Origin of the sequence: Mycobacterium sp. 050134, from assembly GCF_036409085.1 — a bacterium.
In the GTDB taxonomy this organism is placed as follows: domain Bacteria; phylum Actinomycetota; class Actinomycetes; order Mycobacteriales; family Mycobacteriaceae; genus Mycobacterium.
The window spans coordinates 1-55446 of record NZ_JAZGLV010000018.1 but is presented as its reverse complement, the minus strand read 5'-3'; the positions used below and the strand labels follow the sequence as shown (position 1 = coordinate 55446).

Genomic DNA, 55446 nt, shown 5'->3' with positions numbered 1-55446 from the left:
AGCAGGAGCACGAACGGGAAGAACAGCGTCTGCGGGGAGATCAGCCGCATGCCGGTGGCGAACAGCGCGACGATCATGCCGACGATCAGGATCACCAGGACGTAGGGCATCGCCCGGCGCAGGAACGACGGGGGGATCACCCGCGGCAGTTCGGGCGGCGGCTCGATCGCGATGCTGCCCTTGCGCGTGACGGGCGGAGCCAGCCGCCGGCGGGCTTCGAAGATGAGGCGGCTCATCGGGGCGCTCCTTCGGCTCCTTGGGCGGCTCCTTGGGCGGTCTGTTGGGCGGCAGGAGCCACCCGGCCGGGGTTGGTGTCGGGTGCCAGGCCGTCGTGCGCCAGGAGCGCGTCGGCGCGCGACAGCGTCGGCCCGTTGGCGAACAGCGACAGGATCGACCACGGGACGGGCGTCGGTGTTCCGCTCAACCCCAGGGCCTCAACGGTTTTGCCGTGCCGACCGTCGTCGCGGCCGTCGGTCTCGTTGTCGATGCCGTAGCGCACCCCGGTGTCGGAAACCCAGAACAGCGAGCCCGTCGCCGGTGCGGCCGCGCCGCCGCTCACGGTCTGGGCGTAATAGCCGGTGCCCGGCGGCAGGGCGACCCGGGCGGCCGTCCCCTGCGCACCGCCGCCGACGAGGTCGACGGTGTGCACCGAATCGGGAACGGGCAGTGCCGAACCGGACAGCAGGGTCAGCGAGCTGGTGGCCGCCCCCGCCGGCTTGCTCCAGTGCGCACAGGTGACGGGATCCTTGGCCGGGTCGACCAGCGTGAGCTGCTGGTCCGGGTAGCGCGCCGTGTCCAGCATCCGCGACACCGGCAGCTTGGCGACCCCGTCGGCGCCCAGGCGCGGCGGCTGGTCCAGGCCGTAGGAATTGGTGTTGCGCAGCACCGCGGCGAGCACCGGTGAGACGGGCTGCAGGCCGTCGGGCAGCACCGCGTAGTAGCGCGCGGCGCCCGAGGAATGTTGGTCCAGGGCGTACGACACCACCACCGCCCCGACGGGCCCCGGGACGGGGTAGTTCGCCGGGGACCCCGCGTTGGGGATGGCCGGCGCCGCCAGCGGCGGCGACTCGGGGATGGCGTTGAACAACCCCAGCGCGATGGGCCGTGGGGCCGGCAGGTCGGCACCCAGGCCGAGCGCGTTGGTGACCGCGTGGTCGGCGAGGTTGAGCTGGCTGCGCCGGTCGCCCCAGAGCAGCCAGGCGCCGCCACCCCCGGGGGGGTCGACCAGGACCGCCCGGTTGGAACCGAGTGTGGCCGCGCGCGCGCCGTCGCTGTCGGGCGGCCCGGCGATCACCGTCACGCCGGCGCTGTGGGCGCCCCGCGCGGTGCCACTGACCGCGTCGCACGCCGTCCAGTTCGCGTCGCGCGAGGTGTTCCGCACCATGCGCTCGGGCGCCCCGGGAATCCCGATCAGGTTGCCACGCGGAAACCGGTCCAGCTCAGCGCTTTTCACCGTCGTCGGATTGACGGGCCGGCCGACGATGAGCCGAGCCGAGGTCAGGTTGAGCACCGGGTGCAGGTCGTCGCCGACCCGCACGTAAAGCGCGGCGGTGGACCGATCCGCCAACATCGGGTCATTTCCGGCCGAGCCGGCGGGCCGGATCAGGGAGAACACGAAGCAGCCCACCAGGCCGGTGGCGAGCAGCACGACGCCCATCAGCACCGCCCGCGACTGGGTGCGCAGCGGATCGACCAGCATCCTGGTGTCGTGCAGGGCGATGCCGGAGGCGATTCGGCGCATGACGAAACGCCAGCCGCTGACCTGATGCCGGGTGACGAAGCCGCGGCGGTAGACGACATGGTCGGGGTTGTCGTTGACCGGGGTGCGTGACGTGAACGAACGCCGTTCCTCGGATTCGGGATGCGTCATGCCGGCACCGACAGCCCGAGGCCACGCAGCAGCGGCTCGACCGACCGCTCCACGTCCTGATCGGTGATGGTCATCAGCTCCGCGTCGCTGAACTCCCCGGTGCCAGCGTGTTCCGAGTGGTCCAGCCGGAATTCCCGCTCCTCTTCCGAGCGTTCGACGATGTTGCGGACGAACCGGCCGTTACCCGCGATGTCCAGACTGCGCCGCTCGATGCCGTTGGAATCGGCCGTCGACTCGACGGCGAGCTTCGCGAACAGCGCCTCCATGTGTTGCAGCGCGGCCGGTTCGAAGACGCTGTCGCGCTGCTCGGCCATCTTGTGCGCGATCTCGACCAGCTCGCCCGCGTTGTAGGACGGGAAGTCGATGTTGCGGGTGAACCGCGAGCGCAGGCCCTCGTTGGTGTCCAGGAACCTGTCCAGGTCGGCGCGGTAGCCGGCGATGATGACCACCAGCCGATCGCGGTCGTTCTCCATGCGAGCCAGCAGGGTGTCGATAGCGACCAGGCCGAAGTCGTTCTTGGCGCCGGTGGCCACCAGGGCGTAGGCCTCGTCCAGGAACAGCACGCCGTCCAGGGCGCTGTCGATGATCGCGTTGGTCTTGGCCTCGGTCTCGCCGATGTGCTGGCCGATGAGGTCGGCGCGGTGCACCTCTTTGATGTTCTCCCTCTTCAAAAGGCCCAGGCCGCAATAGATCTTAGCGACGACGCGGGCGATCGTGGTCTTACCGGTGCCGGGCGGGCCGGCGAAGACCAGGTGATGGGTGCGCTGCGCCACCGCGAGCCCGCGCTGCTTGCGCACCAGCTCCATGGCCACCGAGCTCTTCAGGCGCGACACCTGGTTCTTGACCTCGTCCAGCCCGATGAATTCGGCCAGCTGCCGTTCGGCCTCGGCCAACAGCGTGGCCTTGCGCTCGTGCGCCGCGGGGTCGACGAAGTCCTCGGCGCTGGGCTCGGTCGCCGGGTCCCACGGGTCCGTCCGCGCGTCGATGCGGGCCGACGTGGTGGTCACGATCCCAAAGCTGGTGTCGGACAGGGCTTGTTCGATCTGCTCGTTCTCCGGATGGGCGGCGTACAGGTCCTGCAGCACCTCGCTCGCCGACTCCTCGTCGACGTGCGCGCGCAGCACCAGCGCCTTGGCGAGCGCGCCGTCCATCGCGGCGACGGCGACCGGGCCGTCGGGCTCTTCAAGGTAGGACAGCGCGGGGGCGAACATGCCCAGCCGGGCCAACGCGGTGCCCAACGTGATCTTGACCGCGTGGGAGAACGCCTCGTCCAGGCCGGAGTCGTTGACGACCGGGGTCAGCGACTTGACCACGTCCGACCACCGCTCGGCGCGGTAGCGGACGACGACCGCGACCCAGCGGGCCTCCCGCCAGCTCGGACGCTTCTCGGTGAGACCGTTGACAATTCGATCGGCATCGGCGAACCGCCCGGCGCCCGCGAGCGCCGCCGCATAGGCGAGGCGGAAGTCGTCGGGCGTGGTCGCGCGGAACTTCAGGTACAGGCCCGTGTCATAGCGGAAGCCGAGCGCGCCGGGCGCCAGCTCGACCTGCCGCTGCAACGTGCCGGCCGTGGCCGCCGTGCGTGCCACGGCCTCGAGCACGTCCAGGGACTCGTCGCCGGCCGCGGCCAGGCCGGTCCAGGCATCGCACTGGTCGTGGGCGACGCGCGTCAGCGCGGCGAAGCCGGAGCGGGCGGCGGCCAGGTCGGCTGGGCGCCGGCGCTGGTAGACCTCGATGCCCAGGGCGCGGCAGCACGTCGCGAACCGACTAACGACGTCACCATCGACCCTGGCGTCCCCCCTGGCGGCGACGGGCGCGGATGCAAGCATGCCAGTGTCACCCCGTTGCACGGCCGCTTCTTCTCCCGTACATAGCGTTCCCTAACCTAACTCGGCTGAAGTTAGCATTGCATAAGCTAACTGTCGAGGCGCGTCCGCCCGCACTACCCACGCGTTGGCTTCCCTTCTTGCGCCGCCGATGAGGACGCTCGAAGCGTCCCAAGGCCGCATCTACGGCGATCCTCCCCCGGCGGCATCAGCTTAGTGAAAATCATTTTCATTATCAAGACGCTCGGACCCCCACGTGGCGGGAACCATTGGCTTTGCCGGCCCGTCGCCCAATCCCTCGCCCGCCAGGGTGGCCAGACCGGCCGCCCCGACCGCGTCCGCGGGCACGGCCCCGGCGAAGCCCAGGGCACCGGCGCCCCGCGCCGAGGCGAGCGACGGCCCCGCACCTTCGGAATCCAGAAATTCGTGGCGGTACCCGCGCTGCCGGTCGTTCATCCCGGCTCGGCGGCGGCGACGGGCGCGCGCCCTTTCCGCGGCGGGCAGCCCGGCGGCCGCCGCGGCAGCGACGGTGTCGGCAGCCGGCGCCTTCCGCTGGGCGCTGGAGGCCATCCCCGTGCCGGCGCCCAGCGTGGGACCACCGACCACATAGGGGTAGGCGGCGCCCTCGACCCCGGTCGCCGGGGGTGGCAGCGGCCCCGGGGCGGGGGCGGAAACCGGGGCGGGTGGGGGCGCGGGGGCCGGGGCGGGCGTCGACGCCGGTGCGGGGGCGGCGGCGGGGGCGGGTGCGGTCCCGACGGCGGCAAGATGCGGCTCCGGCACCGCGGAGGTCGACACGGCTGGCCCCGGGACCGCGGCCGGCTGGATGCCCGCCAGCCCGCTCAGCCCCGCCTGGCCGCCGAGGGAGGCGACGCCGGCGGCCGGCAACGCCAGCGCGAGCGCCTCGATCTGGGGCCCGAACGTCTGGTAGACCTCGGCCGCGTGGCCGACCTCGTCGGCGACCAGCAGCGGGATGTCGTTCTCGATCTGGGCGATCGTCGCCGAGGGGTTCTCGGGGAATTCCTCGAGGTCCCGTCCCAGCGTCTGGGTGACCTCGGTGACCCGGTTGATCCACCAGTTCAGCTGGGTGGGGTCGCCGCCGTCGTTGTCGATGATGTCGCCGGAGTCGTCGCTTTCGTCACCGCCACCGCCGTCGGCGGCGTGCAAGATCTGCGGCGCCGCCGCGGTTCGTGGCGCGGACGCGACGGCGGTGCCGGAAACCGCCTGGTAGGTGCCCATGATGCTGGCCGCCTGGATCCACATCCGCACATAATCAGCCTCGTTGATGGCGATCGGAATGGTATTGATCCCGAAGAAGTTAGTTGCCAGCAACACCGCGTGGATCGCATGATTCGCGGCCAACTCGGCCGGGGTGGGCATGGCGGCCAGCGCCGCGGCGTAGGCGGCCGCCGCGGTCTCCTGCCGGGCCGCCACCGTGGCGCTGGTGACGCTGGCCTGCACCAGCCAGGCGAGATACGGGCCATGGGCGGCCGCGTACCGAGTGGCGGTCGGCCCCTCCCACGCCCCGGCCTGCGTCGACGCCAGCACGGCGGTGAGTTCGTCGGCGACCGATGCGTAAGTGGCGCTCAGCGAACTCCAGCTCGCCGCGGCGGCCAGCAGGCCGCCCGCGCCGGGACCGGTGCTGAGCTGCGCCGAATGAACCTCCGGCGGCAGTGCCATCCACACCGGCGCGGTCATGGCGCTGACCCCCTACCCCAAGGCTCGACGGATCACCGAGCTCGCAGGTAGTAGTCGCGCCGCGGGACGGAAAAGTTCCGGCCCGATGCGTTCCGGGGCGGTCAGGCCTTGACGGCGCTCACCAGCGTGTTGCGGGCGATCATCGGCCCGGCTTCGGTTTCCGGGCCGGGGACGGGCCGGCCGTTTTCGCGGAGGTAGTCGGCGAGCGGGGTGCCGACAGCCTTCCAGCCGCGGGTCCCGAACCATTCGGTGGCCGGCGCGATGCGCTCGTTGTACACCAGCTGGTAGAAGGTCCGGTCGTCCTCGCCCGAGGCGATCGCGGCGATCTCGTGTTCGAGCTTGGCCTCGAACTCCTCCCGGTCGAGCGGGGCGCCGTCCTCGACCGCGACGTAGCTGCCCCGAGCGGCCAGGCCGTCGATGCCGGTGAAGAGCTGCTCCTGCGCCGCCGCGGGCAGGTAGATCAACAGCCCCTCCGCGATCCACGCCGACGGCGCCGCCGGATCGAAGCCGCCCTCGCGCAGCGCCCCCTGCCAGTCCTCGCGCAGGTCGACCGCGATCTCGCGGCGCTCGGCCCGGGGCTGGGCGCCGTGGGCGGTGAGCACCCCCCGCTTGAAGTCCAGGATCTCCGGACGGTCGAGCTCGAAGATCGTGGTCCCGGCCGGCCAGTCCAGGCGGTAGGCGCGGGAGTCCAACCCCGCCGCCAGGATGACCACCTGTCGCACGCCCGCCGCCGCGGCGCGGCGGAAGTACTCGTCGAAGTACTTGGTGCGAGCGCCCTGGAAGTCGACGAAATGCTCGCCGAAGTCGGGCGATTTGAGGTGGTGGTCGGGGGCCTTGCCGTCCAGTACGTCGGCTGCCGGGCCGCCGACGGCCCGGCAGAACAGCTCCGCGTAGGGGTCGACGGCCAGCGGCTCGGGCTTCTGCGCCTCGAGGGCTCGCGCCGTGGCCACGAACAGGGCCGTCGAGCCGACACTCGTTGTGATGTCCCAGGTATCGCCTTCAGTACGCACGTAATCGACAGTACGCGAACGAGTTACGGGCGTCCGCGAGCGCCGCCCGCACGAAGTCATCCGTTGTCGAGCCTTAATGAAAATGATTATCATTAGTGTTCATGGCGACTCCACGTATTGCCCCCCTTCCGGTAACCGTCCTGTCCGGGTTTCTCGGCGCGGGGAAGACAACGCTGCTCAACCACGTCCTGGCCAACCGGGACGGCAGGCGCGTCGCGGTCATCGTCAACGACATGAGCGAGGTCAATATCGACGCCGCCCTGGTCGCCGGAACCGGCCACCTGGACCGCACCGAAGAGAAGCTGGTCGAGCTGACCAACGGCTGCATTTGCTGCACGCTGCGCGAAGACCTTGTCGAGTCGGTGGCCCGATTGGCGTCCGCCGGCCGATTCGACTACCTGCTCATCGAGTCGACGGGTATTTCCGAACCCATGCCGGTCGCCGCCACCTTCAGCTGGGAATTCGAGGACGGCTTCTGCCTGGGGCAGCTCGCGCGGCTTGACACCATGGTCACCGTGGTCGACGCGTCGACGTTTCTCGGCGAACTTGCGCGCGGCGAGGCGCTGGCCGCCCGCCGCCTCGCTGCGGGCGATGGCGATAGCCGCACCATCGCCGACCTGCTCATCGACCAGGCGGAATTCGCCGACGTGATCCTTCTCAACAAGACCGATCTGGTCAACGAGAAGACCAACGCGACCGTGGCGGCGGTGCTGCGGCGCCTCAATCCGGCGGCGAAGATCATCCCCACCGACCACGGGCGGATGGCGCTCTCGGAGGTCCTGGACACCGGCTTGTTCAACCCGATTCTGGCCGCCGAGTCGCCCGGCTGGGCGGACGAGCTCGCGAACGGGCACGCGCCCGAGACCGAGGAATATGGCATCAGCAGCGTGACGTTCCGCGCTCGGCGCCCCCTGCACCCGCAGCGCCTGCAAGCAGCGCTGGAACAACTGCGGGGAGTGTTGCGCAGCAAGGGCTTCTGCTGGATCGCCAGCCGGCCCGACATCGCGGCGATCTGGTCGCAGGCCGGGCCCAACCTGGCGATCGAGCCGGCGCAATACTGGTCCACCGCCGACTTTCCCGCCGGCCAGGAGATCGTCTTCATCGGTGTCGACCTCGCCCACGGCCAGGTGCTGGACCTGATGCAGGCGGCGCTGCTGACCGACGCGGAACTGGCCGAAGGCCCCCGGGCATGGGTCGGCTATGCCGATCCGCTCCCGCGCTGGGACGCCAGCCACGTCCACCAGAGCTGATCGCTGCCGAGGAATCAGCGTCTGTCAGTGGCCGCCGTAGCGGCGGCGGAACTTCTCGACCTGCCCCGCGCTGTCGACGATGCGCCGGCTGCCGGTCCAGAATGGGTGCGAATCCGAGGTGACTTCGACCACGATCAGCGGGTAGGTGCGCACTCCGTTCGCCGTGTCCCATTCGATGGTGCGCGAACTGGACAGGGTGGAGCGGGTCAGAAACATCGCTCCGGTCGTGGCGTCCTGGAAGACGACGGGGTGGTAGTCGGGATGGATGTCGGGCTTCATCGGCCGTCCCGATCGGCCGTTTGAGCGGATTCGACCCGGGGATCGCGGTGCCAGTCGCCGAACGGATCGTCGCAGGGGTCCCAGGCCGCGCCGTCCAACTCGTCGTCGGACAGAAGCGCGCCCCGCAGGGCGTCGAGGATCTCGGTGACGTCGGCACCGCAGACCAGGACGGTCATCGCCGTGTGCCGGTCGCCGTGGACGTCGTCCCATCCCAGCTCGGCAAAGGCGCGTCGCTCCGGATCGACGCCGGCCAGCTCGGACGGCGAGAGGGCCGCGAGCCACTTGCCGGCCGAATCGACCCGAAGACCGGCACCGGCCGATTCCAGCCACATCGCGTGGTCGGGGCGCCCGGCCAGCCAGAGCCGGCCGCGGGTACGGAGGACGCCATCGAGCAGCACATCGAGGCACTCGTGCAGGCGCTGCGGATGGAAGGGGCGCCGGGCGTTGAACTCGACCAGCTCGAGCGCTCCGCGGGTATTGAGCGGCGGTTGCCCCGCCAGCAGCGGACCGAACGGATCGTCGCTTCGCCCTCGGCGCGCGTCGCGGTACAGATTGTTCACGGACTTCCCAATGCCGTTGGAGCCCAGCTGAATCCGAGCGCGCGGCGACAGGCGGCGCAGCGCGGCGGTCGTGACGGCCTCGGCCTCGTTGAGCACGATCACGTCGGCGAATTCGGCCTGGCCGACCACCACCTGCGCCTGGGTGCGTCCGTCGTCGAGCTCCGCGTCACCGAGCGCCTGGGTCAACCACACCGACGAATCGATACACGTCACCACCGCGGCGATCACCACGTCCAGGGCGGCCGGCCCATCGGCGTACCCCGGCCCGACGCGCAGCCGGACGTGGTCGATCGCCACGCAGATCGGTTCGGGTTCGAGCCACGGCGCCAGGCGCACCACAATCCGGTCGACGTCGGCCCGGCGATGCAGCTGGCGCAACAGCAGGAGTAGGTCGTTGCGCGACGTGCAGGACACGCAGCCGTGCGACAGCTCGAGCCCGGTCTCCGCGGTGGTCAGGACGCCGTGTTGCAGCATCGCCGTCGTCCGGCGCACTACGTGGCCGTCGAAACGGTGCTCGACCACCAGCGTGCCCGGACTGCGCAGCAGCGCGCCCACGACTTCATCGGTGTGGTTTTGGCCGGCAACCAGGATGACGGGCGTCCGCATCAGCGCTCCTTATTGAAAATCATTTTCATCTGGACCCTTTGTACGGTACCGTCTCCCGCGGGCAGTTGTCGAAAACGATTTTCAATAAGCATCGCCAGGGAGGTGCGCAGTGTCCGCCCACTGTCAGGTGACCGGTCGGGTTCCGAGTTTCGGAAACACGGTGTCTCATTCCCATCGCCGGACCCGGCGCCGTTGGTCTCCCAACGTCGCGCTCAAGACCTATTACCTGGCCTCGGAAGACCGGCGCATTCGATTACGGGTCAGCGCCAAGGGAATCAAGGTGATCGACCGCGACGGCATCGAGGCGGTCGTGGCCCGGCTGCGCCGCGAAGGGCAGCGGATCTGATGGCGCGCAACGACGTTCGCCCCATCGTCAAGCTGCGCTCCACGGCGGGCACCGGCTACACGTATGTGACCCGCAAGAACCGGCGCAACGACCCCGATCGGTTGGTGCTGCGCAAGTACGACCCGGTGGTTCGCCGGCACGTCGAGTTTCGAGAGGAGCGCTGAGGATGGCAAAGAAGTCCAAGATCGTGAAGAACGATCAACGGCGCGCGATCGTGGCGCGCTACGCCGAACGCCGCGCTGAGCTCAAAGAAATCATCCGGTCACCGTCCAGCAGCGCCGGGCAACGGGAGGCGGCGCAGCGGGAACTGGCGCGCCAGCCGCGCGACGCCAGCGCGGTGCGGCTGCGCAACCGCGATGCCGTCGACGGGCGTCCGCGCGGGCACCTGCGCAAGTTCGGGTTGTCGAGGGTCCGGGTACGCGAACTCGCGCACGCCGGCCAGCTTCCCGGCGTGCGAAAGGCGAGCTGGTGATGGCCAAGAAGGCGCAGCGCCCGAATCGCGCGCCGAATCGCAGGGCCGCCAGGAAGAATCTGCTCGCCGACCTCGGGCTCGACACGGTCGACTACAAGGACACCGCCACGCTGCGCGTCTTCATCTCCGAGCGCGGCAGGATCCGGGCCAGGCACGTCACCGGCCTCACGGTGCAACAACAACGCCAAGTCGCGACGGCCATCAAAACGGCACGCGAGATGGCGCTATTGCCCTACGTCGGCGTGGCCCGTTGAGCGTCCCACGCCGCGGGACCGACCGGCCCTTCACGTGGTCGTCTGCGTCGCCTGCGCGGCCGACGAGGCCCTTTCGGTGATCGACGCGCTGCGGCCCACCATCCGCCGGTGCCCACGGGCCACGCTCGTCCCGCGGAGTCATGGCGGTGGTTCAACCGTGCCCCCAGGACATGGCGGCATGCGGGCCGCCCCACTGGATCGGCCCGATCACTGACAACGCCGCGGCGGCGGCCCTGCGCGACTGCCTGGAGCGGGGACAGTGGGAAAACACGCCCCTGCCAAGGCCACTCAACGGCCACCAGCTGTGGGCCGGCGGCTTCAGCCGCCGCAACTAAGGTTTTAGCCCCCGCCGCGTTCCTCGGCGGCCCAGGTGCTCGGCAGCATCGGCGACCGCGGTCCGGCGCCGAGATCGTCAGCGGCCAGGGTGGTCAACCCGACCGCCCCGGCCACGCGCTGCTCGCGCGCCGTGCCGGTGAAACCCAGCATTCCGGCACCGCTGTCCGATGCGCGGTCATCCGGCGCGGACCAGTCCGGATCGACCTCGACGTTCATGTCCGCGAATTCGTCGGCATGGTCGCGTTGCCGCTGTCGCTGGCGCCGCCGAGCGCGCGCCGCCTCCCGCGCGCTCGCCGCCGCCGCCGCGGCGGCCGCCTCGGCTTCTGGCGCTTTCCTTTTCGCGCCGGCACTGGCACCCGCGCTCATCCCCGAGCCGAACCCGATGCCCGGAGGCCCCACCGCATAGGGCGGGAAAAAGGCGGCCGGCCCGGCGCCCGCGGGCGGCGGTGTCGGCGCGGGGCCCGCCGGCGCCGGCGGTCCCGAGGGCGAGGGCGCGGACGGGGGCGACGGGGCGACCCCGGCCACGCTGGTGAGCGTCGGGGCCATCGCAACGGCGGGCAGCACGGGCGGCGGGGCGAGCGGAACCGCAGGCGCCACAACGGGTTGCGGTAGGGCGGCCAGCCCGGCCAGTCCGGCCAGCCCGCCGACCGATGCGAGCGGCGCGGCCGCCACGGGGAGCGCCGCCGCCAGCGCCGCCGGCTGACTGGTCAGGGTGAAGATCTCCGCCAGGTGAGTCGGCCAGTCGAAAAGCTCCAGGCTGACCAGGTATTGGATCGCCGCCACCGGATTCGTCTGCAGTAGCACGAAAAACTGCTGAAAGTCCTCACCCAGCTCGAGGGATCGCACGACCCAGAAGGCCGCCGTGGTCGGATCGGTGTAGCTGTCGTAGTCGAGACCGTTGACCGTCCCCTCGGCCGGGTTCCAGTTGTAGCCGAAGTTGCGCAGGATGTTCGCGATAAAGTCGTCCAGGGGGTTGTCGACCACCGGGTCGTGGGCGACCGCGTCGTTCCCGATGCCGAACTGCTGCAGGAACGCGTCGAGCTGCGGGTTGTTCACCGCGTTCTCGAACTCCGTGAACGGGTTGAAGTTCTGGATCTGCTGTCCCAGGTTCTGGACCTGCTGGACGAAGTTCTGGAGAAACTGCTCGACGGCCTGCAGCGGGTTGGTGGCCGCCGACGGCTGCGCCCCGGCCTGCGCGTCGGACTTCACGATCTGGGGCGCCGGAACAGTCCGCGGCGCCGATGCCGCCGTCGCGCTGGAAATCGCCTCGTAGCCGGCCATTGTGGTGGCGGCCTGAACCCACATCCGCGCGTAGTCGGCCTCGTTGATCGCGATCGGAACGGTGTTGATCCCAAAGAAGTTGGTAGCGAGCAACACCGAGTGGACGACGTGGTTGGCTGCCAGTTCGGGCAACGTCGGCATGGCCGCCAGCGCCGTCGTGTAGGCCGCTGCCATGGTCTGGTGGCTGGCCGCCATCTCCGCGCTGTCCGTTCCGGCCTGCGTCAACCACGCCAGGAACGGGCCGTGCGCGGCCACGTACGACTCGGCGCTCGGCCCCTCCCACGCGCCGGCCTGTGCCGACGCCAGGGTTGCACTGAGTTCCGCTGCGACCGTGGCGTATTCGGCGCTGAGCGCGTCCCATGCCCCCGCGGCGGCGAGCAGGGGCCCGACCCCTGGACCACTGCTGAGCAACGCCGAGTGCACCTCCGGTGGCGAGGCAATCCAGATCGGCGACGTCATCGACAAACACTCCTCGACGGGCTGGGATGTGTCACCGACGAGCTTACTGAAAATGATTATCGTTAACAACTCGAACGGCCCGCCTGCTTAAAGGTCATCGTGGGCTGTATTGTTCAGCAAATGCTGACGCGTGAAGACCGCGAGGTGGCGCTGGCCCGGGTGGGGCGGGCGCTGGCCGATCCGACGCGATGCCGAATCCTGGTGGCGCTGCTCGACGGGGTCGGCTATCCGGGCCACCTCGCGTCCCGGCTGGGGCTGACGCGGTCCAACGTGTCCAACCACCTGTCGTGCCTGCGCGGCTGCGGACTGGTGGTGGCCAGCTACGAAGGGCGGCAGGTGCGCTATGAGTTGGCCGACCCGCATCTGGCCCGCGCGCTCGGCGAGTTGGTGCAGGTCGTGCTCGCCGTCGACTGCGAGGCCCCAAATACCTGAGGGGGAGTGCAAGGACGCGTGCTGCGGGGATTTCGCCCCGAAAACCGTTGCGCTGCGGCGTCGGACGGTGTTATCGCGACGTGTGCGCATGCTGGTCGCGGCGACAATCTCCTACAACGCCGTGGAGGCGGCGGTCGCGATCGCCGCCGGGTCCGCGGCGTCGTCGACCGCGCTGATCGGCTTCGGCCTCGACTCGGTGATCGAGGTGTCGTCGGCGACCGCGGTGGCGTGGCAGTTCTCCGGCGCGGACCCCGAGGCGCGCGAACGGACCGCCCTGAAGGTGATCGCGCTGTCGTTCTTCGCCCTCGCCGGTTATGTGACCGCGGAGTCGGCCCGGTCACTGTCGGGCGGCGAGGCGGCCGCGCATTCGGTGGTCGGCATCTGGCTGGCCGCGCTGTCGCTGGTGGTCATGCCGGTGCTGTCGCGGGCGCAACGCCGGGCCGGACGCGAACTCGGTTCGGCCAGCGCGGTCGCCGACTCGAAGCAGACCCTGCTGTGCACATACCTGTCCGGGGTGCTGCTGGTGGGGCTGCTGCTGAACTCGCTACTCGGCTGGTCGTGGGCCGACCCCGCGGTTGCCCTGATCATCGCCGCGGTGGCGCTGCGCGAAGGCCGCGAGGCGTGGCGCGGCCGGCACTGTTGTTGACAACCGCGCTCAGACCAGCGGACGCCCGGTCCTGATCCGGCGGTCGACGTCGGCCAGCAGGACGTTGAACGGGAATCGCCGGACGAATCGCGGCATCATGCGGTTCGCCGTGCGCAACAGAGTGATCAGGCGGTCAAAGCGCCGCTGCCGGGCGGCGTCCCACGGGAGCCGCATCTCGTCGCGAAACCGCTGCGGCAGGAAGCCGGTGGTGATCAGCAGGGGGAGGCTGTCGGCGGCGCGCTGCAGCCGGGCCGGCAGGGTGAGCCCGGGTAGGCGGGACGCTGCGATGGGATAGAGGTAGTCGCGAACGGCGTCGTCGATGTGCACCTTGGCCAGCGACTCCCGCCAGTAGCGGTCGAAGGCGGCGCGGTCCGCCGGCCACCGCTCCGGCGGCACCTGCAGGGTGGTGGCCAGCGCCATGCCCTCGCGGTAATGGCGGTCGGCGTCCTCGTCACCGAGTTCACCGAGGAACGTGCGGTAGATGTCGACGCCGCCCTTGTAGAGGCACGCGCCCACCCACAGCTGCAGGTCGACGTCGAATGCGTGGTATTTCACCGGGCTTTCGGGCAGCGAATACACCTGCGCGTGCGCCCGGTTCACCGCGCGCCGGAAGGCGGCCTGCTGCGCATCGCTGCCGCGCAGGGCCACCGCCAGGTAGGTGAACGTGGTGCGCGCCCGCTTGACGGGATGCAGGTCCACCCGGCCGCCCTCGACCCGGCTCTCCATCACGCCGTATCCGACGCCGGGCCGCGCCAACTGCATGATCACGTTCGCTGGACCGGCCAGCAGGCTGATGCCCATCAGGGCCTCGTCGATGGGCACCGCCCGCGTTCTCCGCCCCCGCCGCGGCGGGTCGGAGACTCCGCGCTCGACGTGCGGAATCGGTTCGCCGACCGTCTGGTGTAGCACCGGCATTGACCTCCCGCGCATCCGGGAAATGTGATAACGATTGTTTCCAGATTCTGTCGGGGTTTGCCTTAACGTGTCAAGATGGCTGGCATGAGCGCGACCTCGCGCGATCGGCCCTACCGAGGAATCGAGGCCGCCCAGCGGCTGGCCACCCGCCGCAATCGGTTGCTGGCCGCCGGCCTGGACCTGCTCGGTGCCGAGCGGCAAGACTTCTCCGCGGTCACCGTGCGCAGCGTGTGCCGCCACGCCGGGCTGGCGGCGCGCTACTTCTACGAAAGCTTCACCGACAAGGACGAATTCGTCGCCGCGGTCTTCGACTGGGTGATCGCCGACCTGGCCGCCACCACGCAGGCCGCCGTTGCCGCGGTCGGGCGGCACGAGCAGAACCGCGCGGGGATGGACAACATCGTCCGCACCGTCGCCGACGATGCCCGCATCGGGCGCTTACTGTTCAGCACGCAGCTGGCCGACCCGGTCATCGTCCGCAAGCGCGCGGAATCGAGCGCGCTGTTCGCGATGCTGTCCGGTCGGCACGTCGGCGGCGCGCTGCGGCTACCGGCCAACGACCGCATCAAGGCCGCGGCCCACTTCGTGGTTGGCGGGGTCGGCCAGACCATCAGCGCCTGGCTGGCCGGCGACGTTCGGCTGGAGCCGGATCAGCTCGTCGATCAGCTGACGGCCCTGCTCGACGAGCTCGCCGAGCCGCGCCTGTACCGCCTCACGGAAACAGCGGGAAATGCCAGAGCCGGAGCCCCGGATCGACCAGCACGCGCGTCAGGCTGACCCGCAACAGGCGCAGGGCGCCGCCGATCAGCAGGGATGCCATCGGGACCTCGATCAGCATGCCGGTGATCACCGACAACCAGGCGTCCTCGGGCTTGGCGGTCATCAGGTCGAACCACACGTCGCAGATCATCAGCACCCCGGTGGTGAACCCGGTCAGGAGCAGCAGGTAGCGGCGCCGATAGCCGAAGACGGCCGTCGCCGCCATGAACGAGACCAGCAGGATGTCGAAGCCGATCCACGTCACCGGCCAGTTGTGGGCGACGTACTTCTGGGGCAGCGACGTTGCCAGGTACCCGATCCACGGGATCATCACCACGCAGCCCCCGGCGATCAGGCCCAGCCTGATCCGCCGCATCCGAACCAGCACCTCCGGGTCCTCCACCTCGCTGACAGGGAGCTCCAGGCGGGTGATCAGGTCCCTTCGCTCCTCCGCGGAGAGGGCGGCGATCTGCAGGTCGGTCAGGATGCCTTGGGTCATGCATTCCAGTTTGCCCACGGGACGGATTTTTAAGCTCAGGGCAAGAGCGGCAGCTCCCATAGCCGCATTCCGGGGTTCAACAACCAGAACCGCTCCATGGTCAGTCGCATCAGGCGCAGCGCGCTGACGATCATGAAGGCCGCCAGGGGCAGCTCGACCAGCACAGCGGTGGCAACCGACAACCACACATCCCGGGGGCCGGCGGTCATGAGGTCAAACCACGCGTCGCAGATCAGGAGGACGCCGGTGGTGAACGCGGCCGGAATCAGCACCTGGCGGCGTAGGTAGCCGAAGACGGCGGTCGCCACCATGAAGACCACCAGCAATACGTCATAGCCCATCCAGGTCAGCGGCCAATTGTGCACGACGTAGTTCTCCGGCAGCGTCGTCGAGAGGTATCCCAGCCAGGGGATCATCACTGCCGAGCCGCCGCCCATCAGGCCGAGGCGGACGCGCCGGACCCGCGCCAGGAACACCGGGTCGACGACCTCGTGCACGGGCTGTTCCAGGCGCGCGATCAGCGCGCGCCGCTGCACGGGCGTCAGCGCCGCGATCTGAGCGTCGGACAGAATGGCGTCGGTCACGGTCCGCCGAAGACCGGCACGGCGGGTCGCCGGTCGGCCGCCGTCTTCGGCACCGTCCCGGTATCCGCCCCGTCGAATTCCTTGACCCAGCAGGCGAATTCGAGCGTGATCCCGTCGGGGTCCTGGAAGTAGAACGAGCGCACGTACACCCCGGGGTGCACCGTTGCCGACACCTGCACAGGGCTTTCGTCGTGGTTGAGCACCGGCCCCACCCGCACACCCTTGTCCTTGAGCCGCTGCCGGTAGGCGTCGAATTTCTCCGCCGGCACGTGGAAGGCCAGGTGGTTCATGGTGCTCACCGCACTGGTGATATCCCCGATGCCCGGAATGGCGCGTGGCGACGAGACCCCGGGCACGCGGTCGGGGGCGTCGGCAAACCAGAAGAACGCGACGCAGTCACCGTTGCCGGCGTCGAAGAAGAAGTGCTGCCCCTGGCCGCCGGGCAGGTCGAGCGATTTGACCCGCGGCATGCCGAGGACGTTGGTGTAGAAGTCCACCGTGCGGGCCATGTCCGAGCACACGAGTGCGACGTGGTTGATCCCGCCGAGCTCGAATTCCGTATTGGTGTTATGCGGCTTGATCATGTGCGGCTCCCCCTGCGCAGGTCCTGGCCAAGATCTGAATCTGAATCTAACATCAGATTCAGTTTTGGCCTAGGGAGGTGTGCGCGTCCGGTGTCGACCCCCGAACTCCCCACGCATCGGGGCCGACGCACCCAGGCCGCGATCGACGCCGCCGCGCGAACGGTTGTCGCACGCAAGGGAATATTCGCGACGACCATCGCCGACATCGCCGCGGAGGCGGGCCGCTCGGCGGCCTCCTTCTATAACTACTACGAGTCGAAGGAGGCGATGGTCCGCCAATGGGCGGTGCGGTTTCGCGACGAGGCGAACGAACGCGCGCTGTCGGTCACCGAACATGGCCTCTCCCATCGCGAGCGCGCGCACCAGGCCGCGGCCGCGCACTGGAATACGTACCGCAACCGGCTCGCCGAGGTGATCGGCGTGTCGCAGCTGGCGATGGTCAACGACGACTTCGCGCAGTATTGGGCCGAGATATGCGCCATTCCAACGTCGTTTATCGCCGAGACGGTACGGCGCGCACAGGCCGACGGCTACTGCCCCGGCGACGACCCGCGCCTGATCGCCGAGGCGATCGTGGCGATGTTCAACCAGTTCTGCTATCTGCAGCTGAGCGGCACCGAGGCATCCGATGACCGCGCCTGCATCCAGACGCTCGCCAACATCTACTACCGCGCCATCTACTGGCAGGAGGCACATTCACCGTGACACGACATACCGGTGCTGCAGGGGTCGTCCGCGAGTTCGTCGGCCTCGAGTCCCCCACAGCCGGTCGGGCCGGCGCGGGCGGACACCCGTGCCAGGGGCTTTACCACCGCGGCATGGGGCGCAAGCCGAAGGTCGCGATGATCGCCGCGCACTACCAGATCGACTTCTCCGAGCATTACCTCGCCGACTACATGGCGACCCGCGGGATCGGTTTCCTGGGCTGGAACACCAGGTTCCGCGGCTTCGAGAGCAGCTTCCTGCTCGACCACGCGCTCGTCGATATCGGGGTCGGCGTTCGCTGGCTACAAGAAGTACAGGGAGTGGAATCTGTTGTCCTGCTGGGCAATTCGGGGGGAGGATCCCTGATGGCCGCCTATCAGTCCCAGGCGGTGCAGCCCACCGTCACACCCCTGGAAGGCATGCGCCCCGCGGCCGGCGTGACCGAGCTCCCGCCCGCCGACGGCTACGTGGCCACCGCCGCCCACCCCGGGCGTCCCGACGTCCTCACGGCCTGGATGGATGCGGCCGTCGTCGACGAGAACGACCCGGTGGCCACCGACCCCACCCTGGACCTGTTCGACGAGCGCAACGGCCCGCCGTACTCACCGCAGTTCGTCGAACGCTACCGGCGCGCGCAGGTCGCGCGCAACGACGCGATCACCGACTGGGCGGAAATGGAACTCAAACGCGTTCGCGCGGCGGGCTTTTCCGATCGGCCGTTCACGGTGATGCGCACCTGGGCCGACCCCCGGATGGTCGATCCGGCGATCGAGCCGACGCGGCGCCAGCCCAACATGTGTTACGCGGGCGTCCCGGTGAAGGCCAACCGGTCCGCGCGCGGCATCGCCGCCGCCACGACGCTCCGCAACTGGCTGGGCATGTGGAGCCTGCGGGTGGCGCAAACTCGGGCCGAGCCGCACCTGGCACGCATCACCTGCCCCGCGCTGGTGCTCACCGCCGAGGCCGACACCGGGGTCTTTCCCGCTGACGCCAAGCGCATCTTCGACGCGCTCGCCGCCACGGACAAGACACAGGCTTCGATCGATACCGACCACTACTTCACCACCCCCGGCGCCCGCAGCGAGCAGGCCGACCTCATCGCCAAGTGGATCGCCAAGCGATGGCGCTGAGCGGTCGCACGGACGACAAGCCGGCGGCGGGGACCGCGAGCAAGCCGATATCATCGCCAGGTGGCCGCGTTAAAAGTTCTGGCGCACTTCGTTCCCGGCGACAAGGTCCTCGACTTCGTTGCGCCCGAATCGGATTGGCTGGACATCCGATGGTGCCCGGAGGACGACTCCGCCGAGGCGCAAGCCGCCTTCTACCGTGAGCTGCCCGAAGCCGACGTGATCTGGCACGTGCTGCGGCCACTGTCGGGCGACGACTTGCGGCTCGGCAAGCGGCTGCGGCTCGTACACAAGCTCGGGGCCGGGGTGAACACCATCGACGTCGCGACCGCGATCGAGCGGGGCATCGCGGTCGCCAACATGCCCGGCGCCAACGCCCCGTCGGTGGCCGAGGGCACGGTGCTGCTGATGCTGGCCGCGATGCGCCGGCTGGCGGCGCAGGATCGCGCCATCCGGCAGGGGGCGGGCTGGCCGACGGACCCCGAGCTGACCGAGACGGTGCGCGACATCGGCTCCTGCACGGTCGGGCTCATCGGATACGGCAACATCGCCCAGCGGGTGAGCCAGATCGTCGCGGCGATGGGCGCCACCGTCCTGCACACCAGCACCCGCGACGACGGCCGGCCCGGCTGGCGGCCACTGCCGGAGCTGCTCTCCCAGAGCGACATCGTGTCGCTGCACCTGCCGTTGACGGCGCAGACACACCACCTGCTCGGCCGCGACGCGCTGGACCGGATGAAACCGTCCGCCGTCCTGGTCAATACGTCGCGGGGCGCGGTTGTCGACGAATCCGCGCTCGTCGACGCGTTGCGCGGTGGCCGGTTGGCCGCGGCGGGGCTGGACGTCTTCGACGCCGAGCCGGTCGCGGCCGACAACCCGCTGCTGGGGTTGGACAACGTCGTGCTGACGCCACACGTCACCTGGTGCACCGTCGACACGATGCGGCGCTACCTGACCGAGGCCGTCGACAACTGCCGGCGGCTCCGCGACGGCGAGCCACTGGCGCACCTGGTGACCCCGGTGGTCAACCAACCGACCGGTTGTTAGTTTGGGAGACGCCTGGCAGAGACCAAACCCGAAAAGCATGGGAAGGCGACCAATGCCGATCGCTATCACTCCTGAGCATCAAGACCTGGCCGACTCGGTGCGGTCTTTCGTCGCGCGGGTGGCGCCGTCCGAGGCGTTGCACGCGGCGATGGAGGCCCCCGTCGACAACCCCCCGCCCTACTGGCGCGCGGCCGCCGATCAGGGCCTGCAGGGCGTCCACCTGGCCGAGTCGGTGGGCGGACAAGGATTCGGCATCCTCGAGCTGGCCATCGTGCTGGCCGAATTCGGCTACGGCGCGGTGCCCGGGCCCTTCGTACCGTCGGCGATCGCCAGCGCGCTGATCGCCGCGCACGACCCGGAGTCGAAGGTGCTCTCGGAGTTGGCATCCGGGGCGGCGATCGCCGCGTATGCGCTGGATTGTTGCGCGCTGACCGCCACCCGGCACGGCCCCGACCAGGGGACGCTGGTGATCCGCGGCGAGGTGCGGTCGGTTCCCGCCGCCACGCAGGCGTCGTTGCTCGTGCTGCCGGTCGCCATCGACAGCGGCGAGGAATGGGTGGTGCTGCGCGCCGAGGAGCTCGAGATCGAGCCGGTGAAGAGCCTTGACCCGCTGCGGCCCGTCGCGCACGTGCGCGCCAACGCCCTCGAGGTCGGCGACGACGCCGTGTTGAGCAACCTCAGCATGTCGACCGCGCACGCGCTGATGACGACGTTGCTCTCCGCCGAAGCCGTGGGCGTGGCGCGCTGGGCGACCGACACCGCGTCGCACTACGCCAAGATCCGCGAGCAGTTCGGCCGGCCGATCGGCCAGTTCCAGGCGATCAAGCACAAGTGCGCCGAGATGATCGCCGACACCGAGCGGGCGACCGCGGCGGTGTGGGACGCCGCCCGCGCGATCGACGAGGCCAGCCGCAACGACTGGGACACGGCCGCGGCCAAGGTCGAGTTCGCGGCGGCCGTCGCCGCCACGCTGGCCCCGGCCGCCGCGCAGCGGTGCGCCCAGGACTGCATCCAGGTGCACGGCGGCATCGGCTTCACCTGGGAGCACGACACCAACATCTACTACCGCCGGGCGCTGCTGCTGGGCGCCAGCGTCGGACACAGCTCCGAGTACCCGCAGAAGGTGGTGCACGCCGCGACCACGACGGGTATGCGCCCGGTCGACATCGACCTCGATCCCGACACGGAGAAGCTGCGCGACGAGATCCGCGGGGAGGTCGCCGCGTTCAAGGCGATGGATCGCGCGGAACGCAAAGTCGCGCTCGCCGAAGGTGGTTGGGTGCTGCCTCATCTGCCGAAGCCGTGGGGCAGGGCGTCCAGCCCCGTCGAGCAGGTCATCATCGCCCAGGAGTTCAGCGCCGGCCGGGTGAAGCGGCCCCAGATGGGCATTGCGACGTGGGTTATCCCGTCGATCGTGGCGTTCGGCACCGAGGAGCAGAAGCAGCGGTTCCTGCCGCCGACCCTCCGCGGGGACATGATCTGGTGCCAGCTGTTCTCCGAGCCGGGCGCCGGGTCCGACCTGGCGGGCCTGAGCACCAAGGCGACGCGGGCCGACGGCGGCTGGCGCATCACCGGGCAGAAGATCTGGACCACCGGGGCGCAGTTCTCGCAGTGGGGGGCGCTGCTGGCCAGGACCGACCCGTCGGCACCCAAGCACAACGGCATCACGTACTTCCTGCTGGACATGAACAGCGAAGGCGTGCACGTCACTCCGCTGCGGGAACTGACCGGCAACGCGATGTTCAACACCGTCTACATCGACGACGTGTTCGTGCCCGACGAGTGCGTGCTGGGCGAGGTCAACCGGGGCTGGGAGGTCAGCCGCAACACCCTGACCGCCGAGCGGGTGTCGATCGGCAGCAGCGAGGCGAACTTCCTCGCCACCCTGGGGCAGTTCGTCGAGTTCGTCCGCGACGGCCAGTTCGACCAGGTCGCTCGGCACCGGGCCGGGCAGTTGATCGCCGAGGGCCACGCCGCCAAGGTGCTGAATCTGCGCTCGACGCTGCTGACGCTGGCCGGCGGTGACGCCATGCCCTCGGCGGCGATCTCGAAGCTGTTGTCCATGCGCACCGGGCAGGGCTACGCCGAATTCGCGGTGTCGTCCTTCGGCACCGACGCCGCGATCGGCGACGGCGGTCAGCTGCAGGGCAAGTGGGGCGAATACCTGCTGGCCAGCCGCGCCACCACCATCTATGGCGGCACGTCCGAGGTGCAGCTCAACATCATCGCCGAGCGGCTGCTCGGCCTGCCCCGGGACCCCTAAGCGATAGCCTGGCCGGCCAGGCTATGCGGCGGGGTGGCTCACCACCACCAGTTCCACCAGTGCCCCGCCGGGCCCCAGATTCCGCGGTGACCCCAACCGGGACCACCCCACCAGCCGGGGCCGCCCCAGCCATGGCCGACCCCGCGGCCCCAGCCGTGGCCGCCACCCCAGCCATGGCCGCCACCCCAGCCGTGGCCGCCGGGGCGGTCGGGAATGACGCCGGGGCCACCGTGCGGCCCGGAGGCGGCGAAGCTCGTGCCCGGTCCGGGCGCGGGGGCGGCCTGTGCGACGGGGGCACCGCCGAACAGCAGCGCACCGGCCACCGCTCCGGCCCCCACCGCGCCTGCCGCCGCGCCGCGTAACGATCCCAGTGAAACCATCTTCGGGCTCCTTCCAAACCTTTTACCGCTCACCTCAAAGTTCCTAAATACATTCTTAGCCTAACAATAGATTTCTGCGCAACAATTTTGTCGGCGGCGTCACAAATTCCCGCTAACATACACTGTGCTCAATTGCATATTGGTCGAATTACGCGATATGGGAATTCAGCAGGTACTGAGCGGAGTCGGAATAACAGCAGCTAGACCGCTATCTACTGAGATGCGGAACAGTTCTCAGTAAGTCCGTAGATACCCATCCCAGTATTTGAGCAATTCAGTCAGAGTCGGCCGCGCCAGGAGAAAATAGTTGGATGACCGCGATAATGGCGACCCGGCTATCCATAATTCTGCGATCGGCAGGCCGCCCCGAATCGGCCCGCGAACGCGACCGGTGGACCGCGGACCGGAGACGCGACTCGGGCCCGCATCGGTGAGAGAATCGGGGGCGACGCTGATAACGCTGATTCACTGGTTGGCCACGCAACGGAGGACGATCGCGGCGATGAACCTCAATCCCAGCCACATCGGCCCGAGCGCCGGAACGTTCCGCGCGCACCCGTCGGGCCCCGGTTCGTCCGCCGACGCCACGCCGACCGAGCGCCTCACCGGCATCCCGCAACGCGCCCGGGGCCTGGTCGCCCCACCCGCCGGCGATCAGCAACCGCGCGGCCGGCGGACGCGCCGTACGGTCGACCTGCCGGCGGCCACCCATCGGGCCCTCGACATTTGGCAGCGCGAAGCGGCCGACCGCCTGGGAGTCGCCAGGGTGACCGGGCAGGAGGTCCTCTCCGCGTTGGTGGACCAGCTGTTGGCCGACCCCAAGCTGGCGGCGCAGATCACCCGGGCCATCCAGGAACGCCGCTGACCCGGCGAGCCCGGAGCTAGTCGACCTCCATCTCGCGCAGCTCGCGCTTCAGGATCTTGCCGGTTGGGTTTCGCGGCAGCTCCTCGAGGAAGACCACTTCACGCGGCACCTTGTAGCGGGCCAGGTGGTCGCGCACGTATCCCTTGATGGTGTCCTCGTCGACGCCGGAGCCGTCCTTCTTGACCACGAACGCGCGCAGCCGGTGGCCCCATTCCTTGTCCTCGACGCCGATCGCCGTCGCCTCGACCACCTCGGGGTGCCCGCTGATGAGGTCCTCGACCTCGGCCGGGAAGACGTTCTCGCCGCCGGACACGATCATCTCGTCGTCGCGGCCGCTGACATACAGCAGGCCGTGCTCGTCGAAGTAACCGACGTCACCGGACGACATCAGGCCGTCGATGATCTGCTTGTGCCCGCCGCCGGTGTAGCCCTCGAACGGGAAGGCGTTGCCGACGAAGATCCGGCCGACCTCGCCCTGCGGCTTCTCGTTGCCGTTGTCGTCGAGGATCTTCACCTTTACGCCCTTGACGACCGGTCCGACGGTCGCCGCGTTGCGCTCCAGGTCCTGCGGCCCGGCGATGGTGGCGAACGCGATCTCGGTGGAGCCGTACATGTTGTAGATGACCGGGCCCAGGTCCTTGAGGGCGCGGCTGGCCAGCTCGGCGCCCAGCTGCGACCCGGAGATGAACACGATCTTCAGGCTCGACAGGTCCGGCCGCTTGTCCATCTTCTCGACCGCGTCGAGGATCCGCGACAGCATCACCGGAACCACCACCATGGCGGTCACCTTGTACTTCTCGATGTCTTCCAGGACGTGCGGCGGCTTGAACTTCCGGCGCAGCACCAGCGTGGAACCCAGGAACATGGCGATGGTGCCGTGCAAATACCCGAGCGCGTGGAACATGGGCGCGGGCAACGAGGTCACCTCGTTGGCCTTGAACGGCACGTGCGAGAGGATGCCGCCGACCGGCGCCAGGGTGGGCGGGGTGCTGCGGTTCGCCCCCTTCGGGGTGCCCGTCGTCCCGCTGGTCAGGATGATGATCGACGCGTGCTTGGACGCCTTGGGGGCGGGCTCCTTGCTGGAGCGCTCGATCAGGTCGGCCAGGGTCTCGTCCTTGCTGCCCGACGGCTCGTCCGCGTCGGGGTTGGTGCCCAGCGCGCGCAGGAAGCCCAGCTCCGGCTCGGCTTTGCTGACGGCCTTGGTGTACTCGTCGTCGTAGATGATGAGCTTGGCGCCCTCGCGCTCCGAGACCTCCTTGATCTGCGGGCCGGAGAATTCGCTGTTGAGCAGGATGATGCGGGCACCCACCCGGGCGGCGCCATAGTTGGCGATGAGGAACCAGCGGGTGTTGCGCGCGAGGATCGCGATCCCGTCGCCACCCTTGACGCCCATCTCGATCAGGCCGTTCGCCACTGCGTGGGCGGCCTCGTCGAGCTCCCGGTAGCTGAACTCGCCCTCTTCGTCGATGCATGCGGCGCGGTCGGGGTGGCGCCTGGCGTTGAGCGAGGGCAGCATGCCGAACTCGCCCCACTTGTAGATGTCGTTGGCCATCGCAGCGTAGTTCTGGGGCGGCTCCAGCCGGAAGGCGCCCGCCTCGAAGATCTTGCGCACGTAGTGCAATTCGGCTGAGCCGCGCTCGAGGTACTGCTGAACTTTCGCGACAGCCTGCCCCGGCAGGCCGATGAGGTTTGGCATGGATCCCACCATATGTGACGTCGATCGCATTACAACCGGTATGTACCCCCCGACTTACGATGATGAACATGGTCGGCCCGGATTCGCTGGAGGTGGCCGGACACCGGGTCACCATCACTCATCCGGACAAGGTGGTGTTCGAGGCCCACGGCGGCGCGGCCACGCGCACCAAGCTGGACCTGGTTCGCTACTACCTCGCCGTTGCCGACGGGGCCCTGCGCGGCGTGGCCGGCCGACCGATGATCCTCAAGCGCTACGTCAAGGGCATCGCCGAAGAGGCCGTCTTTCAGAAGCGGGCACCCGCGAACCGGCCGGACTACGTCGACGTCGCCGAATTGCATTATGCGCGAGGAACTTCCGCCGCCGAGGCCGTCGTTCACGACGCCGCGGGGCTGGCATGGGCGATCAACCTGGGCTGCGTCGACCTCAACCCCCATCCGGTGCTGGCCGGCGACCTCGACCACCCGGACGAGCTGCGCGTCGACCTCGATCCGATGCCGGGCGTCTCCTGGCGGGACATCGTCGACGTCGCGCTGGTCGCGCGTGGCGTCCTGGAGGACTACGGCCTTGTCGCGTGGCCGAAGACGTCGGGCTCACGCGGGTTCCACATCTACGCGCGCATCGCGCCGCGCTGGACGTTCCGGCAGGTGCGGTTGGCCGCCCAGACCGTCGCGCGCGAGGTCGAGCGCCGGGCGCCCGATGCGGCCACCAGCCGATGGTGGAAGGAGGAGCGCGAGGGCGTGTTCGTCGACTTCAACCAGAACGCCAAGGACCGCACGGTCGCGTCGGCATATTCGGTCCGGGCCACCCCGGACGCCCGCGTCTCGACACCGCTGCACTGGGCGGAAGTCACCGCGCGCCGGCCCGAAGAATTCACCATGGACACCGTCCCGGCCCGGTTCGCCGAGATCGGCGATCCGTGGGCGGGGATGGACGACGCGGTCGGCGAGCTCGACCGATTGCTAGCGCTGGCCGAGGACATGGGGCCACCCGAGCGCGCGCCGAAGGGGTCCGGCAAGCGCACCGACGGCCGGCGCCAGTCGGCGATGCCGCTGATCGAGATTGCCCGCACCAAGACCCGGGACGAGGCGATGGCGGCCCTGGACACCTGGCGCGGCCGCTACCCGACGGTCGCCGACCGGCTGCACCCGGCCGACGTGTTGGTCGACGGCATGCGCGGGCCCAGCTCGATCTGGTACCGGATCCGGATAAACCTGCAGCACGTGCCGGCCGAGGAGCGACCGCCGCAGGAAGACCTGATCGCCGACTACAGCCCGTGGGAGGGCTACCGGGCTAGACGGTGATGCGGCCCTTACGCAGGTAGCAGGCCCAGGTCACGACGAGCAGGGCGAGGAAGAACCCCACGTAGAACCGCAGCGCGGGCTCGATGCTGCCGAACTGCGACTTCGACCACGCGTAGGCCAGCGGGACGATGAAGCCGCCGAAGGCGCCCACCGACGAGATGACGCCCAGCGCGCCGGCGGCCTGGCGGCGCATGTGCACCATCGTGTCCGGGTCGCCACCGGCGAGCTCGCCCTTGATCGCGAAGATCCGCGAGATCATCCGGTAGGTCGACCCGTTGCCGATGCCGGTGGCGACGAACAGGAACATGAAGCTGGCGAAGAAGACCGGCAGGTTCTTGGCGTTGACCGACCACAGCGCCGCCGCGGCGCCCACGGCGAGCATGACGAAACTGGCGGCGGTGATGCGCGCTCCACCGATCCGGTCGGCGAGCTTGCCGCCCACTGGCCGGATGACCGAGCCGATGCCGGCACCCAGGAACGCCCAGGTCAGGGCAATGTCACCGCGGCCGAAGACGGTCTTGAGCAGCGTCGGGAAGGCGGCCGAGTAACCGATAAACGACCCGAAGGTGCCGATGTAGAGCAGCGACATGATCCAGGTGTCGGCGTGCCGCAGCGACTGCCAGACCGGCTTCACGTCCGCCTTCTCCTCGGCGAGGTTGTTCATGAACAGGAAGGCACACACCGCGGCGACGACGGCCAGCGGCACGTAGAAGAGGCCGGCGCGCGACAGCGCGATCCCGCCCCCGGCGATCACGATCGTCGGGATGACCTTCTGCACGACTGCCACCCCGATGTTGCCGCCGGCCGCGTTGAGGCCGAGCGCCCAGCCCTTGTCCTTCTCGGGGTAGAAGAACGAGATGTTGGCCATCGAGGAGGCGAAGTTGCCGCCCCCGAGGCCGGCGGTCGCCGCGATCGCCAGCAGGACCCCGAACGGGATGCCGGGATGGCTCACCGCCCAGGCCAGCAGCAGGCACGGGATGAGCAGCAACCCGGCCGAGATGGTGGTCCAGTTGCGGCCGCCGAACACGGGGACCGCGAACGTGTACGGCAGCCTCAGGAAAGCACCGACACCGCTGGGGACGGCGACCAGGCACAGGGCCTGGCTGGCGGTCAGCGCCCACCCGGACGCCGACGGGTGAGCGGGATGCCCGGGCGCAGCGGCGGTTGACAGGGCGGTCATGTGAACCACCACGATGCTCCACAACATCCACACGCTGAACCCGACGTGCTCGGCGAAGATCGAGAAGATCAGGTTGCGCCGCGCGATCGGCTTGCCCGTGGTCTCCCAGAATGCGGGATCCTCCGGGCGCCAGTCGTCGATCCAGTGCCCTCCTCGGGGACGCTCGCGCGGCGGCGCCGGCTGGGTAACCGGGCTGGTCGTCGTGGTCATTATGGCTGGCCCCCTATGGTGCGTGCTCTGACCACTCGACGCTAAGGACGCGCTGTTACCGGGCTGGGTGTGCGCAGTTACGCCGTGGATACCAAGAGATCGCAGCCGCCCGCGCGGCACTGTCAGAAAGAATTCCGCCGGCGGCGGGGGCTGGGAGAATGGCCGCATGCAGGCGACCGAGGCGCCCCTGGGTCTGCGGGAGCGCAAGAAGATCAAAACCCGCCAAGCCATCAGGCGGGAGGCTTTCCGTCTCTTCGACGCGAACGGCTACGCGGCGACCACCGTCGAACAGATCGCCGACGCCGCTGAGGTGTCCCCCAGCACCTTCTTCCGCTACTTCCCCACCAAGGAGTCGCTGCTGCTCGCGGATGACCTGGACCCGCTGATACTGGAGGCGTTCGGGTCGCAGCCGGCCCACCTGACCCCGAGCCAGGCCATCCGTCGCGCCTACGAGACCACGATGGCGGGGTTGTCGCCCGAGCAGCAGGAGTTCGAAAACACCCGGCAACGGCTGATCTTCTCGATCCCCGAGCTCAAGGCCGCCCTATACGACGAGTACTACCGCACCGTCACCGTCATGGCGGAAGCGATCGGCGCCAGAATCGGCCGCGCCGCAGACGATTTCGAGGTTCGGGTGTTCGTCGGCGCGATGGTCGGCGCCATGATGGCGGCCTACGACAGCGCGCCCAAGACGGCCGACACCATCTTCCGCGCGCTGGACTTCCTCGACGCCGGCATGCCGCTGGGCTGAGCGGCAAAACCGCGCGGCGGCGCAGGTCGGGGCGCGGAACGCGATAATCTCACGCGATGCAGGGATGGAGTCGACGGGGATTCTTGCAGCTGGCGGGCGCCGCCGGGGCGGCGGGCATGGCCGGGTTGTCCGGTTTTGCCGTGGCGTGTTCGGCGCGCAGGCCCGACGCGAACGCGGCGGGCCCCGCGGCCGTGACGATCACACACCTTTTCGGCGAAACCGTCGTCAAGCAGGCGCCCAAACGCGTGGTCAGCGCCGGCTACACCGAACAGGACGACCTGCTCGCGGTGGGCGTAGTGCCGATCGCCGTCACAAACTGGTTCGGCGACCAGCCGTTCGCGGTGTGGCCGTGGGCCCAGCCCAAGCTCGGCGGGGCACAGCCGGTGGTGCTGAACCTCGACAACGGGATTCCCGTCGACCAGATCGCCGGACTCAAGCCCGATTTGATCGTGGCGGTCAACGCGGGCCTGGACGCCGACACCTATCAGAAGCTGTCCGCGATCGCCCCGACCATCGCGCAGTCGGACGGTGACGCGTTCTTCGAGCCGTGGAAGGACCAGGCCACGACCGTCGGCCAGGCCGTGTTCCAGGCCGAGCAGATGAAGTCGCTGATCGCGGCCGTCGATCAGAAGTTCGCCGACGTCTCGACGAAGAATCCGCAGTGGAAGGGTAAGAAGGCGCTGCTGATGCAGGGCACCCTGTGGCAGGGCACCGTGGTGGCCACGCTGGCGGGGTGGCGGACGGACTTCCTCAACCAGATGGGCCTGGTGATCGCCGACAGCATCAAGCCGTTCGGCACCGATCACCGCGCCGTCATCCCGCGCGACCAGGTCAAAGCGGTGCTCGATTCGGCCGATGTGCTCATCTGGACCACCGAGAGCCCCGACGACCAGAAGGCGCTGCTGGCCGACCCCGACGTGGCCGCCTCGCAGGCCACCGCCCAGAACCGGCACATCTTCACCACCAAGGACCAGGCCGGCGCCATCGCGTTCGCGTCCCCGCTGAGTTACCCCGTGGTGGCCGACCAACTGTCCCCGCTGATCGGCAAGATCCTGGGGTGAACCGGGCCGCGGTGCGGCTGGTTTGAGCGTTCGGTAAGGCACCTCTGGCAGTGCTCGAAAATCTGCCGGAAACCCCTCCCGCCTGCCCCGATCGCAGGGTTACCGTCGGGTAATGAGCGTGACCGGTGCTCCTGTCGACCGGCCGACCGACCTGGTCGGAAACACCGTCCTGGACTACGGCGACCGGGCGCTGATGGTGCAGTGCGGCAGCACCGCCGAGGTGCTGGGCTGGGTGGCGACGCTGCGGAGCGCCGCCCTGCCCGGGGTGGTCGACGTCGTCGCGGCCGCCCGCACGGTGCTGGTGAAGCTCGACGGCCCCCGCTCCCAGGGCGTCGTCCGCCGGCGGCTCCGCACCATGCGGGTGGGCGCCGAGGCGACCGCTCCCGCCGGACGCGGCGCCGACGTGGTGATCGGCGTCGTCTATGACGGCCCGGACCTCGCCCAGGTCGCCGACCACACCGGCCTGTCCGCCGACCAGGTGATCGACGCCCATACCTCCGCCCTGTGGCGGGTCGGATTCAGCGGATTCGCACCGGGTTTCGCCTACCTGGTCGACGGCGACGCGCGGCTACGAGTGCCGCGCCGCGCCGAACCGCGCACCTCCGTGCCCGCCGGATCGGTGGGCCTCGCCGGCGAATTCAGCGCCGTCTACCCACGCCGGTCCCCCGGCGGCTGGCAACTCATCGGCCGCACCGACGCCGCCCTGTGGGACCTGGGCCGATCCGATCCCGCGCTGCTGACGCAGGGCATGTGGGTCCAGTTCCGGGCCGTCTGAGGGAGGAGATCTCCGTGAGCCGCCCCGACATCAGCCTGGAGATCCTGCGCACCGGCCCGTTCGCGGTCGTCGAGGACCTCGGCCGGCCGGGTCTGGCACACCTCGGCGTCGGTGAGTCCGGGGCGGCCGACCGCCACGCGCACCGGCTGGCCAACCGGCTGGTCGCAAACCCGGACGACTGCGCCACCGTTGAGGTGACGTTCGGCGGGCTCGCGGCGCGGGTCCGCGGCGGCGACGTCGACATCGCGGTGACGGGCGCCGACACCGACCCCACCATCAACGGAGTCAAGTTCGGCACCAACAGCATTCACCGCGTGCGCGACGGACAGGTGATCGCGCTGGGCGCCCCCCGCGCGGGACTGCGCTCGTACCTGGCGGTGCGCGGCGGCATCTGCGTGCCACCCGTGCTGGGCTCGCGCAGCTACGACGTGATGTCGGCGATCGGTCCGGCGCCGCTGCGGCCGGGCGACCGGCTGCCGGTGGGCGAGCACACCGACGCCTACCCCGAGCTGGACCAGGCCCCGGTGGCCGCCCTCACCGGTGATGTGGTCGAGCTGTCGGCGGTGCCCGGGCCACGGGACGACTGGTTCCTCGATCCCGATCTGCTGGTGCATACGGACTGGGTCGCGTCCGACCGGAGCGACCGGGTGGGGATGCGGCTGGTCGGCCGCGCGCTGCAATACCGCTACCCCGACCGTCAGCTGCCCAGCGAAGGCGCCACCCGCGGCGCGATTCAGATTCCCCCCAACGGTTTACCGGTGATCCTCGGACCCGACCACCCGCTCACCGGTGGCTATCCCGTCATCGGGGTGGTGGTCGACGACGACGTGGACCGGATGGCCCAGGTGCGGCCCGGCCAGCGGGTGCGGCTGCATTGGGCACGACCGCGCACGCCCGCCGCCGCCGGCGCTCATGCGGGCGCCGGTCCCGCTGCGACCGCCTGGTAGAAAGACGATCGTGAGCGCACCGGTACACACCGCCCGCCTGGTGCACACCGCCGACCTCGATGCCGAAACGCGGCACGGCGTGCGCCAGATGGTCACCGCGGCGTTCGGCGGGGAGTTCACCGACGACGACTGGGAGCACGCGCTGGGCGGCATGCACGCCCTCATCTGGCTGCACGGGGCGATCATCGCCCACGCCGCGGTGGTGCAGCGCCGCCTGATCCACCGCGGGAGCGCGCTGCGCTGCGGCTACGTCGAGGCGGTCGCGGTCCGCGAGGACTGCCGCGGCCAAGGCCTGGCGCACGCCGTGCTCGACGCCATCGAACAGGTCATCCGTGGCGCCTACCAGATTGGCGCCCTCAGTACGGCGACCGCCGGGGTGTACGCGGCGCGTGGCTGGCTACCCTGGACGGGTCCCACCTGGGTGCTGACGCCCGACGGGGCGGCGCGCACGCCCGACGACGACGGCACGGTGCTGGTCCTGCCGATCGGGATCAGCCCCGACACCTCCGCCGAGTTGATGTGCGACTGGCGCGACGGCGACGTGTGGTGAGGCGGCGACCACATTGACACCGAATTGGCATCGGCGTCCAAGCAATTTGCCACACGAGATGTAGTGCAACTCACACAAAACCGTGGACGGGCGTGAAATCACTTGCGCCGAGCGCGATCTCTCGCCTCAATGCCGATCAGACCCCGCCCCGCGGGCCAAACGGATTGCCCTTCAGGGATTTACCAGATAACTCCGATTCAACTTACAGGCGATTCAGGTCGTATTCAGTTGACGGCGTTCTGCGCGAAATGTGAGCATCGAATTGTACGGCGGGGCATGCCTCTTCGCTGCGTGGCGCCGCGTCGCGCCACGCTCTCAACCACTTTCGCCCGTTTCGTTGCGGGTGGCAACCGGGAGCGTCCGCGAAGCCCCCGTGACAGGGTCAGCCCGTCGACGAAAGGTGACGATCCCATGGGCCGCAACCACCGCATCGCGGACTGGAATCCGGACGACGCGGCCGCCTGGGAGGCAGGCAACAAGACCATCGCCCGTCGCAACCTGCTCTGCACGGTGGCGGCCGACCACGTCGCCTTCTCGATCTGGACGTTGTGGCCAGTGATGGCGTTGTTCATGCCAGCGAACGTCTACGGCTTCTCGGCCGGCGACAAGCTGCTGCTGGGCGCGGTGGCCACCCTGGTCGGCGGTTGCGCGCGCATTCCGTACACGTTGGGCATCGCCGCGTTCGGCGGCCGCAACTGGACCACCTTCTCGGCGTTCGTGCTGTTGATACCGACCGTCGGCACGATCGTCCTGCTGGCCAATCCGGGCCTGCCCCTGTGGCTTTACCTGCTGTGCGCGGCGCTCACCGGACTCGGCGGCGGCAACTACGCCGCCTCGCTAGCCAACGTCAACGCGTTCTACCCCGAACGGCTCAAGGGGGCTGCGCTGGCGGTGAACGCCGGCGTCGGCAATCTCGGCGTGGCGGTGATCCAGCTGGTCGGTCTGCTGGTGCTCGCCACCGCCGGTCACGAGGCGCCGTACTGGGTGTGCGCGGTCTACCTGGTCCTGTTGGCCGTCGTCGGTGTCGCGGCGGCGGTGTTCATGGACAACCTCCACCACGGCACCGAGCTCACCACCATGCGTTCCATCCTGTTCGAGCGGGACACCTATGTGATCTCGCTGCTGTACATCTGCACCTTCGGGTCGTGGATCGGCTTCTCCTTCGCCTTCGGGCAGGTGATGCAGGTGAATTTCCTGGCCAACGGCGAAAGCGCAAAGCACGCCGCGCTGCATGCCGCGCAGATCGCCTTCATCGGGCCGCTGCTGGGTTCATTGGCCCGCATCTACGGCGGCCGGCTGGCCGATCGCAAGGGCGGCAGCCGCGTGACGCTGGGTGTGCTGGCCGGCATGATCCTGGCCGCCGGGCTGCTGGTCACCATCAGCACCTTCGACGGACATGACGCCGGGGCCCGCTCGACCAGCATGATCGGCTACGTCACCGGCTTCATGGTGCTGTTCGTGCTGTCCGGGATGGGCAACGGGTCGGTGTTCAAGATGATCCCGTCGGTGTATCAGGCGCGCAGCCGCACCCTGGCTGGCAGCGAGGCCGAACGCCGCCAGTGGTGCCGCGCGAAGTCGGGATCGCTCATCGGCATCTGCTCGGCCGTCGGCGCGCTCGGCGGTGTGGGCATCAACCTCGCGCTGCGCCAGTCCTACCTCAGCACCGGCACCGAGACGTCGGCGTACTGGATGTTCCTGGCGTCGTATGTGGTCGCCGCGGCGTTGACCTGGATGCTCTACGCGCGGCGTCCCGCCGTCGCCGCGGGCCTGCCGAGCCCCGCTATCGACACCGAGCCCGTGCGAGTGTGATGGTGTTGGTAACGGGGGCAATGCGGCGGCAATTGCCGGGTAACGAAACCGAAACGTCCCAGGCCTACACAGGTCATATGGGGGCCCAGCAGCCGAAGCCGGCGCCACTGACCGGTTACCGCATCGCGGTGACGTCGGCCCGGCGCGCCGAGGAGCTATGCGCGCTGCTGAGCCGCCACGGGGCCGAGGTCTGCAGCGCGCCCGCGATCAACATGATCGCCCTGCCCGACGACGACGAGCTGCAGAGCAACACCGAGGCCCTGATCGCCGAACCGCCCGACATCCTGGTGGCCCACACGGGTATCGGCTTTCGCGGCTGGCTGGCCGCCGCCGAGGGATGGGGACTGGCCGGCCAGCTCCTCGGGGCGCTGTCGTCGGCCCGGATCGTGTCGCGCGGGCCGAAGGCGACCGGTGCGCTGCGCGCCGCAGGACTGCACGAGGAGTGGTCCCCGGACTCCGAATCGTCCCAGGAGGTACTGGAATATCTGCTGGGGTCGGGCGTGTCCGGGATGCGGATCGCCATCCAGCTGCACGGCGCCGCCGACGCGTGGGACCCCTTTCCGGAGTTCCTCGGTGGGCTACGCGCCACCGGGGCCGAAGTGGTGCCGATCCGCGTCTACCGCTGGAAGCCAACGCCTTTGGGCGGCGACTTCGACCAGCTGGTCACCGGGATCGCGCGGCGCCAATTCGACGCCGTCACCTTCACGTCCGCACCCGCGGCGGCGGCCGTGCTCGAGCGCAGCCGGCAGCTCGACATCGAGGAGCCGCTGCTGCAGGCGCTACGCACCGACGTGCACGCGATGTGCGTCGGCCCCGTCACGTCCAAACCGCTGATCCGCAAGGGCGTTCCCACCTCGTCGCCCGAGCGCATGCGGCTGGGCGCACTGGCCCGGCACATCGCCGAGGAGCTGCCCCTGCTGGGGTCGTGCACGGTCAAGGCCGCGGGCCACTCGGTGGACATCCGCGGAACCTGCGTGCTGGTCGACGGGTCGATCAAGCTGCTGTCCCCGTCCGGCATGGCGGTCCTGCGCGCGCTGGCGCAGCGGCCCGGATCCGTCGTCGCCCGCAATGACCTGCTCCGCGTCCTGCCCGGCAATAGCAACGACCCGCACGCGGTCGACACGGCCGTGCTGCGGCTGCGAACGGCGTTGGGCGACAAGAACATCGTCGCGACGGTGGTCAAGCGCGGCTACCGGCTCGCGATCGACGACCAGGCCGGTTCCCCATGGCACTGATCCTGGCCGCGCACGGCACCCGCAGGCCGGGCGGCGTCGCGATGATCGGAGACCTCGCGGCGCGCGTCGCCGCCACGCTCGGCCGCTCGGTGCACGTGGCGTTCGTCGACGTGCTCGGACCCACGCCCAGCGATGTCCTGGCGCACACCGACCCCGGCCGGCCGGCGATCGTGGTGCCGGCGTTCCTGTCCCGCGGCTACCACGTCCGGGCCGACTTGCCGGCGCACGTCGCGGCGAGCGGGCACCCGAACGTCGTGGTGACCCCGGCGCTGGGGCCCGACGGCCAGGTCGCCCGGATCGTCGGCGACCAACTGATGCAATGCGGTTGGCGCCCAGGCGATTCCGTTATCCTCGGGGCGGCCGGCACTTCGGACCCCCATGCGCGCGCCGACCTGCATGTCACGGCCACCACGCTGTCCGCGCTGGTGGGATCGCGGGTGCGGCTGGGCTTCGCGGCGACCGGCGAGCCGCACATCGACGAGGCAGTCGCGGCCGCTCGGCGCGACGGCGCGCGCCGCGTCGTCGTCGCCTCATATCTGCTGGCGGACGGCCTGTTTCAGGAACGACTGCGCGCCTGCGGCGCCGACCTGGTCAGCGAGCCGCTCGGCATCCACCCGGGCTTGCCTCGGCTGCTAGCCAGTCGGTTCCGCCGGGCCATGCCCGTGCCGGCGGCGCCGCGGCATGCGACCCGCCGGCCCAGCCGGCGGCGCGCCCAGGGCCCGCACGCGCTACCGAGTGCCGCGTCGCACGCGACCGCCACAACGGGGCGCGCCGACGCTCGGGACGCTTGATCTTTGTTCCCAACCGGGCAATCCTGGCACCATGGCCCGCCGCCGAGAGCCGTCGCACGGCATCCTTGATCCGGTCGCGAAAATGCTGCGGTTGCCCTTCGGCACACCGGAGTTCATCGACCGCATCGTTACCGGAGGGGCCAATCAGGTGGGCCGCCGGACCCTACATATGCTGATCACCACGTGGGACGCCGCCGGCGGGGGTCCCTTCGCCGCCAGCGCCGTGGCGTCCACGGGGATGGCAAAAACCGCCGAGGTGGTGCAAAGCATGTTCGTCGGACCGGTTTTCGGGCCGCTGCTCAAGGTGCTGGGCGCCGACAAGGTCGCCGTGCGGGCGTCGCTGTGCGCGTCCCAGCTGGTGGGTCTGGGGATTATGCGCTACGGCGTTCGGTCCGAACCCCTGCACTCCATGTCGGTCGACGCGCTCGTCGACGCCATCGGCCCGACGATGCAGCGCTACCTCGTGGGCGATATCAGCTAGCCGGCGATCCGGCCGACCTGGACGATCCCTTCGGCGGTGACGCGCGCCAGATAGACCGGAACCGAGAAGCTCGGATCGTCGAGGCATTCGCCGTCATCCAGCGAGAAAGCCTGCTTGAGGATCGGCGACTGGACCGTCACCCGTCCGCCGCGGTCGCCCACGATACCGCGCGAGAGCACCGCCGCCCCGGAGAACGGGTCGATGTTGCCGACCGCGCGCACCGAGCCGTCGTCCAGCCGGAACAGGGCCGCCTGGGAGCCGTCGTCGAGGAGCACGCCGACCCCCCGGCCCGGGATCAGACGGTCGTACTCGCAGGCCGTCGTCCACACCGCAATGTCGTTGAGAAGCGTCATGATTCCCCCCGCAGCTCGTACCCGCCTCGTATCCGCGGCATACCAATGGACACCGGGATCTTGCGACCCGCGTGCTCGGTGAATGCCACCGTCGTATCGATTTCGTCCGGGGCGTTGACGAAGGAGACGAACCGCGACAGCTTGTCCGGGTCGTCGAGCACGCCCTTCCACTCGCACTTGTAGTTCTGCACGTGCCGTTCCATCGCGGCCTCGAATTCTTCGGCCAGGCCCAGCGAGTCCTCGCACACCACCTCGCGCACGTGGTCCAGGCCACCCTCGAGCGAATCCACCCAGGGCGCCGTGCGCTGCAGGCGGTCGGCGGTCCGGATGTAGTACATGATGAACCGGTCGACGTAGCGGACCAACGTCTCGGTGTCGAGATCGCTGGCCAGCAACTGGGCGTGCTTGGGCGTCATGCCGCCGTTGCCGCCGACGTAGAGGTTCCAGCCTTTTTCGGTGGCGATGACGCCGACGTCCTTGCCGCGGGCCTCGGCGCACTCGCGCGCACAGCCCGAGACGCCCATCTTGAACTTGTGCGGGGCCCGCAGGCCGCGGTAGCGCAGCTCCAGGTCGATGGCCAGCTGCACCGAATCCTGTTGGCCGTAGCGGCACCAGTCGGTGCCGACGCAGCTCTTCACGGTCCGCAGCGCCTTGCCGTAAGCGTGCCCGGACTCCATGCCGCCGTCGACCAGCCGTCGCCAGATCTCCGGCAGCTGGTCCACCCGCGCGCCGAACATGTCGATCCGCTGGCCCCCGGTGATCTTCGTGTACAACCCGAAGTCCTGCGCGATCTGACCGATCAGGATCAGGTGCTCGGGCTTGATGTCACCACCGGGCACCCGCGGCACCACCGAGTAGCTGCCGTTCTTCTGGATGTTCGCCAGGAAGTGGTCGTTGGAATCCTGCAGCGAGGCTTGCTCACCTTCCAGGATGTGGTCCGAGCCGGTGGAGGCCAGGATGGACGCCACGACGGGTTTGCATATATCGCAACCCTTTCCGCGCCCGAAACGCTCCAGCAGGCCGGAGAAGGTGCGGATCTCGGTGGCCGAGATGATCTCGAAGAGCTCCGCCCGCGACTGGCTGAAGTGCTCGCAGAGCGCCTTGGATTGCTCGACGCCCTCCGCCTCCAGCAGCTGCTTGAGCAGCGGAACGCAGGAGCCGCAGGACGTGCCCGCCGCGGTGCACGACTTGAGCGAGGGCACGTCGGCGCAACCGTCGGCGATCGCGCACTTCAGGTCGCCCTTGGTGACGTTGTTGCACGAGCAGATCTGCGCCGAATCCGGCAGCGCCCCAACGCCCAGCGCCGGAGCCTCGCCGGAAGCGGGGGCGATCAGCGCGAGCGGATCCCCCGGCAGCTCGCTGCCGACCATGGGTCGCAGCACCCCGTACGACGAGGCGTCGCCCACCAGCACGCCGCCGAGCAGTGTCTTGGCGTCGTCGGAGAGCACCAGCTTGGCGTAGGTCCGGTTCACCGCGTCGTTGATGGCGACCTCGAGGCAGTTCTCGGTCGCCCCCATCGCGTCACCGAAGCTCGCCACGTCGACGCCGAGCAGCTTGAGCTTCGTCGACATGTCCGCCTCGCCAAATTCGGCGGCGCCGCCCAGCAACCGGTCCGCCACCACCTCGGCGGAGGTGTAGCCCGGCCCGACGAGGCCATAACAGCGGCCCCCGATCGCGGCGACCTCACCGACCGCGTATATGTCGGGATCGCTTGTCCGGCAGGTTAAATCAGTGAGCACACCACCCCTCGGAGCGAGCTCCAGTCCGGCGGTCTTCGCCAGTTCGTCGCGCGGCCGGATGCCGGCGGCGAAGACCACCAGGCCGGCGTCGATGACCTCGCCGTCGGTCAGCCGAACCTGCACCGACGCCATGCCGTCCGAGTCGCCGACCGTTTCGATCGATTCGGTGCCCGCCCCCACGTGCACCGCGATCCCCAGCTCGGACACCATCCGGGCAAGCAGCGCGCCGCCGGCCTCGTCGATCTGCTGGGCCATCAACCGGGGCATCATCTCGACCACGTGCGTCTGCAAACCGAACTGGCGCAACGCGTTAGCGGCCTCCAGACCCAGCAGCCCACCGCCGATGACCACGCCGGCGGGGGTGCGACCGGCCTGCACCGTTCGCTGCGCGTCGGCGCGGATGGCATCGAGGTCGTCCAGCGTCCGGTAGACGTGGCAGGCCGGCAGGTCGTGGCCGGGCACCGGTGGCACGAACGCATAGGACCCGGTGGCCAACACCAGGGTGTCGTAACCATGCCGCTGGCCGTCGGCGGTGACCACCGACTTCCCCTCGCGGTCAATTTCCGTCACACGCATGTTCAAGACCAACTGGACGCGTTCGTCACCGTCGTAGTCGTTGCCCGGCAGCGCCAGCAGGCGGCGATCCCAGCTCTCGGTGTAGGAGGTAAGCCCCACGCGGTCGTAGGCCGCGTGGGCCTCCTCGGCGAAAACCGTGATGCGCCATGATCCCCCGGTGTCGCGGGCGCGCAGCGCCTCGACCAACCGGTGACCCACCATGCCGTGACCGACTACGATGATGTGACGGACCGCACAGTGGGCGCGCGAAATCCCGTCTGTAGTCATGGGATTGAAGGTTAGGCGCCGGAAATTAACGCGGTTTCGCCCTATGTGACGGCCGCATGACGGCGGGCTCACATCTCACACGGGCGCCTGTGAAGATGTTCGCCGCGGGCGAACGGCCGAGTGGAACTTAAGCGTGACCGGCTCATGTTTGTACAAATAGCCGACCGGTAAGGCGCCGGTCACAGCCAACTCACAAGGAAGCATAAGGAGACATCCATGAGCAACCTCGCATTGTGGTCGCGGCCCGCGTGGAACACCGACCGGTGGCTGCGCGACTTCTTCGGCCCCGCCACGTCGGCGGACTGGTTCGCGCCCGCCACCGCGGGCTTCACGCCCGCCGCCGAGATCGTCAAGGACGGCGACGACGCGGTGGTACGCCTGGAACTGCCGGGCGTCGACGTCGACAAGGACGTCAACGTAGAGGTGGACCGTAAGAACGGGGCGAGTTACCTGGTAGTCCACGGCGAGCACCGCGACGAGCGCGCGGACGAGCAGGAAGGACGCACGCTGCGCGAGATCCGCTACGGTTCGTTCCGCCGGTCGTTCAAGTTGCCGGCGCACGTCACCGGCGAGGCCGTCACGGCCTCTTACGACGCGGGGGTCTTGACCGTCCGGGTCGCTGGTGCGTACCAGGATGCGGCCGGGCAGCAGGCGCAGCGCATCGCCATCACCAAGTAGCAGCCGCACACGAATCCGGCGGGGCGGCCGGTTTGCCGACCGGGAGTCCCGAACGGCGGGCAAGCGCCAGCCGGTGTTTGCTCAAGGCGTTGCGCAATCGGACGTGCCTGCGTGCGGGCTGTGCTGTGGATATTATCGGGGGCGTACTGTGATCCGAGACACCGTCTTCGTGAGGAGCGCCCTTGTCCACCACGACTGAACTCGCCGAGCTGCACAACCTGATCGGCGGCCTGCGGCGGTGCGTCGGCTCCTTGCGCGCGCGCTACGGCGACAGCCCGGCAATGCGGCGCATCGTCATCGACGCCGACCGGATCCTCTCCGACGTCGATCTGCTCGACACCGACGTGTCCGAGTTGGACCTGGCGCGCGCCACCGTGCAGCAATCCGGCGAGAAGATCGTCATTCCCGACACCCAGTACGACAGCGCCTTCTGGCGCGATGTCGACGACGAGGGTGTCGGGGGTCACAGCAGGCACTGACAACCAAACCCCCCGAAAGCGGGGGGCCCCTTCCTGTGTACCCTTCGACCAACAGCCCGTTCGAAGAGGAACACTAGATGAGCGCACCCGCGGCGAACCGTCCTGCGTCCGGTGTCTTTTCACCGACGCGCGCCCACATCCCGCAGCGAACCCTGCGCACCGACCGCTGGTGGATGTCGCCGCTGCGGATCGACCTGGGTTTCGCGGCGTTCGTCATCTACGCGACGGTGCGCGCGTTCCAGCAGAATTACTTCTTCGTCCCCAAGTACCACTACCTCACGCCGTTCTACTCGCCCTGCCTCAGCAAGGGATGCGGTGAGGCCGGCGACATCTGGCCGCAGATCCTGCCGGACGTGTGGTGGTTGCCCTACGCGGCGCTGTCGCTGCCGTTCCTGCTGCTCTTCCGCCTGACCTGCTACTACTACCGCGGCGCCTACTACCGCACGGTGTGGCAGTCCCCCACCGCCTGCGCGGTCGCCGAGCCCCGCGCCCACTACACCGGCGAAACCCGGTTGCCGCTGATCATCCAGAACAGCCACCGGTACTTCTTCTACATCGCCGGCATCATCTCGGTGATCAACACCTACGACGCTATCGTCGCCTTCCACTCCGACTCCGGCCCGCACGGCTTCGGTTTCGGGCTGGGCAATCTCATCCTGGTCGGCAACGTCATCATGCTGTGGATCTACACGCTGTCCTGCCACTCCTGCCGGCACGTGACCGGCGGGCGGCTCAAGCACTTCTCAAAGCACCCTGTGCGGTACTGGATCTGGACCCAGGTCAGCCACATCAACACCCGGCACAAGATGTACGCCTGGATCACGCTGGGCACCCTGATGCTTACCGATTTCTACATCGCGCTGGTCGCCAGCGGCACCATCAGTGACCTGAGATTTGTTGGCTGAAAAGCCATTTGAAAATCTACCCAGAATTTAGCTAGCGAGGATTTCATGGTTGAGGTCGAACGGCACTCCTACGACGTGGTCGTCATCGGTGCCGGCGGCGCGGGGCTGCGTGCGGTCATCGAGGCGCGGGAACGCGGCCTCAGGGTCGCGGTGGTGTGCAAGTCGCTCTTCGGCAAGGCCCACACGGTCATGGCTGAGGGCGGCTGCGCGGCGTCGATGGGCAACACCAACCCGAAGGACAACTGGAAGACCCACTTCGGCGACACCATGCGAGGCGGGAAATTCCTCAACAACTGGCGGATGGCCGAGCTGCACGCCAAGGAGGCCCCCGACCGGGTCTGGGAGCTGGAGACCTACGGCGCGCTGTTCGACCGCCTCAAGGACGGCAAGATCAGCCAGCGCAACTTCGGTGGCCACACCTACCCGCGGCTGGCGCACGTCGGTGACCGCACCGGCCTGGAACTGATCCGGACGATGCAGCAGAAGATCGTCTCGCTGCAGCAGGAGGACTTTGCCGAGCTCGGCGACTACGAGGCGCGGATCAAGGTCTTCGCCGAATGCACGATCACCGAGCTGCTCAAGGACGGTGACGCGATCGCCGGAGCGTTCGGCTATTGGCGGGTGAGCGGCAAGTTCATCGTGTTCGACGCGCCGGCCGTGGTCCTCGCGACGGGCGGGATCGGCAAGTCGTTCAAGGTGACCTCGAACTCCTGGGAGTACACCGGCGACGGGCACGCCCTGGCGCTGCGCGCCGGCGCGACCCTGATCAACATGGAGTTCGTCCAGTTCCACCCGACCGGCATGGTCTGGCCGCCCAGCGTGAAGGGCATCCTGGTCACCGAGGGCGTGCGCGGCGACGGCGGTGTGCTCAAGAACTCCGACAACAAGCGGTTCATGTTCGACTACATCCCGCCGGTGTTCAAGGGCCAGTACGCCGAGTCCGAGCAGGAGGCGGACCAGTGGCTCAAGGACAACGACTCGGCCCGCCGGACCCCGGATCTGCTGCCCCGCGATGAGGTGGCGCGTGCCATCAACTCCGAGGTCAAGGCCGGCCGCGGCAGCCCGCACGGCGGTGTCTTCCTCGACATCGCGTCCCGGCTGACGCCGGCCGAGATCAACCGGCGCCTGCCCTCGATGTACCACCAGTTCAAGGAGCTGGCCGGCGTCGACATCACCAAGGAGCCGATGGAAGTCGGGCCGACGTGTCACTACGTGATGGGCGGCGTCGAGGTCGACGCTGACACCGGCGCCGCGAAGGTCCCCGGCCTGTTCGCCGCCGGCGAGTGCTCGGGCGGCATGCACGGCTCCAACCGGCTGGGCGGCAACTCCCTGTCGGACCTGCTGGTGTTCGGCCGGCGCGCCGGCCTCGGTGCCGCGGACTACGTGCGCGCGCTGAGCAGCCGCCCCGCCGTCGCGCAGGAGTCCGTCGACGCGGCAGCCAAGCGCGCCCTCTCCCCCTTCGAGGCCCCAACCAACGGCGCCCAGGCCGAGAACCCGTACACCCTGCAGCTGGAGCTGCAGCAGTCGATGAACGACCTGGTGGGGATCATCCGCAAGTCGGAGGAGATCACCGAGGCGCTCACCCGGCTCGACAAGCTGAGGGAGCGGTTCAAGCACCTGCACGTCGACGGTCACCGGGAGTACAACCCGGCCTGGAACCTGGCGATCGACCTGCGCAACATGCTGCTGGTCAGCGAGTGCGTCGCCAAGGCCGCGCTGGAGCGCACCGAGAGCCGCGGCGGGCACACCCGCGACGACCACCCGGCGATGGACTCCTCGTGGCGCAAGGTACTGCTGGTCTGCCGCGCAGTCGCCGAGCCCGGCGACCCGGAAGCCGCCGCGATCCCCGACATCTCCATCACCCGCGAGGACCAGGTGCCGATGCGGCCGGATCTGCTTGAGCTCTTCGAGATCTCCGAACTGGAGAAGTACTACACCGACGACGAGCTGGCCGACCACCCAGGACGGAGAGGCTGATGACCTACAACGCGACCCTGCGGGTCTGGCGCGGCGACGACGCCAGCGGCGCCCTGCAGGACTTCACGGTAGAGGTCAACGAGGGCGAGGTGGTGCTCGACATCATCCACCGCCTGCAGCAGACGCAGACCCCGGACCTCGCGGTGCGGTGGAACTGCAAGGCCGGCAAGTGCGGTTCGTGCTCCGCGGAGATTAACGGCTATCCCCGGCTGATGTGCATGACCCGGATGTCGACGTTCGCCGAGGACGAGGTCGTGACGGTGACGCCGCTGCGAACGTTCCCGGTGATCCGCGACCTGGTCACCGATGTCTCTTTCAACTACGAGAAGGCCCGCGAGATCCCGTCGTTCGCGCCGCCCAAGGACCTGCAGCCCGGCGAGTACCGGATGGCGCAGGAGGACGTCCAGCGCTCGCAGGAGTTCCGCAAGTGCATCGAGTGCTTCATGTGCCAGAACGTCTGCCACGTGATCCGCGACCACGAGGAGAACAAGCAGGCGTTCGCCGGCCCCCGCTACCTGATGCGCATCGCCGAGCTGGAGATGCACCCCCTGGACACCATGGACCGGCGCAAGCAGGCGCAGGAGTCCCACGGCCTGGGCTACTGCAACATCACCAAGTGCTGCACCGAGGTGTGCCCAGAGAACATCAAGATCACCGACAACGCGCTGATCCCGATGAAAGAGCGGGTCGTCGACCGCAAGTACGACCCGGTGGTGTGGCTGGGGAACAAGCTGTTCCGTCGCTGAGCCACCGTGCGTTAGGCCGCAGCCGCATCGGGTACCCGATGGGTTGTCAGTGAGGAATGGGCCTATGCGACACACCATCAGCATCAACGAAATCCGGACCGCCATCCGCGAGCTGTCCCTGCGCGCCGAGCTCGCGCTGAAGGAAGGCCGGCCCGACGACGCCGCCGAGATCGAACGGCGCATCGAGGGCTACCGGGAAGAACTCAGCCACCGGCCCTGACACGGGTCGGCGCCTCCGCCGCTGCGGCGCTATCTCAGGCGCCGAGGCGGCGGAAGCCGCTGCGGTGGAACACGATCGGCGCCACCTCGGCGTCGACCGTCACCTCACTGACCCGCAGGACCACGATGGTGTGGTCCCCCGCGGGGATCAGCTGCTCGATGGCGCTCTCCAGCCACAGGCCCGTGCCCTTGATGAACACCGCCCCGCTGCCCCGGGATACCGTCTCTAGGCCGGCGAACCGGTCGCCCGTCTTGGCCGCCAGGGTGCGCGCCGCCGCGTCGTGCGCCTCCCCAAGAACGCTGATCCCCAGCATGGGAACGCGTTTGAGCTTGGGCCACGTCGTCGAGGTGTTCTGCACGCAGAACGACACCAGCGGCGGGTCCAGCGACACGGGGACGAACGTGCTGGCCGCCAGGCCTTCCCGGCTGCCCTCGACTTCGGCGGCGATGGCGACCACCCCGGACGGGAAGTGGCCGAAGGCATCGCGAAGGGTCGACGGGGTCAGCTTGTTAGTTGAATTCACCGGAGTTCAATCGCCCCTTGCAGCCGAGGACGGATTCTCCCGCCCGACCCTACCCGCCGAATACCCGTGCCTCGCTGCCACGTCCGGGTGGGCCCGAAGCCTGCTCTTCCAGGCGTTGCGGCCGTAGACCGAGAAGATGGGATCGGACGGATCGTCGACCGGGGCGGCGTGCCCTGCGAGCTGCCGGGGCAGGGACAGCACCGGGATCTGCGCGTCCAGTCGCGGGTTGAAGAAGTAGGCGACGGAGATGCGCTCGGCGGCCGGCCCATCCAGGACCACCCGGTGTTCGGTCGCCCGCAGGTAGCCGCCCGTCGCCACCTCGAGCAGTTCGCCGATGTTGACGATGAACGCGCCCGGCGGCGGCGGCACTTCCACCCAGTCCGGCCGGCCGGCTGGCCGCACCTGCAACCCGCGGCTGCCCGGCTCGGCCAGCAACAGGGTGAGGACGCCGGCGTCCCGGTGGGCGCCCACGCCCTGCGAGCTCGCCGCGCCCGCGGGATATCGGATGATCTTGATCAACGTGGCGGGGGTTTCGGCGAAGGCCTCGTCGAAGGCGCCGTCCGGGCTCCCGAGGGCGGCGGCCCAGTGCCCCAGCAGGCGGCGCGCCACCCCGGCCAACGCGGCGTCCCACTCGGCGACGATGCCGGGCAGTTCGGGCAGCGCCGCCGGCCACTGGTTGGGGCCCTGCAGCCACAGATAGTCGGGCCGGCCGGGCCCGCCGATCGGGGGGCGCTCGGGACCGATGTCGATCTGCTCGCGCCAGTCGACCTCGCCCCGGGTCAGCTCCCCGCCCAATCGGGTGTAGCCCCGAAAGTGGGGGCTGCGCACCATCGCCACGGCGTCCTTGTCAGCGTCCGGCAGAGCGAACAGCCGGCGAGCCGCCCGCAGCACCCGTTCCCGCAGGTCGTCGGGGACCCCGTGACCGGTCAGATAGAAGAAACCCACCTCGTGGGCGGCCCGGCGCAGACCCTCCCGCAGCCGACCGGGATCGGCTGCCAGGTCCACCACCGGCAGCGCAGTGACGCTGCTCACGTTCGTCATAGAGTCTTCATCTCTGCAGGTCAGGGACACGATCACGGCCTGCCCAACCGGTTGGTTAGTTAGACCGTGAAATTTCGGTCGCTTCGACTTGCGTTGAACTGTCCGGCAGCGATATTTTAGCTGAGTTACTGGTGGGTAACTTAGACCTAGTACCCAACCACAAGTGGCATTCTCAACGAGGAGGAACGGCGTGAGCCACTACAAGAGCAACGTCCGCGACCAGGTGTTCAACCTGTTCGAGGTGCTGGGCGTTGAAAAGGCTTTGGGGGCCGGCGAGTACAGCGACATGGACCCCGACACCGCCAAGGAGATGCTGGCCGAGATCAGCCGCCTGGCTGAGGGCCCGGTCGCCGAGTCGTTCGTCGAGGGCGACCGCAACCCGCCGGTCTTCGACCCGGAGACCCACTCCGTCACCCTGCCCGAGGCTTTCAAAAAGTCGGTCCGGGCCGTCACGGACGCCGGCTGGGACAAGGTCGGCATCGACGAGGCACTCGGTGGCGTGGCGATGCCCAAGGCGCTGGTATGGGCCCTGCACGAGCACATCCTGGGCGCCAACCCCGCCGTGTGGATGTACGGCGGGGGCGCGGGATTCGCGAACATCCTCTACCACCTCGGCACCGAGGAGCAGAAGAAGTGGGCCGTCATCGCCGCCGAGCGCGGCTGGGGCTCCACCATGGTGCTGACCGAGCCGGACGCCGGCTCGGACGTCGGGGCCGGGCGTACCAAGGCCGTTCAGCAGGCCGACGGCTCCTGGCACATCGACGGCGTCAAGCGGTTCATCACCTCCGCCGACTCGGGCGACCTGTTCGAGAACATCTTCCACCTTGTGCTGGCTCGCCCCGAGGGCGCGGGCCCGGGCACCAAGGGCCTGTCGCTGTTCTTCGTGCCGAAGTTCCTGTTCGACTTCGAAACCGGCGAGCTGGGCGAGCGCAACGGCGTCTTCGTGACCAACGTCGAGCACAAGATGGGTCTCAAGGTCTCGGCGACCTGTGAGCTGTCCTTCGGCCAGCACGGCGTGCCCGCCAAGGGCTGGCTGGTCGGCGACGTGCACAACGGCATCGCGCAGATGTTCGAGGTCATCGAGCAGGCCCGCATGATGGTGGGCACCAAGGCGATCGCCACGCTGTCCACGGGCTACCTCAACGCGCTGGAGTACGCCAAGTCCCGCGTGCAGGGCGCCGACATGACCCAAATGACCGACAAGACGGCGCCGCGCGTGACCATCACGCACCACCCGGATGTGCGCCGGTCGCTGATGACCCAGAAGGCCTACGCCGAGGGCCTGCGCGCCCTGTACCTCTTCACCGCGACCTACCAGGACGCGGCGGTCGCCGAGGCGGTGCACGGCGTGGACGCCGACCTGGCCGTCAAGGTCAACGACCTGCTGCTGCCGGTCGTCAAGGGCGTGGGGTCCGAGCAGGCGTACGCCAAGCTCACCGAGAGCCTGCAGACGTTCGGTGGGTCCGGCTTCCTGCAGGACTACCCGGTCGAGCAGTACATCCGGGACGCCAAGATCGACTCCCTCTACGAGGGCACCACGGCCATCCAGGCGCAGGACTTCTTCTTCCGCAAGATCGTCCGCGACAAGGGCGTGGCGCTGGCCCACGTGTCGGAGCAGATCCAGCAGTTCGTGAATAGCGAGTCGGGCAACGGCCGGCTGAAGACCGAGCGCGAGCTGCTCGGCAAGGCCCTGGCCGACGTCCAGTCGATGGCGGCCACGCTGACCGGCTACCTCATGGCCGCGCAGGAGGACGTGACCAGCCTGTACAAGGTGGGCCTGGGGTCGGTGCGCTTCCTGATGAGCGTCGGCGACCTGATCATCGGCTGGCTGCTGCAGCGTCACGCGGCGGTCGCCGTGCAGGCGCTGGACGCAGGCGCCAGCGGCGCCGAGCGCTCGTTCTACGAGGGCAAGCTCGCGGTGGCGGGGTTCTTCGCGAAGAACTTCCTGCCGCTGCTGGCCAGCACCCGCGAGGTCATCGAGACGCTGGACAACGACATCATGGAGCTCGACGAGGCCGCCTTCTAGGCCGCAGACGCAAGAATCCCCCGCCCCTTCGGGCGGGGGATTCTTGCGTTTTGGTCGCGCGCCGCGACACATAACCCACGTACACGACACGCCGCCACGGCTGTGCGTGGTTTATATCTGGTCGCCACAGATGTGGCATGTCAACGATCCGGCATACGAAAGGAGCCGCCGCTGGATCCCCTCACTCCAGCGGCGGCTCTTTTCACCCGCCCGTCGACAGCGTGCCGACGAGCGGTCGTATTAAGGGAGGCCCCGTATTGCCGTCGGGGTCGGGGGGTCGGACCACAACACGGAGCCATCCAGTCAGGCGAGTACCCGGCCTCCCGACGTCACTAACGCGTTGTGACGAAAAACATCCGCACTGCGGATCAGGCCTCCAGGATGGCGGCGACGCCCTGACCGCCGGCGGCACAGATCGAGATCAGTCCGCGCACCGGCGAGCCCCCGTTGGCGGCCTTCTTCTCCGCGAGTTGCTTGGCGAGCTGGGCGAGAATCCGCCCACCCGTGGCCGCGAACGGGTGCCCGGCCGCCAATGACGAACCGTTGACGTTGAGCTTGGACCTGTCGATCGACCCGAGGGCGGCGTCCAGGCCGAGCCGCTCCTTGCAGTAATCCTCGGACTCCCAGGCCTGCAGGTGCGCCAGCACCACCGACGCGAAGGCCTCGTGGATCTCGTAGAAGTCGAAGTCCTGCAGGCTGAGCCCGTTGCGGGCCAGCAGGCGCGGCACGGCGTACGTGGGCGCCATGAGCAGGCCGTCCCGGCCGTTCACGTAGTCGACGGCGGCCGTCTCCGCGTCCACCAGGTAGGCCAGCGGGGTCAGCGAGTGGCTGGCCGCCCAGTCCTCGCCGGCCAGCAGCGCCACCGAGGCGCCGTCGGTCAGCGGGGTGGAGTTGCCCGCCGTCATCGTCGCGTCGCCGGCCTTCACCCCGAACACCGGGCGCAGCGTGGCCAGCTTCTCCACGCTCGCGTTCGGCCGCAGGTTGTCGTCGCGGTACACGCCCAGGAACGGCGTGACGAGGTCGTCGAAGAAGCCGCGGTCATAGGCGGCGGCCATGTTGCGGTGGCTCGCGACGGCCAGCTCGTCCTGGTCGACGCGTTTGATCCCCATCTCCTTGGCGGTCAGGGCGGCGTGCTCCCCCATCGACAGGCCGGTGCGGGGCTCGCTGTTGGCCGGGATCTCGATGCCCAGCGTGGCGGGCAGCGCGCCCACCAGCCTCAGCCGCTGCAGGTTGGACTTGGACCGGCGCAGCTTCAGCAGCGTGCGGCGCAGGTTGTCGCCCAGGCCGATCGGCGGGTCGGAGGTGGTGTCGACACCACCGGCCGCGGCCACCTCGTAGCGGCCGGCCGCGATGCCGTCGGCGGCGGCGATGGCCGCCTGCAGGCCGGTCCCGCAGGCCTGCTGAATGTCAAACGCCGGCGTGTAGGACGACAGCTCGGAGCCCAGGACGCATTCGCGCACCAGGTTGAAGTCGCGGCTGTGCTTGAGCACCGCGCCCCCGACCACGACGCCCAGTTGCTGGCCCGCCAACCCGAACCGGTCCACCAGGCCTCCCAGGGCCGCGGTGAACATGTCCTGGTTGGACGCCTCGGCGTAGGCACCGTCCGATCGCGCGAACGGGATGCGGTTGCCGCCGAGCACGGCGACTCTCCGTCGGGATGCGCTGGTCTCAGTACTGGCAGATGGCACTGTATTTCTCCGTGATTCTCTGGGTACCTCGGTTTTGAATCGCCCGTCGAGGGCCATAATACCTACTGTCCTTACTCTGCAGTAAGTTCGTCCCCGATACGGTTGCCATGTAACGGCAAGACCACGACCCAAGACGACCTGGAAAGAAAGGGAAGGCAGCTCAGTGGCTCCCAAAGTCTCGTCCGATCTGTTCTCGCAGGTGGTCAACTCCGGCCCCGGAGCGTTTCTGGCCAAGCAACTCGGCGTCCCCCAGCCCGAGACACTGCGCCGGTACCGGCCCGGCGAACCACCGCTCTCGGGGTCGTTGTTGATCGGCGCCCCACAGGACCAGCCGGGCCGCGTCGTCGAGCCGCTGCGCGCCGCGCTCGCCGCGGATTACGACCTGGTGGGCAACAACCTGGGCGGCCGCTGGGCCGACAAGTTCGGCGGCCTCGTGTTCGACGCCACCGGGATCACGGCGCCGGCGGGGCTCAAGGGGCTGTACGAGTTCTTCACGCCGGTGCTGCGCAACCTGGGCCACTCCGCGCGGGTCGTGGTGGTCGGCAGCACCCCCGACGCCGCCGCCGGCACCGACGAGCGGATCGCGCAGCGGGCGCTGGAGGGCTTCACGCGCTCGCTGGGCAAGGAGCTGCGCAACGGGTCGACGGCGCAACTGGTGTACCTGTCGCCGCACGCCAAACCCGCCGCCACGGGCCTCGAGTCGACGATGCGGTTCATCCTGTCCGGCAAGTCGGCCTACGTCGACGGCCAGGTCTTCTATGTCGGCGAGGCGGACTCCACGCCGCCGGCCGACTGGGACCGGCCGCTGGACGGCAAGGTGGCGATCGTGACCGGCGCCGCCCGCGGCATCGGCGCGACCATCGCCGAGGTCTTCGCCCGCGACGGCGCCCGCGTCGTCGCGATCGATGTGGAATCCGCCGCCGAGACGCTCGCCGAGACCGCCAGCCGGGTGGGCGGCACGGCGCTGTGGCTGGACGTCACCGCCGACGATGCGGTCGACAAGATCACCGAGCACCTGCGCGATCACTACGCGGGCCACGCCGACATCCTGGTCAACAACGCCGGCATCACCCGCGACAAGCTGCTGGCGAACATGGACGACGCCCGCTGGGACGCCGTCGTGGCGGTCAATCTCCTTGCGCCGCTTCGCCTCACCGAAGGGCTGGTGGGCAACGGCAGCATTGGCGAGGGCGGCCGGGTGGTCGGGCTGTCGTCGATGGCCGGCATCGCGGGCAACCGCGGTCAGACCAACTACGCCACCACCAAGGCCGGGATGATCGGGCTCACCCAGGCGCTGGCGCCCGGCCTGTTCGAGAAGGGCATCACGATCAACGCCGTCGCTCCGGGCTTCATCGAGACCCAGATGACGGCCGCCATCCCGCTGGCCACCCGGGAGGTCGGTCGCCGGCTGAACTCGCTGTTCCAGGGCGGCCAGCCGGTCGACGTCGCGGAGACCATCGCCTACTTCGCCAGCCCCGCCTCGAATGCCGTGACCGGCAACGTGATCCGGGTCTGCGGCCAGGCCATGCTGGGCGCGTGAGCTGCGGGGGGATGCAATGAACCAGCCAAGTGGCCTGAAGAACATGCTGCGCGCGGTGGCCGGCGCGCTGCCGGTGGTCTCGCGCGGGGGCGGCGTGCCCAGCCGTACCGTCAGCATCGACGAATTGCCGATCGACCAGGCGCACGTAGCCGAGTACGCGGCGGTCACCGGCCTGCGTTACGGCAACCACGTGCCGCTCACCTACCCGTTCGCGCTGACGTTCCCCGCCCTGATGTCGCTGGTCACCGGGTTCGACTTCCCTTTCGCCGCAATGGGTTCGGTGCACACGGAAAACCACATCACCCAATACCGCCCCATCGCGGTCACCGACACGGTCAGCGTCCGCGTGCACGCCGAGAACCTGCGCGAGCACCGCAAGGGGCTGCTGGTCGACCTGGTAACCGACGTCGGCGTCGGCAATGAGACGGCCTGGCACCAGGTGACGACGTTCCTGCACCAGCAACGCACGAGCCTGTCCGACGAGCCGAAGCCGCCGCCGGAGAAGCAACCGAAGCTGCCCCCGCCCGGCGCCGTCCTGCGCGTCACCCCCGGACAGATCCGGCGCTACGCCGCCGTCGGCGGCGACCACAACCCGATCCACACCAACCCCGTCGCCGCCAAGCTGTTCGGGTTCCCGACGGTCATCGCGCACGGGATGTTCAGCGCCGCGGCGGTGTTGCCGAACATCGAGGCCCGGTTCCCGGATGCCGTGCGGTACTCGGTGCGGTTCGGCAAGCCGCTGGTGCTCCCCGCGACCGCGGGTCTCTATATCGACCAGGGCGACGACGGGGGCTGGGACATCTCGTTGCGCAACGTCGCCAAGAACTACCCGTACCTGACGGGCACCGTGCGCGGGCTCTAAGCGGCCGTTTGCTACGCCGGCCTGCGCCCCAGTAGCTGGACTTTCAGCCCGTAGGCGAGGCAGGCGGTCAGCAGGAACACCAGGAACAGCCACAGCGGCGGATGGGCCAGTTCCCAGACGAAGATGGCCGCCCAGATCGGTGAGCCTTGGGTGACCGCGAGCACGCCGGCGGCTCCGGCCAGCGACACCGCCGGCGTGTGCAGGTGTGTGCCCGCTACGGCATTGATCGCCAGCACCAGCGCCGATCCCGCCGCGGCGCCGGTGGCCAGGGAGGGCGTCAGCATTCCACCCGCGCCGCCCGCCCGCAGGAACAGCGCCGTCAGCAGCGGCTTCAGCAGCAAGATGGAGGCGGCCCCCGCCAGCGTCATGCCGCTGGCGAGGCTGACGGTCAGAATGCTGCGGCCGTTGCCCGGCAGCTCCGGCCACCAATGCGAGCAGGCGCCCATCGCCAGGCCCGCCCCGGCGAGCGCCGGGACGAGCACCCAGGACCGCATTAGGGCGGCCGGCCGCGCCGCCGCCATCAACCGGTTGAACGCCAGCCCCACGACGAGGGTCATCGGCGCCAGGATCACCGCGTGCGCCGTCAGCACGTACGACGATTCCGCGGTGGGCCAGCTCAGGGTGGGCTGGTCGTGCGTGGCGGCCGAGCAGATCGCCACGGCCACGCTGGAGGTGAGCAGCGCGGCCCCCGCCGCCCGCGGCTGCCAGGTCTTCAGCATGATCCGCACGGCGAACAGCGCGCCGGCCAGCGGAACCGCGTACACCGCGCCCAGCCCGGCCCCGGCCGCGCACGCCAGCAGGATCTGCCGGTCGTGGACCGACAGCCGCTTAAGCCATCCGGTGCCGAAATCGCCGAGGGCGGCGGCGAATTGGCGCGGGGCACCCTCCCGCCCGAGGGACGCCCCCGAACCGACCAACAGCACCTGCAGCAGCGCGTCGACGCTCCACGCGAGCCGCGGGACCCGCGCACGGCGAGCGATCGTCTCCCCGAGCGGCGGCACCTCGCTGCGGTGCCGCAGCGCCCACCACCCGAGTCCGGCGAGCCCGCCGCCGACCACCGGCCCAACGACGCGGCGGACCGGGCCGCTGCCGGCGATGCCGGTCAGCAGCGTGCCGAAACTGTAGTTGTACGTGGCGTGCTCGACGAAGCGCAGCACCGCCGTCGTCGCCAACCCGGCGACCCCGGCGAGCAATCCGACGATGATCACCGCGCAGAAGAAGTCGAGGTTCCGGCTGCAGACGGGCAATCGAGCCGAAGCGGCCACCCTTCGAATCTAGGGCTAGCGGGCGGCGGCGCTGGAACCGCCCGGCTCGGGCTGCGTCCCGGCGGCCTCCAGGTCCTCGGGGCCGCCCCGCAGGCCGTGCCAGAACAGGTTGATCATCAGCTCGGCCGCCTCGTCGACCTCGATGTCGCCGGCGCTGAGCCGGTTCGCCATCGCCTCACCCGCGCCAACCAGCGCGACCGCCATCACCTCGTACTCGCGCTCCGGCCGGGGGGTGCGGCTGCCCGCCCGCATCAGCCCGGCGACCAACTCGATGATCTGCTCGCGGCCGTCGCGCACCATATGGGCGAACGCCTGGGAGTTGATCGCCTGGGTGTACATCACGATCCACGACGCCCGGTTGGTGTCGATGTAGCGCAGGAAGGACCCGATCGCGTTGCGCAGCAGGTCCTTCGGGCCCTGGGTGAAGTCGATGTCGGCGCGCACCACATCGATGAACCGGCTCATCTCGCGGTTCAGGCAGGCGCCGAACAGGTCCTCCTTCGAGCCGTAATACAGATAGAGCATCGGCTTGGAGATCTGCGCCTCGGCGGCGATGGCGTCCATCGAGGTCTCGTGGTAGCCGTTGACCGAGAACATCTGCACGGCGGCGTCGAGCATTTGCTGCTCGCGGACGGCACGCGGTAGCCGCTTGGTACCACCCGCCATTCACGTACCTTTCTCACCCCGGCCATCTAACTCAAGGGTAAGCAATGCGGCGCCGCGGCACCCGCTATCAGGGGTTGTCAGACCGTGTCAGGGCCCACACTTGGGGCTGTGGCCCTTGACGGCGGCCACGCGGGCCAGCGAGGCGTCGACGTCGGGCATCTTCAAATCGCCGCCGGCCAGCGCCTTCTCCAGCCGGTCCAGCACCGCGGGCACCTCGTCCGTGGTCACCCACAGCGCGACGTCGGTGCCGGCCTGCAGGGTCCGCAGGACCGCCTCCGCCACGCCGAACCGGTCCGAGATGGCGGCCATGCTGGACAGGTCGTCGCTGAAGATGGGGCCGTCGAAGGGATCGGCGCCGTACCCCGTTCCCGTGCGCAGCAGCTGCACCGCCGCCCGGTTCAGGCTGGCCGGGTCGCTGCCGGTCAGGTCGGGGACCTCGAGGTGGCCGACCATCACGGCGACCGGCCTGGCCTTGGTCAGCGTGCGGTACGGCACCAGGTCATTGCCCTGCAGGTCGGCCAACGGCGGCGTGGTGACCCCGCCGGTGTGCGAGTCCCCCGATCCGTGCCCGTGGCCGGGGAAGTGCTTGAGCACCGGGAGCAGGCCCGCCTCGCGCAGGCCGTCGGCGTACGCCCCGGCGTAGGCCGTCACCGTCGCCGGGTCGGAGCTGAACGACCGGTCCCCGATCACGGAGTCGTCGGGGGCGTCCGAGACATCGGCCACCGGCGCGAAGTCCACCGTGATGCCGAGTTTCTTCATCGCCTGGCCGCGGCTCAGCGCCAGGTCGTGGACCTGCTCAGGAGTCTGGGTCCGCGCCAGTTCCCGCGCCGACGGCGAAGGCCCGAGCAGCTTCTTCAGCCGCGATACCCGGCCGCCCTCCTCGTCGACGCTGACCGCCAGCGGAAGCGGCCCGGGATTGGCCGCGATCCCGGCCAGCGGGCCGTCGAAGATCGACAGATCGGTCCAGCTGCCGATGAAGATGCCGCCGACGTGATAGTTGGCGACGACGGTGCGGGCGTCGTCGGCGTTCTTCACCCCCACCATCAACAGCTGGGCGAGCTTGTCGCGGGGCGGTAGCGCGCTGACGTCCCCGCAGACGGGCGGCGGCGGCGCGGCCGTCGGCGTGGTGACTTTGGACGACGACGCGGCCGGCGGCCGGGCGGTGTGGCCGCAGCCCGCCGCCAGCACCGCCGCGGCAGCGAGCAAGGCAAGCACGGCAGGGGTGCGCGGGAAGGCCATCGGGCCATGCTTTCAGGCGGCGTCGCGGGCGCCCAATTTGGGGCGCGCCGCCCGCCGCTGCCTGCGCAATCCCCCCCAGATCCCCTGTTACGTTGGCCAGCGAACCCTTTGACTGGCAGGGAGGAGCCAGGATGAGCGGGGTGACGCTGGCCGCTGCGGCGAGCATCGCGGTGGGGTTGTCGCTCGGTGCCGCGGCGACCGTCGGGGTGACACTCGCCTGCGATTCGCGCGAGGACCACCGCACGGCGCCCGCGCGGCAGCCGCCGGCCCCGGCCGGGCCAAACATGGTGGACTACGGCGACCGCTGCTTCCACGGGCACTGCCTGCCGTGCGATAGCAAGGAAAGTTGCCTCAGCAAGCTGCCCCCGGGACTGCGCCCCTAGCGCCGACCTGCGGCGCGGGTCGCGACCCGAGCTTCTGCTAGGTTGGCGCTTAGGTCGTTCAAGGGCCTCAAGGGCCTCAAGACCGCGAAAACCCCAAGGAGCATCGATGAACCGGATCGTTGCGCCCGCCGCCGCGAGCGTGGTGGTCGGCCTGTTGCTGGGCGCGGCCGCGATCTTCGGGATCACCCTGATGGTCCAGCAAGACACGAAGCCGCCACTCCCCGGGGGCGATCCGCAGTCGTCAGTGCTCAACCGGGTCGAGTACGGCAACCGTAGCTAGCGGCGATCGCAAGCGCGGCGAAGCCGGGCGCAGCGGGTCGCCGCCATCGGACAGCGGCGGCGATCGCAAGCGCGGCGAAGCCGGGCGCAGCGGGTCGCCGCCATCGGACAGCGGCGGCGATCGCAAGCGCGGCGAAGCCGGGCGCAGCGGGTC

At 69.3% G+C, this 55446-nt stretch carries 58 protein-coding genes (1 of these 58 only partly in view); 35 read left to right on the top strand and 23 right to left on the bottom strand.

The annotated features are described in order from the left end of the window. The 5 genes from eccCa to SKC42_RS20530 all read right to left on the bottom strand — a co-directional run. Window positions 1–236: the 5' portion of a type VII secretion protein EccCa gene (gene eccCa, locus SKC42_RS20550; protein WP_330966118.1), read on the bottom strand. The gene continues 3739 nt to the left of window position 1, outside the view; the window shows 236 of its 3975 coding nt (coding positions 1–236); the start codon lies at window positions 234–236; the stop codon falls past the left edge of the window. Continuing rightward, a complete protein-coding gene (gene eccB / locus SKC42_RS20545; RefSeq protein ID WP_330966117.1) occupies window positions 233–1870 on the bottom strand; it encodes a type VII secretion protein EccB in 1638 nt (545 codons plus the stop codon). The genes eccCa and eccB overlap by 4 nt, the downstream gene beginning before the upstream one ends. Then, a complete protein-coding gene (gene eccA, locus SKC42_RS20540) occupies window positions 1867–3720 on the bottom strand; it encodes a type VII secretion AAA-ATPase EccA (RefSeq protein ID WP_330966116.1) in 1854 nt (617 codons plus the stop codon). Before eccA ends, eccB begins: the two co-directional genes overlap by 4 nt. A gap of 189 nt (window positions 3721–3909) precedes the next feature. Then, the gene (locus SKC42_RS20535; RefSeq protein ID WP_330966115.1) at window positions 3910–5391 is read right to left on the bottom strand and encodes a PPE domain-containing protein; all 1482 of its coding nucleotides are present in this window, start codon (window positions 5389–5391) and stop codon (window positions 3910–3912) included. A gap of 101 nt (window positions 5392–5492) precedes the next feature. After that, entirely contained in the window at window positions 5493–6401 is a 909-nt protein-coding gene (locus tag SKC42_RS20530) for a class I SAM-dependent methyltransferase (protein WP_330966114.1), read from the bottom strand. A gap of 101 nt (window positions 6402–6502) precedes the next feature. On the opposite strand from SKC42_RS20530, the gene SKC42_RS20525 reads away from it, so the two are divergent. Next, complete coding sequence (locus SKC42_RS20525; RefSeq protein ID WP_330966113.1) at window positions 6503–7651, top strand: GTP-binding protein; 1149 nt, start codon at window positions 6503–6505, stop codon at window positions 7649–7651. A gap of 24 nt (window positions 7652–7675) precedes the next feature. On the opposite strand, the gene SKC42_RS20520 is transcribed toward SKC42_RS20525, so the two are convergent. After that, the gene (locus SKC42_RS20520) at window positions 7676–7930 is read right to left on the bottom strand and encodes a type B 50S ribosomal protein L31 (protein ID WP_330966112.1); all 255 of its coding nucleotides are present in this window, start codon (window positions 7928–7930) and stop codon (window positions 7676–7678) included. Further along, window positions 7927–9096: a ribosome hibernation factor-recruiting GTPase MRF gene (gene mrf, locus SKC42_RS20515; protein WP_330966111.1), complete on the bottom strand. Its 1170-nt coding sequence runs from the start codon at window positions 9094–9096 to the stop codon at window positions 7927–7929. The genes SKC42_RS20520 and mrf overlap by 4 nt, the downstream gene beginning before the upstream one ends. A gap of 109 nt (window positions 9097–9205) precedes the next feature. Here mrf and rpmB point away from each other — a divergent pair, with 109 nt between their 5' ends. The 5 genes from rpmB (at window position 9206) to SKC42_RS20490 (ending at window position 10503) form a co-directional block, all read left to right on the top strand. Then, entirely contained in the window at window positions 9206–9442 is a 237-nt protein-coding gene (rpmB, locus tag SKC42_RS20510) for a 50S ribosomal protein L28 (RefSeq protein ID WP_330966110.1), read from the top strand. After that, complete coding sequence (rpmG, locus tag SKC42_RS20505; protein ID WP_330966109.1) at window positions 9442–9606, top strand: 50S ribosomal protein L33; 165 nt, start codon at window positions 9442–9444, stop codon at window positions 9604–9606. Before rpmB ends, rpmG begins: the two co-directional genes overlap by 1 nt. Window positions 9607–9608: 2 nt before the next feature. Next, window positions 9609–9914 (top strand): 30S ribosomal protein S14, encoded by a 306-nt coding sequence (gene rpsN / locus SKC42_RS20500; RefSeq protein ID WP_330966108.1) that lies wholly within the window; start codon window positions 9609–9611, stop codon window positions 9912–9914. Further along, window positions 9914–10168 (top strand): 30S ribosomal protein S18, encoded by a 255-nt coding sequence (gene rpsR, locus SKC42_RS20495; RefSeq protein WP_330966157.1) that lies wholly within the window; start codon window positions 9914–9916, stop codon window positions 10166–10168. Before rpsN ends, rpsR begins: the two co-directional genes overlap by 1 nt. 140 nt (window positions 10169–10308) lie before the next feature. After that, window positions 10309–10503 carry a hypothetical protein gene (locus SKC42_RS20490; protein ID WP_330966107.1) on the top strand — a complete coding sequence of 65 codons (195 nt, stop codon included), beginning with the start codon at window positions 10309–10311 and terminating at the stop codon, window positions 10501–10503. A gap of 4 nt (window positions 10504–10507) precedes the next feature. On the opposite strand, the gene SKC42_RS20485 is transcribed toward SKC42_RS20490, so the two are convergent. Then, window positions 10508–12244, bottom strand: coding sequence for a PPE family protein (locus tag SKC42_RS20485; RefSeq protein WP_330966106.1), 1737 nt, complete (start codon window positions 12242–12244; stop codon window positions 10508–10510). Between the two features lie 120 nt (window positions 12245–12364). Here SKC42_RS20485 and cmtR point away from each other — a divergent pair, with 120 nt between their 5' ends. After that, a complete protein-coding gene (cmtR, locus tag SKC42_RS20480) occupies window positions 12365–12676 on the top strand; it encodes a Cd(II)/Pb(II)-sensing metalloregulatory transcriptional regulator CmtR (RefSeq protein WP_330966105.1) in 312 nt (103 codons plus the stop codon). 88 nt (window positions 12677–12764) lie between these two features. Beyond that, window positions 12765–13322, top strand: a complete 558-nt coding sequence (locus tag SKC42_RS20475) for a cation transporter (RefSeq protein ID WP_330966104.1) — start codon at window positions 12765–12767, stop codon at window positions 13320–13322. Between the two features lie 9 nt (window positions 13323–13331). Here SKC42_RS20475 and SKC42_RS20470 read toward each other — a convergent pair whose 3' ends face one another. Next, window positions 13332–14252 carry an oxygenase MpaB family protein gene (locus SKC42_RS20470; RefSeq protein WP_330966103.1) on the bottom strand — a complete coding sequence of 307 codons (921 nt, stop codon included), beginning with the start codon at window positions 14250–14252 and terminating at the stop codon, window positions 13332–13334. Between the two features lie 60 nt (window positions 14253–14312). Here SKC42_RS20470 and SKC42_RS20465 point away from each other — a divergent pair, with 60 nt between their 5' ends. After that, complete coding sequence (locus SKC42_RS20465) at window positions 14313–15014, top strand: TetR/AcrR family transcriptional regulator (protein ID WP_330966102.1); 702 nt, start codon at window positions 14313–14315, stop codon at window positions 15012–15014. On the opposite strand, the gene SKC42_RS20460 is transcribed toward SKC42_RS20465, so the two are convergent. The 3 genes from SKC42_RS20460 to SKC42_RS20450 are packed head-to-tail and all read right to left on the bottom strand — an operon-like array spanning window position 14950 to window position 16663. Next, window positions 14950–15495 carry a hypothetical protein gene (locus SKC42_RS20460; protein WP_330966101.1) on the bottom strand — a complete coding sequence of 182 codons (546 nt, stop codon included), beginning with the start codon at window positions 15493–15495 and terminating at the stop codon, window positions 14950–14952. The two genes, SKC42_RS20465 and SKC42_RS20460, sit on opposite strands and share 65 nt — an antisense overlap. Window positions 15496–15530: 35 nt before the next feature. Continuing rightward, window positions 15531–16079, bottom strand: a complete 549-nt coding sequence (locus SKC42_RS20455; protein ID WP_330966100.1) for a hypothetical protein — start codon at window positions 16077–16079, stop codon at window positions 15531–15533. Beyond that, the gene (locus SKC42_RS20450) at window positions 16076–16663 is read right to left on the bottom strand and encodes a VOC family protein (protein WP_330966099.1); all 588 of its coding nucleotides are present in this window, start codon (window positions 16661–16663) and stop codon (window positions 16076–16078) included. The genes SKC42_RS20455 and SKC42_RS20450 overlap by 4 nt, the downstream gene beginning before the upstream one ends. A gap of 90 nt (window positions 16664–16753) precedes the next feature. Between SKC42_RS20450 and SKC42_RS20445 the strand changes: the two genes are divergently transcribed. Genes SKC42_RS20445 through SKC42_RS20430 form a run of 4 tightly spaced genes read left to right on the top strand, consistent with a single transcriptional unit; the run spans window position 16754 to window position 21805 of the window. Beyond that, window positions 16754–17368, top strand: a complete 615-nt coding sequence (locus SKC42_RS20445; RefSeq protein WP_330966098.1) for a TetR/AcrR family transcriptional regulator — start codon at window positions 16754–16756, stop codon at window positions 17366–17368. Continuing rightward, the gene (locus tag SKC42_RS20440) at window positions 17365–18498 is read left to right on the top strand and encodes an alpha/beta hydrolase (protein ID WP_330966097.1); all 1134 of its coding nucleotides are present in this window, start codon (window positions 17365–17367) and stop codon (window positions 18496–18498) included. The genes SKC42_RS20445 and SKC42_RS20440 overlap by 4 nt, the downstream gene beginning before the upstream one ends. 60 nt (window positions 18499–18558) lie before the next feature. After that, a complete protein-coding gene (locus tag SKC42_RS20435) occupies window positions 18559–19542 on the top strand; it encodes a 2-hydroxyacid dehydrogenase (RefSeq protein WP_330966096.1) in 984 nt (327 codons plus the stop codon). Window positions 19543–19594: 52 nt separating this feature from the next. Continuing rightward, entirely contained in the window at window positions 19595–21805 is a 2211-nt protein-coding gene (locus SKC42_RS20430; protein WP_330966095.1) for an acyl-CoA dehydrogenase, read from the top strand. Window positions 21806–21843: 38 nt separating this feature from the next. Here SKC42_RS20430 and SKC42_RS20425 read toward each other — a convergent pair whose 3' ends face one another. After that, window positions 21844–22185 (bottom strand): hypothetical protein, encoded by a 342-nt coding sequence (locus tag SKC42_RS20425; protein WP_330966094.1) that lies wholly within the window; start codon window positions 22183–22185, stop codon window positions 21844–21846. A 502-nt stretch (window positions 22186–22687) separates the two neighbouring features. Between SKC42_RS20425 and SKC42_RS20420 the strand changes: the two genes are divergently transcribed. Beyond that, window positions 22688–23050: an ATPase gene (locus SKC42_RS20420; RefSeq protein ID WP_330966093.1), complete on the top strand. Its 363-nt coding sequence runs from the start codon at window positions 22688–22690 to the stop codon at window positions 23048–23050. Window positions 23051–23066: 16 nt separating this feature from the next. On the opposite strand, the gene fadD2 is transcribed toward SKC42_RS20420, so the two are convergent. Next, a complete protein-coding gene (gene fadD2, locus SKC42_RS20415) occupies window positions 23067–24746 on the bottom strand; it encodes a long-chain-fatty-acid--CoA ligase FadD2 (RefSeq protein WP_330966092.1) in 1680 nt (559 codons plus the stop codon). A 59-nt stretch (window positions 24747–24805) separates the two neighbouring features. Between fadD2 and SKC42_RS20410 the strand changes: the two genes are divergently transcribed. Further along, entirely contained in the window at window positions 24806–26050 is a 1245-nt protein-coding gene (locus SKC42_RS20410) for a DNA polymerase domain-containing protein (RefSeq protein WP_330966091.1), read from the top strand. On the opposite strand, the gene SKC42_RS20405 is transcribed toward SKC42_RS20410, so the two are convergent. Next, window positions 26040–27440 (bottom strand): MFS transporter, encoded by a 1401-nt coding sequence (locus SKC42_RS20405; RefSeq protein WP_330966090.1) that lies wholly within the window; start codon window positions 27438–27440, stop codon window positions 26040–26042. The two genes, SKC42_RS20410 and SKC42_RS20405, sit on opposite strands and share 11 nt — an antisense overlap. A 166-nt stretch (window positions 27441–27606) precedes the next feature. On the opposite strand from SKC42_RS20405, the gene SKC42_RS20400 reads away from it, so the two are divergent. The 9 genes from SKC42_RS20400 to SKC42_RS20360 all read left to right on the top strand — a co-directional run bounded on the left by SKC42_RS20400 (window position 27607) and on the right by SKC42_RS20360 (window position 35840). Beyond that, on the top strand, window positions 27607–28191 hold the full coding sequence (locus SKC42_RS20400; RefSeq protein ID WP_330966089.1) for an acyl-CoA-like ligand-binding transcription factor: 585 nt from the start codon (window positions 27607–27609) through the stop codon (window positions 28189–28191). A gap of 56 nt (window positions 28192–28247) precedes the next feature. Continuing rightward, window positions 28248–29252 (top strand): ABC transporter substrate-binding protein, encoded by a 1005-nt coding sequence (locus tag SKC42_RS20395; protein WP_330966088.1) that lies wholly within the window; start codon window positions 28248–28250, stop codon window positions 29250–29252. A 112-nt stretch (window positions 29253–29364) separates the two neighbouring features. Then, a complete protein-coding gene (locus tag SKC42_RS20390) occupies window positions 29365–30027 on the top strand; it encodes a 5-oxoprolinase subunit B family protein (protein WP_330966087.1) in 663 nt (220 codons plus the stop codon). A gap of 29 nt (window positions 30028–30056) precedes the next feature. Next, window positions 30057–30974: a 5-oxoprolinase/urea amidolyase family protein gene (locus tag SKC42_RS20385; protein WP_330966156.1), complete on the top strand. Its 918-nt coding sequence runs from the start codon at window positions 30057–30059 to the stop codon at window positions 30972–30974. Window positions 30975–30984: 10 nt separating this feature from the next. Beyond that, on the top strand, window positions 30985–31524 hold the full coding sequence (locus SKC42_RS20380; RefSeq protein ID WP_330966086.1) for a GNAT family N-acetyltransferase: 540 nt from the start codon (window positions 30985–30987) through the stop codon (window positions 31522–31524). Between the two features lie 411 nt (window positions 31525–31935). After that, entirely contained in the window at window positions 31936–33333 is a 1398-nt protein-coding gene (locus SKC42_RS20375) for a nitrate/nitrite transporter (RefSeq protein ID WP_330966085.1), read from the top strand. Window positions 33334–33410: 77 nt separating this feature from the next. Beyond that, on the top strand, window positions 33411–34568 hold the full coding sequence (locus SKC42_RS20370) for a uroporphyrinogen-III synthase (RefSeq protein WP_330966084.1): 1158 nt from the start codon (window positions 33411–33413) through the stop codon (window positions 34566–34568). Beyond that, on the top strand, window positions 34559–35359 hold the full coding sequence (locus tag SKC42_RS20365; RefSeq protein ID WP_330966083.1) for a sirohydrochlorin chelatase: 801 nt from the start codon (window positions 34559–34561) through the stop codon (window positions 35357–35359). Before SKC42_RS20370 ends, SKC42_RS20365 begins: the two co-directional genes overlap by 10 nt. A gap of 31 nt (window positions 35360–35390) precedes the next feature. Further along, window positions 35391–35840 carry a TetR/AcrR family transcriptional regulator gene (locus tag SKC42_RS20360; RefSeq protein ID WP_330966082.1) on the top strand — a complete coding sequence of 150 codons (450 nt, stop codon included), beginning with the start codon at window positions 35391–35393 and terminating at the stop codon, window positions 35838–35840. On the opposite strand, the gene nirD is transcribed toward SKC42_RS20360, so the two are convergent. Both nirD and nirB read right to left on the bottom strand, forming a co-directional pair. Further along, window positions 35837–36193 carry a nitrite reductase small subunit NirD gene (gene nirD, locus SKC42_RS20355; protein WP_330966081.1) on the bottom strand — a complete coding sequence of 119 codons (357 nt, stop codon included), beginning with the start codon at window positions 36191–36193 and terminating at the stop codon, window positions 35837–35839. The two genes, SKC42_RS20360 and nirD, sit on opposite strands and share 4 nt — an antisense overlap. Continuing rightward, complete coding sequence (nirB, locus tag SKC42_RS20350; RefSeq protein ID WP_330966080.1) at window positions 36190–38775, bottom strand: nitrite reductase large subunit NirB; 2586 nt, start codon at window positions 38773–38775, stop codon at window positions 36190–36192. Before nirB ends, nirD begins: the two co-directional genes overlap by 4 nt. Before the next feature lie 216 nt (window positions 38776–38991). On the opposite strand from nirB, the gene SKC42_RS20345 reads away from it, so the two are divergent. From SKC42_RS20345 to SKC42_RS20320, 6 genes are all read left to right on the top strand, one after another. Then, the gene (locus tag SKC42_RS20345) at window positions 38992–39453 is read left to right on the top strand and encodes an Hsp20/alpha crystallin family protein (RefSeq protein ID WP_330966079.1); all 462 of its coding nucleotides are present in this window, start codon (window positions 38992–38994) and stop codon (window positions 39451–39453) included. 182 nt (window positions 39454–39635) lie between these two features. Next, a complete protein-coding gene (locus SKC42_RS20340; RefSeq protein WP_330966078.1) occupies window positions 39636–39932 on the top strand; it encodes a hypothetical protein in 297 nt (98 codons plus the stop codon). Window positions 39933–40009: 77 nt separating this feature from the next. Next, a complete protein-coding gene (locus SKC42_RS20335; protein ID WP_330966077.1) occupies window positions 40010–40837 on the top strand; it encodes a hypothetical protein in 828 nt (275 codons plus the stop codon). Window positions 40838–40882: 45 nt separating this feature from the next. Continuing rightward, window positions 40883–42814, top strand: coding sequence for a fumarate reductase/succinate dehydrogenase flavoprotein subunit (locus SKC42_RS20330; RefSeq protein ID WP_330966076.1), 1932 nt, complete (start codon window positions 40883–40885; stop codon window positions 42812–42814). Next, window positions 42814–43560 (top strand): succinate dehydrogenase/fumarate reductase iron-sulfur subunit, encoded by a 747-nt coding sequence (locus tag SKC42_RS20325; protein WP_330966075.1) that lies wholly within the window; start codon window positions 42814–42816, stop codon window positions 43558–43560. The genes SKC42_RS20330 and SKC42_RS20325 overlap by 1 nt, the downstream gene beginning before the upstream one ends. 64 nt (window positions 43561–43624) lie before the next feature. Beyond that, entirely contained in the window at window positions 43625–43780 is a 156-nt protein-coding gene (locus SKC42_RS20320; RefSeq protein ID WP_330966074.1) for a hypothetical protein, read from the top strand. A 34-nt stretch (window positions 43781–43814) separates the two neighbouring features. On the opposite strand, the gene SKC42_RS20315 is transcribed toward SKC42_RS20320, so the two are convergent. Together SKC42_RS20315 and SKC42_RS20310 are read right to left on the bottom strand one after the other, a co-directional pair. Then, the gene (locus SKC42_RS20315) at window positions 43815–44303 is read right to left on the bottom strand and encodes a flavin reductase family protein (protein WP_330966073.1); all 489 of its coding nucleotides are present in this window, start codon (window positions 44301–44303) and stop codon (window positions 43815–43817) included. A 6-nt stretch (window positions 44304–44309) separates the two neighbouring features. Further along, window positions 44310–45344 carry an isopenicillin N synthase family dioxygenase gene (locus SKC42_RS20310; RefSeq protein ID WP_330966072.1) on the bottom strand — a complete coding sequence of 345 codons (1035 nt, stop codon included), beginning with the start codon at window positions 45342–45344 and terminating at the stop codon, window positions 44310–44312. A gap of 190 nt (window positions 45345–45534) precedes the next feature. Between SKC42_RS20310 and SKC42_RS20305 the strand changes: the two genes are divergently transcribed. After that, the gene (locus SKC42_RS20305; protein ID WP_330966071.1) at window positions 45535–47370 is read left to right on the top strand and encodes an acyl-CoA dehydrogenase; all 1836 of its coding nucleotides are present in this window, start codon (window positions 45535–45537) and stop codon (window positions 47368–47370) included. Window positions 47371–47738: 368 nt separating this feature from the next. Here the strand turns inward: SKC42_RS20305 and SKC42_RS20300 are convergent, their stop codons facing one another. After that, window positions 47739–49115, bottom strand: coding sequence for an acetyl-CoA C-acetyltransferase (locus tag SKC42_RS20300; RefSeq protein ID WP_330966070.1), 1377 nt, complete (start codon window positions 49113–49115; stop codon window positions 47739–47741). A 106-nt stretch (window positions 49116–49221) separates the two neighbouring features. On the opposite strand from SKC42_RS20300, the gene SKC42_RS20295 reads away from it, so the two are divergent. Further along, window positions 49222–50598: a 3-oxoacyl-ACP reductase gene (locus SKC42_RS20295; RefSeq protein ID WP_330966069.1), complete on the top strand. Its 1377-nt coding sequence runs from the start codon at window positions 49222–49224 to the stop codon at window positions 50596–50598. A gap of 16 nt (window positions 50599–50614) precedes the next feature. Further along, entirely contained in the window at window positions 50615–51460 is an 846-nt protein-coding gene (locus SKC42_RS20290; protein WP_330966068.1) for a MaoC/PaaZ C-terminal domain-containing protein, read from the top strand. Window positions 51461–51471: 11 nt separating this feature from the next. Here the strand turns inward: SKC42_RS20290 and SKC42_RS20285 are convergent, their stop codons facing one another. From SKC42_RS20285 to SKC42_RS20275, 3 genes are all read right to left on the bottom strand, one after another. Beyond that, a complete protein-coding gene (locus SKC42_RS20285; protein WP_330966067.1) occupies window positions 51472–52725 on the bottom strand; it encodes a chloride channel protein in 1254 nt (417 codons plus the stop codon). Between the two features lie 15 nt (window positions 52726–52740). Beyond that, window positions 52741–53391 (bottom strand): TetR/AcrR family transcriptional regulator, encoded by a 651-nt coding sequence (locus SKC42_RS20280; protein ID WP_330966066.1) that lies wholly within the window; start codon window positions 53389–53391, stop codon window positions 52741–52743. Window positions 53392–53478: 87 nt separating this feature from the next. Further along, window positions 53479–54630, bottom strand: coding sequence for a glycoside hydrolase family 3 N-terminal domain-containing protein (locus SKC42_RS20275; protein ID WP_330966065.1), 1152 nt, complete (start codon window positions 54628–54630; stop codon window positions 53479–53481). A gap of 131 nt (window positions 54631–54761) precedes the next feature. On the opposite strand from SKC42_RS20275, the gene SKC42_RS20270 reads away from it, so the two are divergent. Both SKC42_RS20270 and SKC42_RS20265 read left to right on the top strand, forming a co-directional pair. After that, entirely contained in the window at window positions 54762–55013 is a 252-nt protein-coding gene (locus SKC42_RS20270; RefSeq protein WP_330966064.1) for a DUF2613 domain-containing protein, read from the top strand. Between the two features lie 106 nt (window positions 55014–55119). Continuing rightward, window positions 55120–55293 (top strand): DUF2613 domain-containing protein, encoded by a 174-nt coding sequence (locus SKC42_RS20265; RefSeq protein ID WP_007769006.1) that lies wholly within the window; start codon window positions 55120–55122, stop codon window positions 55291–55293. Window positions 55294–55446 lie beyond the last annotated feature (153 nt).

What these genes read in the sequence shown, in the direction of transcription:
- SKC42_RS20265 (WP_007769006.1), top strand. Translation starts at nt 55,120, where the DNA reads ATGAACCGGATCGTTGCGCCCGCCGCCGCGAGCGTGGTGGTCGGCCTG.
- SKC42_RS20345 (WP_330966079.1), top strand. Translation starts at nt 38,992, where the DNA reads ATGAGCAACCTCGCATTGTGGTCGCGGCCCGCGTGGAACACCGACCGG.
- SKC42_RS20360 (WP_330966082.1), top strand. Translation starts at nt 35,391, where the DNA reads ATGGCCCGCCGCCGAGAGCCGTCGCACGGCATCCTTGATCCGGTCGCG.
- eccB (WP_330966117.1), bottom strand. Translation starts at nt 1,870, where the DNA reads ATGACGCATCCCGAATCCGAGGAACGGCGTTCGTTCACGTCACGCACC.
- SKC42_RS20370 (WP_330966084.1), top strand. Translation starts at nt 33,411, where the DNA reads ATGGGGGCCCAGCAGCCGAAGCCGGCGCCACTGACCGGTTACCGCATC.
- SKC42_RS20460 (WP_330966101.1), bottom strand. Translation starts at nt 15,495, where the DNA reads ATGACCCAAGGCATCCTGACCGACCTGCAGATCGCCGCCCTCTCCGCG.
- SKC42_RS20410 (WP_330966091.1), top strand. Translation starts at nt 24,806, where the DNA reads ATGATGAACATGGTCGGCCCGGATTCGCTGGAGGTGGCCGGACACCGG.
- SKC42_RS20465 (WP_330966102.1), top strand. Translation starts at nt 14,313, where the DNA reads ATGGCTGGCATGAGCGCGACCTCGCGCGATCGGCCCTACCGAGGAATC.
- nirD (WP_330966081.1), bottom strand. Translation starts at nt 36,193, where the DNA reads ATGACGCTTCTCAACGACATTGCGGTGTGGACGACGGCCTGCGAGTAC.
- SKC42_RS20270 (WP_330966064.1), top strand. Translation starts at nt 54,762, where the DNA reads ATGAGCGGGGTGACGCTGGCCGCTGCGGCGAGCATCGCGGTGGGGTTG.
- SKC42_RS20310 (WP_330966072.1), bottom strand. Translation starts at nt 45,344, where the DNA reads ATGACGAACGTGAGCAGCGTCACTGCGCTGCCGGTGGTGGACCTGGCA.
- SKC42_RS20475 (WP_330966104.1), top strand. Translation starts at nt 12,765, where the DNA reads ATGCTGGTCGCGGCGACAATCTCCTACAACGCCGTGGAGGCGGCGGTC.
- SKC42_RS20375 (WP_330966085.1), top strand. Translation starts at nt 31,936, where the DNA reads ATGGGCCGCAACCACCGCATCGCGGACTGGAATCCGGACGACGCGGCC.
- SKC42_RS20330 (WP_330966076.1), top strand. Translation starts at nt 40,883, where the DNA reads ATGGTTGAGGTCGAACGGCACTCCTACGACGTGGTCGTCATCGGTGCC.
- mrf (WP_330966111.1), bottom strand. Translation starts at nt 9,096, where the DNA reads ATGCGGACGCCCGTCATCCTGGTTGCCGGCCAAAACCACACCGATGAA.
- SKC42_RS20300 (WP_330966070.1), bottom strand. Translation starts at nt 49,115, where the DNA reads ATGGCCCTCGACGGGCGATTCAAAACCGAGGTACCCAGAGAATCACGG.
- SKC42_RS20390 (WP_330966087.1), top strand. Translation starts at nt 29,365, where the DNA reads ATGAGCGTGACCGGTGCTCCTGTCGACCGGCCGACCGACCTGGTCGGA.
- SKC42_RS20520 (WP_330966112.1), bottom strand. Translation starts at nt 7,930, where the DNA reads ATGAAGCCCGACATCCATCCCGACTACCACCCCGTCGTCTTCCAGGAC.
- SKC42_RS20290 (WP_330966068.1), top strand. Translation starts at nt 50,615, where the DNA reads ATGAACCAGCCAAGTGGCCTGAAGAACATGCTGCGCGCGGTGGCCGGC.
- SKC42_RS20470 (WP_330966103.1), bottom strand. Translation starts at nt 14,252, where the DNA reads ATGCGCGGGAGGTCAATGCCGGTGCTACACCAGACGGTCGGCGAACCG.
- SKC42_RS20425 (WP_330966094.1), bottom strand. Translation starts at nt 22,185, where the DNA reads ATGGTTTCACTGGGATCGTTACGCGGCGCGGCGGCAGGCGCGGTGGGG.
- SKC42_RS20405 (WP_330966090.1), bottom strand. Translation starts at nt 27,440, where the DNA reads ATGACCACGACGACCAGCCCGGTTACCCAGCCGGCGCCGCCGCGCGAG.
- SKC42_RS20525 (WP_330966113.1), top strand. Translation starts at nt 6,503, where the DNA reads ATGGCGACTCCACGTATTGCCCCCCTTCCGGTAACCGTCCTGTCCGGG.
- SKC42_RS20325 (WP_330966075.1), top strand. Translation starts at nt 42,814, where the DNA reads ATGACCTACAACGCGACCCTGCGGGTCTGGCGCGGCGACGACGCCAGC.
- rpsR (WP_330966157.1), top strand. Translation starts at nt 9,914, where the DNA reads ATGGCCAAGAAGGCGCAGCGCCCGAATCGCGCGCCGAATCGCAGGGCC.
- SKC42_RS20485 (WP_330966106.1), bottom strand. Translation starts at nt 12,244, where the DNA reads ATGACGTCGCCGATCTGGATTGCCTCGCCACCGGAGGTGCACTCGGCG.
- SKC42_RS20420 (WP_330966093.1), top strand. Translation starts at nt 22,688, where the DNA reads ATGAACCTCAATCCCAGCCACATCGGCCCGAGCGCCGGAACGTTCCGC.
- SKC42_RS20395 (WP_330966088.1), top strand. Translation starts at nt 28,248, where the DNA reads ATGCAGGGATGGAGTCGACGGGGATTCTTGCAGCTGGCGGGCGCCGCC.
- SKC42_RS20400 (WP_330966089.1), top strand. Translation starts at nt 27,607, where the DNA reads ATGCAGGCGACCGAGGCGCCCCTGGGTCTGCGGGAGCGCAAGAAGATC.
- SKC42_RS20450 (WP_330966099.1), bottom strand. Translation starts at nt 16,663, where the DNA reads ATGATCAAGCCGCATAACACCAATACGGAATTCGAGCTCGGCGGGATC.
- rpsN (WP_330966108.1), top strand. Translation starts at nt 9,609, where the DNA reads ATGGCAAAGAAGTCCAAGATCGTGAAGAACGATCAACGGCGCGCGATC.
- fadD2 (WP_330966092.1), bottom strand. Translation starts at nt 24,746, where the DNA reads ATGCCAAACCTCATCGGCCTGCCGGGGCAGGCTGTCGCGAAAGTTCAG.
- nirB (WP_330966080.1), bottom strand. Translation starts at nt 38,775, where the DNA reads ATGACTACAGACGGGATTTCGCGCGCCCACTGTGCGGTCCGTCACATC.
- cmtR (WP_330966105.1), top strand. Translation starts at nt 12,365, where the DNA reads ATGCTGACGCGTGAAGACCGCGAGGTGGCGCTGGCCCGGGTGGGGCGG.
- SKC42_RS20280 (WP_330966066.1), bottom strand. Translation starts at nt 53,391, where the DNA reads ATGGCGGGTGGTACCAAGCGGCTACCGCGTGCCGTCCGCGAGCAGCAA.
- SKC42_RS20275 (WP_330966065.1), bottom strand. Translation starts at nt 54,630, where the DNA reads ATGGCCTTCCCGCGCACCCCTGCCGTGCTTGCCTTGCTCGCTGCCGCG.
- SKC42_RS20320 (WP_330966074.1), top strand. Translation starts at nt 43,625, where the DNA reads ATGCGACACACCATCAGCATCAACGAAATCCGGACCGCCATCCGCGAG.
- SKC42_RS20535 (WP_330966115.1), bottom strand. Translation starts at nt 5,391, where the DNA reads ATGACCGCGCCGGTGTGGATGGCACTGCCGCCGGAGGTTCATTCGGCG.
- SKC42_RS20430 (WP_330966095.1), top strand. Translation starts at nt 19,595, where the DNA reads ATGCCGATCGCTATCACTCCTGAGCATCAAGACCTGGCCGACTCGGTG.
- SKC42_RS20490 (WP_330966107.1), top strand. Translation starts at nt 10,309, where the DNA reads ATGGCGGTGGTTCAACCGTGCCCCCAGGACATGGCGGCATGCGGGCCG.
- SKC42_RS20365 (WP_330966083.1), top strand. Translation starts at nt 34,559, where the DNA reads ATGGCACTGATCCTGGCCGCGCACGGCACCCGCAGGCCGGGCGGCGTC.
- SKC42_RS20335 (WP_330966077.1), top strand. Translation starts at nt 40,010, where the DNA reads ATGAGCGCACCCGCGGCGAACCGTCCTGCGTCCGGTGTCTTTTCACCG.
- rpmG (WP_330966109.1), top strand. Translation starts at nt 9,442, where the DNA reads ATGGCGCGCAACGACGTTCGCCCCATCGTCAAGCTGCGCTCCACGGCG.